Source organism: Roseateles toxinivorans (assembly GCF_004362525.1).
GTDB lineage: Bacteria > Pseudomonadota > Gammaproteobacteria > Burkholderiales > Burkholderiaceae_C > Paucibacter > Paucibacter toxinivorans.
The window spans coordinates 1140934-1196124 of record NZ_SNXS01000001.1 but is presented as its reverse complement, the minus strand read 5'-3'; the positions used below and the strand labels follow the sequence as shown (position 1 = coordinate 1196124).

Below are 55191 nucleotides of genomic sequence, written 5' to 3'. Positions count from 1 at the left end.
AAGATCGCGGTGAAGGTGTAGGCCACGCTGAGGCTCAGCAGGACATTGGCCGGCAGGCTGATCTGCCACCAGCGGGCGGTTGTGAAGCCGTTGCTGATGGCGCCCGACACCAGGGCCAGGGCCAGGCCGATCAGCAGCGCGAGGCCGGTGATGACCGCCAGCCTTGCCCACAGTGGCTCCGCGCGGTGCCGGCTCATGCGCCACTGGTGTTTCCAGGCGCTGATCAGGATGGCTGATGTGTTCATGGCCGCTAGTGTAGAAAGGCTGGCGCCGCCAGGGCTGTGGCCGGCGACGAATCGACAGCCGAGGCGCCGGACAGCGGTTACGCGGGAGGTGCGGGTGGGGGCCGACGTCATGCCTACAATCCGCCCAGTCATTTCCATCCAGCCACTGCGCTGCAGAACAGGGACCCCCATGCAAGTCAACGCATCGATCTTCAAGGCCTACGACATCCGCGGCATCGTGCCGAGCAGCCTGAACGAGGCACTGGCCGAGCACCTGGGCCGGGCCTTCGGCAGCGAGGCGTTGAAGCTGGGCGAGAAGGCGGTCGTCGTCGGCCGCGACGGGCGCCTGTCCGGCCCCGGCCTGGTGGCGGCGCTGATGCGCGGCCTGGCCTCGACCGGCCTGGACGTCGTTGATCTCGGTGCCGTGACGACGCCGATGCTGTACTACGTGGCGGCGACGCGCAAAAAGCAGGGTTGCACGTCCGGCATCATGGTCACCGGCAGCCACAACCCCAAGGACTACAACGGCTTCAAGATGGTGCTGGGCGGCCGAGCCATCTATGGCGACGACATCCAGGGCCTGCGCCAGCGCATAGAGGCCGAGGACTATGTCGTGGGCAAACGCCCTGGCCGCCTGGGCCGGATGGATGTCGAGGCCGAGTACCGTCACCGCATCGTCAAGGACGCCAAGCTCAAGCGGCCCATGAAGATCGTCGTCGATTCCGGCAACGGCATCCCGGGCGCCACCGGTCCGGCCACCTTGAAGGCGCTGGGCTGCGAGGTCATCGCCCTGTATTCGCGCGTCGATGGAGACTTCCCCAACCACCATCCGGATCCGTCCAAGCCCGAGAACCTGCAGGACCTGATACGCACCGTCAAGGCCACCGAGGCCGAGCTGGGCCTGGCCTTCGACGGCGACGGCGACCGCCTGGGCGTAGTCACCAAGGAAGGCAACATCATCTACCCGGACCGCCAGCTGATGCTGTTCGCGCTGGACATCCTCAAGCGCAAGCCCGGCAGCACCATCATCTTCGACGTCAAGTGCACCCAGCAACTGCCACTGGCCATACGTGCCGCCGGCGGCGTGCCGCTGATGTGGAAGACCGGCCATTCACTGGTCAAGGCCAAGCTGAAGGAGACGGGCGCGCCGCTTGCCGGCGAGATGAGCGGCCATATCTTCTTCGGTGAGCGCTGGTACGGCTTCGACGACGCGATGTACACCGCGGCGCGCCTGCTGGAGATCCTCAGCCGCAGCGATGACCCCAGCGCCGTGCTCAATGCGTTGCCCACGAGCTTCAGCACGCCCGAGCTGAACGTGCCCTGCGCCGAGGGCGAGCACCACGCCGTGGTGCAAAAGCTCAAGGAGCAGGCCCAGTTTCCTGGTGCGCTGGAGGTCATCACCATCGACGGCCTGCGCGTCGAGTTCGCCGACGGCTTCGGCCTGATCCGTGCCTCCAACACGACGCCGGTGCTGGTGCTGCGCTTCGAGGGCCAGACCGAGGAGGCCCTGCACCGCATCGAGGCCTTGATGATGGAACAGCTGCGCCTGGTGAAGCCGGATGCGCAAGTCACTGCCGGGCACTGAATGAGTTCATGGCAGCGGCGGCTGAGTCGCGGCGCCTACTCGGGCCTGCTGCGGCTGATGCAGCCGGCCTATGTGCTGCGGCTGTGGATGCGGGGTCGCGCCGAACCGCTTTACCGCCACGCCATCGGTGAGCGCTTCGGCCGCTACCCGGCCGACGAGGCCGGCAGCGGCTGGCTGTGGATACATGCGGTGTCGCTCGGCGAGACACGGGCCGCTACGGCACTGATCGCGGCGCTGCGTGCCCACCGGCCCGGCCTTCGCCTGCTGCTGACCCATGGCACGGCCACCGGCCGCGAGGCCGGCCGCGCCCTCCTGCGCGAAGGCGACGCCCAGGCCTGGCTGCCCTATGACAGCCCCGGCGCGGTGCGGCGCTTTCTGCGCCACTTCAGGCCGGCGCTGGGGGTGATGATGGAAACCGAGGTCTGGCCCAATCTGCTGCGGGCGGCGCGCCAGGCCCGCGTACCGATGGCGCTGGCCAATGCCCGTCTGTCGGAGAAAAGCCGCCGTCAGGGCGCGCGTCTGGACGCCATCCTGCGCCCGGCCGTGCAGAGTTTCGGCCTGGTTCTGGCCCAGACCGAGGCCGACGCCCAGCGTCTGCGCGAGCGCGGGGCGCTGACGGTCGAGGTGGCCGGCAATCTGAAGTTCGATGTGACGCCCGATGCGGACCTGCTGGCCCGCGGCCGGCAATGGCGTGAACTGCTCGGCCGGCCGGTCCTGCTGGCCGCCGTCACCCGTGAAGGAGAGGAGGCCCAGCTGCTGGGGGCTTGGCAGGCCCATGCCTGGCCCCAGGGCGAACGACGGCCGCTCTTGCTGCTGGTGCCCCGCCATCCGCAGCGCTTCGTCGAGGTGGCCGAGCTGGTGGCCGCGCATGGCCTGACCCTGGCGCGGCGCAGCGGCTTTGTCGATGGCCCGGATGCCCAGGCCCTGGCCGCCGACGCCTGGCTGGGTGACAGCATGGGCGAGATGGGCCTCTATTACGGGCTGGCCGATGTGGCCTTGCTGGGCGGCAGCTTTGCGCCGCTGGGCGGCCAGAACCTGATCGAGGCGGCGGCCTGCGCCTGCCCGGTCGTGATGGGCCCGCATACCTTCAATTTTGCCGAGGCCGCCGAGCTCTCAAGACAGGCCGGCGCAGCCTTTAGGGTGGACGGTATGGCCGCCGGCCTGGCGCAGGCCCAGCGCCTGCTGGCCGAGCCGGCTTCCCGGGCCGCGGCGGGACAGGCCGGCCTGGCCTTCTCGGATCAGCACCGCGGCGCCGCCGAGCGCATGGCGCAGCGCCTGCTGAGCTTGCTGCCCTGACCGGCGCGCGCTATTCGGCGATGCGGTAGGTGCCTTTGCCGCCGCGCTTGGCCTCGTACATGGCCTGGTCGGCGCGCCGGCACAGGGCGTCGGGGCTCTCGCCTATGACCGCGTCGGCCACGCCTATGCTGGGCGTGGTGACGGCCTCGTGACTACCCAGCAGGTGCGGCTGCGACAGCGAGGCGACGATGCGCTCGCACAGTGTCTGCACGGCCGCCCGGTCGCCGGCCTCCTCCAGCAGCACGGTGAACTCGTCGCCGCCGAGGCGGAACACCAGATCGGTGCCGCGCACGCAGGCGGTGAGCCGGCGCGCCACCGCGATCAGCAGCTGGTCACCGGCCTCGTGGCCCAACTCGTCATTGACTCGCTTGAAGCCGTCCAGATCGATGAACATCAGCGTCACGGCCGGGCCGGAGCGCGCAAAGCGGCGCAAGGACTCGGCCAGGCGCTCGTCGAAATGCCGCCGGTTGGGCAGGCCGGTGAGGCTGTCGCGGCGGGCCATTTCCTGCAGGGCCTTCTCATGCCCCTTGAGGATGGAGATGTCGCTGAACACCCGGGCGTGGTGGGTGGCACGGCTGGTTTCGTCGACGATGCGGCTGGTGCTGAGCCAGATGTCCAGGCCTTGGCCATCCGCCAGCACCAGATGGGCCTCGCCGACCCAGCGTTGGGCATCGGCGTTGCCGGTCAGCGTTGCGAAATCGGGCACCGGCGGCAGGCCCACCTCGGTGGCCGGCCGGTGCTCCACCTGGGCCAGGGTGCGGCCCGTCATCGCCGAGAAGGCGCGGTTGACATCGATGATGCGGTCCTCGGCATCGGTCACGACCACCGCATCGGCCGTCTCTGCAATCACCTTGGAGGCCAGGGCCAGGCGCTCAGCATAGGCGCGGCGCTCGGTCACGTCCTCGGCGATCACCAGCAGATGGTCCATCTCGCCATCCACGCCGAGCACCGGCGCCTTGAAGGTGTCGAAATAGCGGCGGCCCTCGGGGCCGTCGAAGATCTGGCCCGGAAAGCGCCGCGGCTTGCCGTCGCGCAGCACCTGCAGGTCCTGGTCATCGAAACGCTGGGCATCGGCCGGGGCATAGAGATCGCGCACCGTGCGGCCCACGACCTGGGCGGCCGGCATGTGGAAGCTGCGCTCGGCCGCATGGTTCCAGAACTCGTATAGGCCCAGGCCGTCGGGACGCATGCTCTTTGCATAGACCGGCAGCGGCAGGAAGTCGAGCAGGTTCTGCAGAAAGCGGCGGTTCTCGTCCAGATCGCGCTCGGACAGCTTGCGGTCGGTGATGTCGCGCGAGATCAGGGCCACCCCGTCGTCCACCGCCACCACCTGCTGGTGCAGCCAGCGCCCCTTCATCGGCCCCAGCGTGGCCTGCAGCTCGCTGGTGCTGGCCTCGCGGCTGACGATCACCTGCTCGAAGGTCTCCATTGCCCGGCTGCTGCGCATGGCCGGGAAGGCCTCGCTCAGCGGCCGGCCCAGCATCTGCTCCAGCGGCAGCCCCACCATCTCGGCGGCGCGGCTGTTGGCATCGGTGATCAGGAAGTCCTGCAACTGCCCCTTGGGGCCGCGCTGGGCCAGCATGATGGAGATCGCGTCCAGGCTGCCCTCCAGCGCCGCACGCAGACGCGACTCGGCCTGCTGTTGGGCCTTCTTGCTGGCGTCCACGCGGCGCTGCTGCTGCAGCAGCAGCCAGGTGCCCAGGCCAAGCAGGGTGCCAAAGCCGGCGGCCCACAGCAGCAGGCGCAGCCGCGTGCGGCGGTAGTTGGCCAGGCCTTGGTCGGCGTCTGTGGCCACCACGGCAAGCAGGGGGTAGCGGTCCAGCGGCAGAGCGGTGATGAAGCGCTCCCGGCCATCGATCTCGCTTTGCGTCGGCAGGCGCAGCGCGCGCGCTGTCGAGACGCGCTCGGCCACGCGCTCGGCATTCACCTTCTCGCCATAACTGAGCTTGCCGTTCAGCAGCCGGGCCCGCACCAGGCCGTCCTGACCTATCAGACTGACGGCGGTGCTGGCAGCCTCGCTACTGGCATGTTCCGAGGTCAGCAGCCGCGCCGGTATCAGTACGGTGACGACGCCAGCAAACTGTCCCTGCGCATCATCGATGCGCTGCGAGATCGGCAGCAGCGGGGCGTCCAGCGCCTGCTGGAACTCGGTCGGACCGATGTCGACACTGCCTGGCGCGGCACGGGCCAGTCGCTTGAAATAGTCCTCGTCGGCCACACTCGGCGCCAGATCGGTGCCGGCGGAGTCGATCACCAAGCCGTTCTTGTCGGCGACCATGATGGCCTTGGCAAATTCCTGGGCCAGCAGCCCCTCGGCGGCCAGACTCTTCAGGTTCATTTGGCGTTCGGAGTCGCGCAGGCGCCGTATCAGCTGGGTGGTGTGCAGCACGCGGTCCAACACCTCGGTGGTGCGCGAGGCCAGTTTCTGCGTGCTTCGGGTCGACCCATCGAGCAGGGCATCGACCTCGGTGCGGTATTCGAGCTGCAAGCTCATCCACAGAATCACCGCCAGTGCGGTGGCCAGCAGGCCGGCGGCGACCAGCAGACGCGCCGACGACGCGCCCATCCAGCCTTGACTGGGGCGTACAAACTGCGGGCGCCACATGGTTAGTTCTGATCTCGGTCGTTTTCTGCCGCGCCAGTGTAGCGGCGGCGCTGTGTGAGATGCTGCGAATCCCCAACGATTCACGGCATGATGATCGCCGCAAACGACCGAGGAGACTTGATTTGGCTCAATTCGCGAGAAGGGGACGGCGCGGCCCGGCGGCGCTGCTGCTGGGCGGCGTGCTGTGGCTATCGGCCTGCACGGGCGCCCGCGCCCCACAGTACCCGGCGCTGGACTATCGCGTGCCCGAACTGCCCGAGGCCGGCTCCGGCTACCAGGCCAAATCGGGCTGGGCGACGCAACGCTTTGCGGTGGCCGCCGCCAATCCCCTGGCCACCGATGCTGGCTATCAGGTGCTGAAGGCCGGCGGCTCTGCACTGGACGCCGCGATTGCCGTGCAGATGGTGCTGGCCCTGGTGGAGCCGCAGTCCAGTGGCATCGGCGGCGGCGCCTTTCTGCTCAGCTGGGACGGTCGGGCCTTGGCGGCCTGGGATGGTCGCGAGACCGCACCGGCCGGAGCCGACGAGAACCTGTTCATGCAGGCCGACGGCAAGGCCATGCCCATGATGCGGGCCATGGTGGGCGGCCGTGCCGTCGGCACGCCGGGCGTGCTGCGCATGCTGGAGCAGGCACACAAGGAGCAGGGTGTTCTGCCATGGGCCTCGCTGTTCGAGCCGGCCATACGCCTGGCCGAGCAGGGCTTTCGCATCAGCCCGCGGCTGCATGGCCTGCTGAGCGGCGAGCGCGCGCTGCGGCTGGACCCGCAGGCCGGGCCGCTGTACTACCGCGCCGATGGCGAGCCGCTGCCGGTGGGCCATCTGCTGAAGAACCCGGCCCTGGCCGAGGTGCTGCGTGCGGTGGCGCGCGAGGGCTCGGATGCCTTTTACGGCGGGGCGGTGGCCGCCGATATCGTGCACCGGGTGCAGCGCCATGCCGGCAATCCGGGGCGGCTGGCCCTGGCTGATCTGGCGGCCTACCAGCCGAAGAAGCGCGAGGCCCTGTGCTCCCCCTGGAAGGCCCGCCCCGAGCGCAGCCTGCGCGTCTGCGGCTTTCCGCCGCCCTCATCGGGTCATCTGACGGTGATGCAGATCCTCGGCCTGCTGGAGCAGGTACCCGAAGTCGGCACTGCGTTCGGCACCGAGCAGGGCCAGGTCATGCCCTCGGCCGACTGGTTGCACCGCTATCTTGAGGCCTCGCGCCTGGCCTTTGCCGACCGCGACCTGTTCATCGCCGACCCGGACTTCGTAGCCGCGCCCGGTGGCGCCTGGGCCAGCCTGCTGGCGCCCGCCTATCTGAAGCAGCGTGCCGCCTTGATCGGCCCCAAGAGCATGGGCCAGGCCCGGGCCGGCCAGCCGGGCGGAGAGCGCAGCGCCTATGCCCCGCAGGCCGCCCAGCCGGAGTACGGCACCAGCCACATCAGCATCATCGACGGTCAGGGCCGGGCGGTGGCGATGACGACCACCATCGAGGCGGTGTTCGGCTCGCGCCTGATGTCCGACGGCGGCAGCGGCAAGGCCGGCGGTTTCCTGCTCAACAACCAACTGACCGATTTCTCGCTGGCGCCGACCGATGGCCAGGGCAGGGCGGTGGCCAACCGGCTGCAGCCGGGCAAGCGGCCGCGCTCCAGCATGAGCCCGACCCTGGTGTTCGATGGCAGCAGCGGCCAGCTGCTGATGAGCCTGGGTTCGCCCGGCGGCCCGGCCATCATCCACTTCGTGGCGAAAACGCTGATCGGCACGCAGCAATGGGCGCTGGACGCGCAACAGGCGATCAGCCTGCCCAACTTCGGCAACTTCAACAGCCCCAGCCTGCTGGAGCAGGGCCGCTTCCCGGCCGCCACCGCCCAGGCTCTGAAGGCGCGCGGCCACCAGGTCATTGAGACAGAGATGACCAGTGGCCTGCAGGCGATAGAGCGCCGGCCCGGCGGCTGGTTCGGCGGCGCGGATCCCCGGCGCGAGGGCGTGGTGCGCGGCGATTGACCGCCCGTTCTGGGTCACAATCGTCCGCAACCGTCCGCCTCCAAATAACGATGCCCCACAGCAACTCGCCCCTGTTGGACCCCATGGCCATGCGCCAGGCGGGTCGTGAGCTGCTGTCGCTGGCCTTGATGGACGCGCGCAACCACACCTTGCGCCTGCTCTCGGCGCTGGAGCAGGCCCAGGAGAAGTCGGGTCTGGCCGGCCTGGCGCTGTGGCATGTCGGCCATGTCGGCTGGTTCCAGGAGTACTGGCTGGCGCGCAATCTGCAACGCGAACGAGGGGCTTTGTGCGACCCCAGTCTGCCGCGGCTGGCCTCGGTCGAGCCCCGCGCCGACTCCTGGTTCTCCGAGGACGGCCCGCAATGGGATGCGGGCCGGGGCGACCCAGGCCCCGACGCAATGGCCGTGCGCGACTACCTGGCCACGACGCTGGACCTGACCCTGGAGCTGCTGGAGTCCGCCGGCCCGGGTGATGACAGCCTGTACTTCTTCCGCCTTGCCCTGCTGCACGAAGACCGCCATGCCGAGGACTTGATGAGCTGGGTGCAGGCGCTGGACCTGGGTGGCCGCCAGCTCGATGAGCTGGTCCACGGCCCCGTGCCCCAGGCGCCGCGGGAGGCCCTGCTGTGCCCGGCGACGAGTTGGTCGCTGGGCCACGCGGGGCCGGGTCTGGTGCTGGACTACGAGGGCGGTGCGCTGCAGATCCAGGTGCCCGAGTTCGAGATCGATGCGCAGCCGGTCAACTGGGCCCAGTACACCGAGTTCATCGCCGATGGCGGCTATGACAGGCGCGACTGCTGGAGCGAAGCTGGTTGGGCCTGGGTGCAGGCCGAGGGACGGCGCAGTCCGCGCTATGTCGAGCAGGTCGGCAACGGCGTGCTGGTGCGCCGCTTTGGTCACAGCACGCGGCTGTCGATGCTGCAGCCGGTCATGCATGTGAGCCTGCACGAGGCGCTGGCCTGGTGCCGCTGGGCCGGGCGGCGCCTGCCCACCGAGGTGGAGTGGGAGCTTGCAGCGGTACAGGGCCGCTCCCGGGGCCTGCAATGGGGCCAGGTGCAGGAATGGACCAGCAGCGGCCTGCGCCTGCTGCCCGGCGCAACCATGGCGCCCTGGCGTGCCCGCCCGCCCGGCAGCGCTGCCTGCGCCGTGCGCGGCGCCTCATTTGCCAGTGCGCCGCGCATGCGCCACCCCAAGGCCCGAGAGGCCTGGAGCGAGCTGCACGATGTGGGCTTTGTCGGCTTCAGGTCCTGTTCCGCATGAGCGACAGCATTGCCACCGCCTGGGCCCTGATCACGCACACCGACGCCAACTTGCTGAGCGTCGTGCTGCTGTCGCTGCGTGTCAGCGCCGGTGCCTGCCTGATCGGCGGCCTGCTGGGTCTGCTGCTGGGCGCCTGGCTGGCGGTGGCGCGCTTCCCGGGCCAGCGCGGCGTGGTGGCGCTGCTCAACACGCTGCTGGCCCTGCCTTCGGTGGTGGTGGGGTTGCTGGTCTATCTGTTGCTGTCGCGCTCGGGCCCGCTGGGGGCCTGGGGCATCCTGTTCACGCCGGGTGCGATGGTGGTCGCTCAAAGCATCCTGGTCACCCCCATCGTGGCGGCGCTGACGCGTCAGCTGCTGGTGGGTGCGCTGGTCGAGGGCGGTGATACCTTGAAATCGATGGGCGCCGGCCCGATGCTCAGCGCCGGCCTGCTGATGCTGCATGAACGCTGGGCCTTGCTGACGGTGCTGCTGACGGCCTTTGGTCGCGCCATCTCCGAGGTGGGCGCGGTGATGATGGTGGGCGGCAATATCGACGGCCTGACCCGGGTGATGACGACCAGCATCGCGCTGGAAACCAGCAAGGGCGACCTGCCGCTTGCCCTGGCGCTGGGCATTGTCTTGCTGGCCGTGGTAGGCCTGATCAACTTGCTGATCGCGCTGGCGCAGAGTGGGCCGCGGCTGGTCGGGGCGGAGCGTATATGACGGCCCTGCTGCGCTTGGACGCCGCCACGGTGCGCTTTGGTGACCACACGGCCTTGCACCCAACCACGCTGCAGATCCAGTCCGGCGAGCGTCTGATGCTGCTGGGCGCCAATGGTTCGGGCAAGACCACTCTGCTGCGAGTGCTGCACGGGCTGCAGCTCTTCGAGGGCCGGCGTCTGCTCGCGGACCAGGTCTTGCGCCAGGCCATGGTCGCCCAGCGACCGTTCCTGCTAAGCCTCTCGGTCTGGCACAACGTGGTGCTGGCCCTGTGGCTGGCCGGCGTGCCGCGTGGGCAGCGACCGGAGCGGGCACGCCAGGCCCTGGCACGCGTCGGGCTGACCGACATGGCGCAACGGCCGGCACGGGTGTTGTCCGGCGGCCAGCAGCAGCGTTTGGCGCTTGCTCGGGCCTGGGGTCTGCAGCCGCAGCTGCTCTTCCTCGACGAGCCCACCGCCAATCTCGACCCCGGCGCCAAGCGCGAGGTCGAGGCCCTGATCGAGGCCTTTGCCGCTGAGGGAATGACCCTGGTGATGAGCACCCACAATCTGGGCCAGGCCAAGCGCCTGGGCACCCGCGTGCTCTATCTGGAGGCCGGCAAGGTGCTGGCGGACCTGTCGCCGCAAGCGTTTTTCAACGGCCCCCTGCCTCAGGAGGCTCAACTGTTCCTCAAAGGAGAACTCCCTTGGTCCTGATGAAATCACGCCGTCTGTTGCGCCCGTTGATTGCGGCGGCCCTCCTGGTGTCGGGTCTTGCCTCAGCGCAGGAGACCTCCATCGTCGTGGCTTCGACCACCTCCACCGAGCAGTCCGGTCTGTTCGGTCACCTGCTGCCCCAGTTCACCAAGGAGACCGGCATTGCCGTGCGCGTCGTGGCGCTGGGCACCGGTCAGGCATTGGACATGGGCCGCCGAGGCGACGCCGATGCGGTGCTGGTGCATGACACGGTGGCCGAGGAGAAGTTCGTCGCCGAGGGCTTCGGCCTGAAGCGCATGCCGGTGATGTACAACGACTTCGTGCTGGTCGGACCCAAGGCGGATCCGGCCAAGGTGCAGGGCAAGGACGTGGGTGCCGGCCTGCTGAAGATCAAGGCCGCGGCCCAGCCCTTTGTGTCGCGCGGCGACAAGAGCGGCACTCATGCGGCCGAGCTGCGCTACTGGAAACAGGCCGGCATCGATGTCGCGGCGGCCAAGCCCGAGGGCTACCGCGAATGCGGCTGCGGCATGGGGCCGGCGCTGAACATGGCCTCGTCGATGAACGGCTATGTGCTGGCCGACCGCGGCACCTGGCTGGCCTTCAAGAACCGCGGAGAGCTGGCCATCTTGGTCGAGGGCGATCAGCGCCTGTTCAATCCCTATGGCGTGATCGTCGTCAACCCGGCCAGGCACCCGCATGTGAAGCTGGCTGCCGCACAGCGTTTCGCGGACTGGCTGGTGTCACCGGCGGGCAAGGCGGCGATCGCGAGCTACAAGATTGGTGGGGAGCAGTTGTTTTTTCCGAACAGCTGAGGTTGTGCGGTCCCGGATTGCCTGGCCCTGGCAAGGGCCAGGCGCGTCGGCGCGCGTCGGAGAGCACGCAGGTGCTCTCCTCGGTCGCGCCGAAGCCATCCGGGCTACTTGCTACTTGCCGTTGACGGTGATCACCCTGCGCTTGGCGTCCATCGCCTCCAGCGCCGCGCTGCTCTGCTGATTGAGCTGCTCCCAGTCTTCGGCGCTGCGGATGATGGTGGGCTTGATCAGCACCACCAGCTCGCGCTTGCGGGCGGTGTTGGCGCGGTTGCCGAACAGTGTGCTGGTGAGGGCGTTGTCGCCGCTGCCGGGCAGGCCGGAGCCGCGGCGGGCGGACTCCATCTGCATCAGGCCGCCGATGGCGACGATATTGCCGTCGGCGATCTTCACCACCGTGTCGGTCTCGTTGGTGCTGCTGGAGGCCAGCGGCAGTCGGAAGGTGCCCACCGTGCCGAGGTCCACCTGCTTGACCTTCTCGGTCACCGAGGTCACCGAGGGGTGGATGTGCAGGGTGATCATGTTCGCCTCATCGATCTGCGGCGTCACGTCCAGGGCAATGCCCGAGAAGAACGGCGTCAGGGTCAGGGTCGGCACCGTCTGGGTGTTGTTGTTGGTCGTGGTGTTGTTGTTGGTGTTGTTGCTGGCGCCGGTGATGCCGGTGACGAAATAGTCGTCGGTGCCGACCTTGAGCACGGCCTTCTGGTTGTTCAGGGTCGCCACCCGCGGGCTGGACAGGATCTGCACATCGCCATGGGTCTCCAGAAAGCTCAATAGCGCCTGGAAGCCGCCGCGCGACAGCGCCAGCCCGAAGGCGCCGGAGCCGGCCACCGGCACTCCGACCAGATCGCCCAGCACGGCGCCAGCGGATGAGGTGGACAGCACCGGCAAGCGGTTCGAGTTGCTGACCAGCGGATTGATGATGGTGTTGACACCGGTCGGTATCGACGGGTTGACGCTGGTCTGGCCCATCGCGCCTCGGTTGCGCAGGATCGACCAATCGATGCCGCTCTGGTAGCCCTCGCGCAGCTCGACCTCGACGATCTTGGCCTCCAGCATGACCTGGCGCTCGACCGAGGCACGGGTGGAGCGCAGAAAGGACTCGATGTGGCGCAGCTCGTCGGGCATCGCGCGCACGGCGATGGTGCCGGCCTGTGGGCTGGCGATCACCGCGCGGCCCGGCTCGTTGCGCAGCAGGGCCTTCAGTGCGGCCGTGGTCTCGGCCCAGAAATCGTTGTCGGTGGTGGTCGAGATCTGGCTGCTGTCGGGCTGCGCGATGGCCGTGCCGGGGGCTGCCGTGTTGCCGGTGCTGCCCGTGCCACCGGGGTTGGGCTGCACCGGCGCCGAGCCCGAGCTGACGCGGACTTCGCTGCGCCCCTTGCGCTGATTGTGCAGGTAGTTGAGCGTGTAGATGCGGGTCTGCATCGTCGGCGGATAGACGGTGATGCGCCGGCCCTCTATCCTGAAGTCATAGCCATACACGTCGCGTATCGACTCCAGTGCCTCGCGCAGGGTCACGCCCTTCAGGGTCACCGACAACTGGCCGCTGACGTCCGGGTGGACCAGCATGCTGTAGCGGGTGTCGGTGACCAGGGACAGGAACACATCGCGCATCGGCGCGCCATTGACGACGAGGTCAAAACGGGGCTCGCCCGCGGCCTCGCTGCGCGGCGGCTCGGCCGGCAGCGGCACGGCCGCGGCGGCCGCGGCCTGCGGGTTGGGTGTGGCGGGACGGGTGGCGGCCTGCGACTGGGCCTGCAGCTCGGCGCGGATGCTGTTGCCGGAGTCGGCCAGCTTCAGCGGCTTGTCGGCACAGGCCGCGAGCAGGGCGACGGCGGCCAAGGCCAGCAGGCTGCGGGCGGGGGACGGTGAGAATTGGCAATGGCCAGGTTTCATCATCATGGCTGCTCCTTGTTGTTCTTTGGGGGGGCCATATGGGTTCGTGTTTTCGGTGCAGCGCCCTCGGTGCCGGCAGGGCGCTTCTCAACCCCGGCGTAAAGGCTGAGGCGTCGCGTCACGCCGCCTTCCTTGAGCCAGACGGCGCCATCGCCAATGCGGGTAATGCGGGCCTCGCCCAACGCGTCACCGACGCCCAGACGGCGACCGGCAACGATCAGATAGGGGCGGCCATTCAGCACCATGATGTGCTGGGGCTCGGTGCTGCTGCCGGCAGGTCCGGCGCCTGAGGCCGGCAGTGTCGCAGGGCGGGCAGCGGCGGGTGCCTGTGTCGGGTCGCGCAGCGAGTCCTGGGCGCTGGCTGATAGCGCCTGAACACCGAGCCACAGCAAGAGCAGCGTCTTCATGTCCGCCCCCCCACCAGAAACACCTGTAGCTGCAGCAGCGCCCGGCCCGAGTCACTGCTCAAGCGCAGTTCGCCCCAGCGCAGCGTGGGCAGCGCCGCCTCCAGTTCGGCGAGATAACGCATCAGATCCAGATAGTCGCCGCTGACCTGCAGCTCCACGCCCCGCCACTTCAAGCTGGACGGGGTGGCGCTGCCCGACTGGGGCAGGGCGGCGTCGTCCAGTGTCTGCAGCTTCACCAAGGTCAGCCGGCCCTGCTGACGCAGCAGCCGCCCCATCACCTCCGGCAGTTGCGACTGGTTGTCCAGGAGTCCCGAGCGTTGCTGCAACTGCTGATCAAGTTCCAGTGTCTCGCCCTGGGCGGCGCGGATGGCGGCGCGCAGCTGGCCCTGCGGGCTGTCGGCGGAATTGAGCTGGGTTGCCTCGGCGAACTGCTGGCGCAGGGTCTTCAGCTCGGTCGCCTGGCGCTGCTGGTTCTGTCGCGCCAAGGCCTGCTCGGCGGTGAGCGGTGCGATCAGGAACTGGTCCAGTACGGCCGCCAGCACCAGGGCGATGGACAGGAACAGGAACACGCGCTCGCGCAGCGATAGCGCGTCAATGCGCTTGGCCTGTGTTTGCCAGCTTGTCTGCCAGCGCGCCTTCAGCCGGGTAGTGTTCATGGTGCCGATGCCTTTGATGGTGCCGGAACCGGCGTGCTGGCGCTGACCAGGGTGAATCGCCAGCGCGGTCTGGCGGCGCCGCGCAGCGCGGGGCCGGCCTCGCTGCCGGCCGCCAGGGTGCCGTCAGGACCACCGCTTTCGATGCGCTCGACCTTGACGGTCGCGAGCTGCTGGCCCCTGAGCAGCGGATGGGCGGCCAGCTGCTGCACCCAGGGCTGCAGGGCCGGCGGCTCCAGGGTCAGGCCTTGCAGCTCCAGCCGGCCGCTGGTCCAGCGCAGCTCGGTCAACCAGACGGGCGGCGGCACGGTGCGAGCCAGCAGGCGCAGCAGGTCGGAGTGGCTCTGGCCCGGAAGGGCACGGCCCCGACCGAGTTCATCGATCATCTGCCGGCGCTGCAGCAGGCCCTGCTGCAAGGCACCGAGTTGCTGGTTCAGCGCCGCCGGGTCGGTGCTGCCGGGCAGGCGCATCAGCGCGTCCATCAAGACCTGGCGCTCGTTGTTGGCCTCGGCCTGGATCTGCTGGTAGGACTGCCGCGTCTGGCGCGACTGCCACAGCAGCCAGGCGCTGATCAGCAGGGCGCCGGCCAGCAGCAGGCCCAGGGCCTGGGCCATGGCGGTGGCCGAAAAATAGCGCTTGGGCGCAAGCAGTATCGGCGTGAGGAGGTTGATTTGCTGGGCCATGGCGTGTCAGCCTCTCAAGGCTTGCGCTGTTCGCTGCGCAGCAGGGCGCCCAGCAGGGGCAGGCAGGCGGCGTAGGCGGCCAGATTGTCGGACCTGGCCTCGAAGCCGCTGAACAGCGGCGCCAGCTCCATGGCCTGGGTACGCAGGCCCAGTTCGCGCTGCAGCAGGGTGGCCAGCTCCTTGTCGTGCTCCGGGGTTTTCAACTGCAGCAGCGCCAGCGGCAGGTCGGGCCAGGAGCGTTCCCAGACATCGATGGAACGCTGCAATTCGATCACCATGGCCGAGCCCTCGGCCTCGGCGGCCGCGCCGTCATCGGCAAAGCCGATATCGTCACCGGGCATGTATTCGAAGCCCAGCGGCGGCGGCGCGGCAGGCTTGGGCGCAAAGCCGCCCAGCGCGCGCAGGCGCAGGCGCTCGTCCCAGTCCAGGCGCCGGGTGTAGAACAGCTCGCCCTGGGCGCTGACGGTGAGCAGGCAGCTGCCGTTCTGGACCATCAGCGCGGCCGTGGCGCGCTCGGCCAGACCGGTATGTTGGGCGGCAGCGCTCTGCAGATTGCGTTGCGCCGTCTCCCAGATATCGACGGCATCGAGGTTGAGCCCGGCACTGGCCGACCACTCGGTCAGCTCGCGCAGCGCGGTGTTGGCCGCGGCGACGACGAACAAATGCTTCTGCGCCCGCGGTGCGTCTCCGCCGACATGCATCACGTCCAGGGTCAGGTCATCCAGATGGGCCTCGACCATCTCCTTGATCTGCCAGCGCGCGGCGGCCTTCAGCTCATCCTGCGGCACATTGGGGGTCTCGATCTTCAGGATCTGGTAGTGCTCGGCCCCCAGCAGGGCCACGACTTGCCCGGCACCCAGGCCCATGCCGCGCACCCGGCGGGCAAACTCGGGCAGGCTGGCATCGCCGCGTTCCTCGACGCCCCAGCGCAGCACGCGCAGCGGCTCACCGGCGCTGCTCACATCGGCCTGCACATAGGCGAGGCTGTCCGGCGCCAGGTACAGCGCCAGTTGGTTCTTGTGCCTTGCCGTGCGCCATGGCAATTTCATATCAGCGCCCGCCCGGCCGCCCGAAGGGCGCTGAACGTCCCCTTGGGGGGCAGTGAGCGAAGTGAACGTGGGGGCATCTAGTAGTTTTCTCGCTGGTAGATCAGATTGTCTGCGCCACGATACAGGCCAAACGTGGCCCGTGCGGAGGGGTCTTTCACGTAGCTGCTTCCGCACCACGCTCCGCGCAGATAGCTCATGCCCGCGCCGGCGGTGGCGGCATCGGCCGGGGATGGGCTGAAGCCCGCCATGCAGGTGCTGGCCGTGGCGCTACTGGACAGGCTCAACGCCACATCGAAACTGCCGCTGCGTCCGCCGCCGGGCTTGCTCAGGATCAGCCTGGCGCGGCCGGCGCTGACGGTCACCGGACCGGCTGCGAGATTGCTGTCGGCGGCGATCAAGGTCTTGCGGTAGTTGCCGAAGCCGACCTGGCTGGGGGCGATGCGGGTGCAACTGTCCAGCGTATTGTCGACGAAGCCGCTGCCGTTCCAGTACTGTGCCGCCAGCGGCATGGACAGGTCGCGGTCCTGCGCGCCCATTGCGTTCATCAGACGCAGGCGGCCGAAGCGCAGCGGCACGGTGGCCAGGCGGGTGCGGTCGCTGGCGCCGCCAGCAATCGCGAGGTCGTAGGCGGCCATCAGCACGCCGTCGCTGTCTCTGGGGGCGATGCCGAAGCTGGCGGTGTCAAAGGGGCCGTCCGGGGCTGCCGCACGGCGGGCCTGTGCCTCCAGGGTGATGCCGGCCACCCCATTGGCCCAACTGCCGTCGGACGCGCCCAGGAGGAGGCGCGAGGTGCCGATGGAGAAAACCGTGCTGCCGCCGATGCCGGCGAGGTTCCAGACGCCGGCCACGGTCGGGTTCAGCTTCGCCAAGCCCCCCTGGTAGTTGACAGTCGTGGCACCCAGCGCGTTCTGCGCGGTCAGCGTGAAGGCCAGGCTGAAATTCTCGTCCAGATAGCTGAAGGTGGAGGCCGGCGTGCAGGCCGCCGCACTGCGCAGCGTGGCGCTGGGCGTGCTGAGCCCAAAGCGCGCCGGGACAAAGCGGCCGACGTTCACCGGAGTGCCTTGCACATTGCCGAGGCTGGGCTCCGCCACCGAGTTGGCGCCAAGGTAGTTGCCGCTGGCCACGACCGGGGTCAGCGTGATCGTGCCGACCTCGGGCCAGGAAAAAGTGGTGCCTGTGGCCACACCGGTCGAGAAGCTGCCGAAGCCGCTGGCGTTCGTCAGCGGCGGCGCACTGCCGCCGGACGGCAGCTTCACAGCCACCATCAGCTTCACGCCTTCGGGACTGCTCTCCTTGCCATAGTTGGGCGTGGCGTTGTTGGAGGCATTGATCGCCGTGACCGTGGCCGAGAAGTTCTTGCCTGCTGCGATGAAGGCCGGATCGGTGTCCGCCACGCTGGCCGAGACCGGTGAGGGCGCCGGGTTGTTGCCGGCGCCAGTGGCGACGCAGTTGCCGGTGCCGCTGGTGCTGCACTTGATGGCCGAGAGCTTGAAGCCCTGGGGCACGGTGGTAAACCCGGCTGAGCCGGTCATGACGAGATTGCTCTCAAGACCGCTGCTGGGTGCGTAGCGGGCGGCCAGGGTCATCGTGCCGACATCGGCGTACTGCAGGTTTACCTGGGCAACGCCGCTGGCGTCGAAGGACAGATTGACGTTGGCGCCGGTGGCGCTGCAGGCGGCCGTCAAATTGTTCGATGCGTTCAGCGCGGCGCCGCCGACGCGCACCGGCAGCGTCCCGGTGGCCGGGTTGACATAGGTGCAGCTGAAGGTCACGGCCTTGGTGACGCTGGCAAAGGCCGGCGTGCAGGCCTGGCTGTTGTCGGCCTTCTTTACCGCGGTGACGGTGATGGCCCGCACGGCATCTGAGATGTGGCTGGGCACGCTGAGCACAAAACCCGCGTCGACGGCGCTGAAGCTGCAGGACGGCGAGCCGAAGTTGCAGGTGTTGCCGGTGGATGTGCTGGGTGACAGCGCACCCACGCCCAGCAGCACGCTGCCCGGTGTGGTGACCTGCAGGCTCTTGGTCACCGAACTGCTGCCCGCTGCAATGGTGAAACGTGAGCCAGAGGCAGCGCCGGTGCTACCGTCCCAATTCACGGCCGGGCTGCCGGTGGCGTTCAGCGTGCCGGAGATGCCGCCCGTGTAAGGCACCGAGCAGCTCGCGTTCTGGCAGGCACGCACGGTGACCGTGCTTGGCGCGCAGGTGATGCCATTGCCGCTGGCGTGCTGGATCTCGAGGTGGTCGATGACGAAGGCCGGGCAGGGGCGGGTGGCGTTCATCACCGTGTTGACCTGGGCCGTTGTCAACACGTAGTTGTAGATCTGCACCTCGTCGATAAAGCCATTAGCCGAGTTCACACTGCCCAAGGTGTCGACAAAGCCCGAGACGTTGTCGCCGACATGCAGGTAGCCGGCCTGGGCCGTGACGGTGCCGCTGCTGGTGAAGGCCGAGGCAGTCGGTGCCGCGGCGTTGACGAAGACCTGCAGATTGTCCTGATTGCTGCCGGCGTTGCCATTGAAGTTCCAGGTCACGGCGATGTGGACCCAGGTGTTGGCCGAAAAGCTCTGCGCCGGTGTAGTGACCGAGCGGACAGCGCCGGTGCTGTCCTTGACCTCGAACAGCAGCGCCCCGCCGGCTGTCTTGGTCAGGAAGAACCATTGGCCGTTGACGGCCGTGGCGTCCAGCAACTGCGCGCTGCTGCTGCTCCAGGCGCTGTTCGCTCGGTACCATAAGGTCACCGTGCCGGTGCCCAGCAAACTGAGTGCGGTGTCGCCGATGTTCACGCCGGTGCGCACCGCATCCACCTTGCCGGCGGCGCTGTTCGGCGCAATGTCGGCCGAGCGGCAGACCTTGCCGGTGGAACTGGTCTGCGCCGTGCCCATCGCACTGCCCGAGCGCGCGCCGGCCGAAGAGTCGAGCACCTGATTGGCGACGCCCGACACCCAGGCACTTTCGTCGAAGGCGTAGTTCGCCAGCGGTGCCGGCAAAAAGAACTTGATCGCGGAATTGGCTGTCGGCTCGGTCGCGGCGCCAAAGCTCAGCACCTGGTAGTTGGTGGTCGAGACCTGCCAGCCGACCTGGGCCGTGCCGGTGCCGCCATGGCTGATGTTGTTGCCGTACTGATAGACGAAGCTGCCATCCTCGTTGAGGATGATCTGCAGGTCGAACGAGCCGCTGGTGTTCGTCGAGGTGACCCATTCGGGCACGTTCTTCCAGGTCACAACGAACTGCCGTGCCGGCGCATTGCCCAGGGTGGCGACGCTGACGTAACAGGTGGCGATGCTGGCGCAGGGGGTCTTTTTCGACGCCGACGGATAGTTAGGCTTGTCAATGAGATTGGTCGAGTCCAGATCGACGCCGAACACCTTCATCGTGCCGTTCATGCTGGCGTTGGGGTAGCCGTAAGGATAGGTTTGCGGCGGCCCGACGCTGGCCGTGCCCGAGCCGCAGGTGGTGTTGCCGAACTGCAGCCGGCCATTGCTCATCACATAGAGGCTGGTGTAGCTCGAGGCGCCAAAGACGAAGGTAAAGCCGATCGGGATCGAATCGCTGAGCGTGTCGTCCAGCACCGGCGGCGCGGTGCCACAGCCACTGCTCGCGTTGAATTTGTAGGGCGTGGTGTTGTAGCCGATCTTGCTGTGCGCGCTCGAATCGATGAAGTTGTAGGTGGTCGAACCGCTGGTGTAGGTCTGGGCCGAAGCGCTACTTGCCGCCAGCAGCGCCGCAACCATCAGCCAAAGCCGAGCCCAACTCATCGGACCACCGTGCGGCTCAGCTGCCGCTCCAGATAGGTCGGCTGCACGCCGGCCGTCGTGTTCGGACAGCTCGTTCCCGAGGGCGCATTGCAGGCGTTGGCGATGAGCTGGTAGAAACTCAGGCTGGTCGGGCCATCGCTTCCCTGGGTGCGCACGCAGCTGATGCTGACGATGAAGTCGCCGAGCGTGATGCTGGTGTTGCCGAAGCAGGCTGGCGGGGTGTCCGCTGCGGGTGCTGCGGGCCTGGGCGGCGCGCGCAAGACCTGGAAACTGGCCCATTCCAGCCCCGCATAGGCTGCCTGGTAGGCCCGCGCGGCGCCCAGCTCGGCGGCCGCTCCGAGGTGCTGGCGCATGCTCATCTTGGCCATCGCCGCGCCCAGCACGGCCAGCACGACCAGGATGAAGACCACCGACACCAGCGTGAAGCCGGCATCGCGCCGCGCTGAGCAGGAACCGGGAGCGTTAGGGCAGGTTGTCGACATGGATCGCATGGTAGAGAGAAACCGTCTCGGCGCCGCTGCCGGTGTTGGTGCTGAGCGTCAGCTGCAGGGTCACCAGGGCCGCGCGCGCGGCCACCGCGGCGCCCGAGTAGCTGAACCGGCAGTCAGTCACGCCCTTGGCCAGCACGCTGCTGCTGCCACTGAGCGGAGGGTCGGGCTGGGCGGCCTGGAAGCCATAGCCCTGGTAGCGGGTCAGGGTCTGTACGCCGGGGGTCAGGTCGCAGCGATAGCTGACCGGCGCGCCAACGGCATAGACACGGTAGGGCGGCGCCTGGCTGCCTGCAGGCAGGTTGGCCACCGAATTCAGCGTGATCGTGCTGGCCGTACCGGCCCCGTTGCTGGCGGTCCGGCGGTTCGAATTCTGCTGCTCGGCCGCGCTGCCATTGGCCGCATAGGCATTGGCATCGGGCACGTCGGGGCCGAGGTTGTAGAACACCAGCTGCTGCGAGGCGCCCAAGGTCAGCGGAGGGCCAACCAGGTCGAAGCTGGTGTCGGCGGTCGAGTCCACGCCAAAGTCCAGCTTGCCGGCGCCCTCGGTGGCGTAGCGGGCCGCGCCGGTGGTCGGTATCAGCTCCAGGCTGCGACCGCTGGCCGTGACGCGGGCACTGTTGGGCAGGGCGATGGCCAGGTCGCGCGAAACGCGGCGCAGCGCCGTGTCGGCCTGATCAACCAGATTGGCCCGTGCGGCGGTGGCCAGATAGGCCTGCACCGGCGCGACGATGAAGATGCTGACGATGGCCCCCAGGATGCCGGTGATGACGATCACCATCACCGATTCGACCAGGGTGAAGCCCCGCTGCCGGTCAAAGGGCCGCATTAGGTGCATAGCGCCCTCGGTAGCCGCTCAAGACGATCTGGGTGCTCGACGGCCCATTGACGGTGACGGTGACAAGCAGCGCATCGCCGCTGGCCGCGCTGATGCTGCCCAGTGCCGCCGCCGCCACACTGACGCTGGCGCTGTAGCCGGCAAGGCCTGGCACCGCCGCGTTGCTGATGTCGACAATGCCGTTCATCGCGTAGCCGTGGTAGTCGTTGACGTTGTCGAACTGCGGCGAGGTGGCGCGCGTCTCGCCGCCCTCGGGCCCGATGTTCTCGACCAGGCTGTCGCATTCGGCGGCGCTGTCGGCGGTCTCCACATTCGCATCGGTCGCCTGGCAGAAGGTGAAGGGCATCAGCTGCACCTCCTGCAGCAGCGATTCGGCAATCGCCAGCGCCTGGCGCTGGAGCTGTGGGTCGGCGCTCTGGGCACCGGCCTGCATGAACACGCGCAGCACGCCGGCCAGCGCGGCGCTGACGACGACGATGAAGATCAAGAGCTCGATCAGCGACAACCCGCGCTGGGCAGCTTTTATTCGGGACGGGCGCGACAAGGGCAGGGACATGCAACAGGCTCCTTCTCGCATGCTAAGGCTGCGCACGGCCGCCATAAGCCTCATGGAAGCAGGTAAAACAGGCCCGTTTCATGTTCCAGCCGATAGGCCTGGGTGTAACCGCTGGCGCTGACGGTGATCGTCAGCGCCGCCGCGGCGGAGGTCAGGCTGCTGCCTGAGTTGGCATGGTTAAAAGTGATCGAGCGCGTGCCGGGCTCTGCGATGCAAGGGCTGGATGTGGCCGGACAGGGCAGGACGGCGATCGCCGCGCCGTTGACATAGGCGAAGCTCAGGCCGGTCGGGGTGATGGTGGCGATGATGGGCCGGCGCTGCGTCAGCGCGCGGCGCTGCAGCGCCTGCAGCTGGCTCTGCATATCGTCTCCAAAGGCGCGCAGCCGCCACATCTCGGTGTCCACCAGTCGGGGCAGGGCCAGCACGGCCAGGGCACCCAGGATCGTGATGACGATGATCAGCTCGATCAAGGTAAAGCCCGCCGCGCGTGAGCGGGGCGGGCTTGTCAGAGAGGCGGCTCGCTTCAGCACGAGCGGCGCTTGGCAGGGTCAGAGGATGCCGATGGCGGTGAAGCTCTGCTTGATGGCCGGCGTGGCGATCAGGCGCACTTCGCAAGTGGTGACGGTGGCGTCGGCAGCCACGACTGTGCCCGGTACGGTGATCTCCATCGTCGCCGGGATGCCGCCGGTCAGGGCATTCTTGACGTCGCCGCAAGTCTTGATCTCGACACCTTTGGTGGCGTTGGCCTTGCGTGCCGCATAGTTGACCGAGGCGGCCGAATTCAGGGCGCCGGCCACGCCGTCGATCGATGCCTGCTGGGCGTCACTCTTGATGTCGACGAACTTGGGCAGGGCCACGGCGGACAGCACGCCCAGGATGACGATGACCATCACCAGTTCGATCAAGGTGAAACCAGCTTGCTTTGCGTTCATGGACTGCCTTCTAAGGGGTTGAAGTGGGTCGGCCCGCCTGATCAATGCCTCATCTCGCGGACGCTTACCCACCTATCGGAGCGCCGCCGGTATCACTTGAGTGCAAACTTCACGGCGCCCGACGCTTTCGCCGATTCCTGCCGATCAACCGGGCCGTCCCATCGCCGCCTGGCCGAGGTTCCACAGCGGCAGGAAGACGCCCAGCGCCAGCACCAGCACCATTGCGCCGATGATCAAGAGCAGTACCGGCTCGATCGAGGCCGACAGGCCCTTGATGCTGTAGTCGGTCTCGCGCTCGTACATCTGCGCGATCTCGACCATCAGCGTGTCGAGCTCGCCGGTCTCCTCGCCGACGGCAATCATCTGCAGCACGATAGGTGTGAAAACGCCGGCCGCGGCCGCGCAGCGCGAGATGCTCTCGCCGCGTTCGACGCCATCACGCATCTGCTCGATGCGGTTGCCGATGAAGGCGTTGTCCACCGTTTGCGCCACCACCGTCATCGCCTGGCTGATGGGCACGCCGCTGCTGCTGGCCAGCGCGAAACTGCGCGCGAAGCGGGCCAACGTGGCCTTGAGCACAATAGGCCCCGCAATCGGCAGGCGCAGCTTCAGGCGATCCCAGCGGTAGCGGCCCTCGGGGCTGGCGAGCACGCCGCGCACCACCACCACCAGGCCGACGCCAGCGGCCACCAGCATCGGCCACCATTGCAGGGTCCAGCTGGAAAAGCCGAGCAATATCCGCGTCATCAGCGGCAGCTCCGTCTTGAAGCCGGCAAAGGCTGTGGCAAAGGTGGGCAGCACAAAGATGTTGATGATGACCACGGCGATCACCATCGCGACGATGACCATCATCGGATAGCGCAAGGCCTGCTTGATACGGGCGCGAATGTCGAGTTCGAACTCAAGATGCTCGGACAAGCGTTGGAAGACCTCGGTCAGCCGCCCGGTCATCTCGCCAACACGCACCATGGCCACGTAGAAGGGGCTGAACACCTTGGGGTGACGGGCCAGTGCGGCCGACAGCTCGCGGCCCTGGTCGAGGCTGGCGCGGATGTCTTCCAGCAAGGCAATCAGCGATTGCTGCGCGGTCGAGGCCTGCAGGCCGGCCAGCGAGCGAAGTATCGGCACGCCGGCCTTCTGCAGCGTGTAGAGCTGGCGCGACAGCACCAGGCAGTCTTCCATGCTGACCGGCCGCGCACCCAGGGCGTGCCACCAGTCCTGCTTGGGCGCCGACAGGCTGGCGCCGGCTGGCCTGATCTGCACCGGCGTGACGCCACCAGCCAGCAACTGGCCGGCGACCGCGTCCTCGGTCTCGGCGTCGAGCACGCCGTCAATCTGCTCACCGCGGTTGTTGCGGCCGCGCCAGGCGAAGGTTTGCATGCCCTGTTCAGTCTTCCGTGTCGGTGCCCACGCGCATCGCCTCGGCGATCGAGGTCTGGCCCCGCCGCACCAACTCCAGCGCGCGGTCGGCCAGCGTCTTGCCGCGCAGCCGCTCGCGGGCGGCTGCCATGAAGGCGGCGGTGTCGCTGCGGGTGGCGGCCTGCGTCAAGGTGGCGTCCATCTCCAGCATTTCATAGACGCCGCGCCGGCCGGTGTAGCCGGTGCCGTTGCAGACCGAGCAGCCACGTCCGCGCAGGGTGCGCATGCCCGCGCCGTCCTCCCCGGCCATGCTGGTCAGCCACGCCGCCTCCTGCGGCGTGGCCTCGTGCGGCTCGGCGCAGTTCTCGCAATTGGCCCGTACCAGGCGCTGTGCGATCACCGCCTGCAGCGAGGTGGCCACCATGAAGGGCGGTGCCCCCATGTCCAGCAGCCGGAATGGCGTGCTGGCGGCGTCGCGCGTGTGCAGGGTGGATAGCACCATATGCCCGGTGATGGCGGCGCGCAGGCCGATCTCGACCGTCTCGGCGTCGCGCATTTCGCCGACCAGTATCACGTCCGGGTCCTGGCGCAGGCAGGCGCGCAGCACGCGGGCGAAGGTCATGTCGATCTTCTCGTTGACCTGTACCTGGGTCAGGCCCGGCAGCCGGTATTCGACCGGGTCTTCGACGGTGATGATCTTGTTCTGCTCGGCATCGACCTCGGCCAGTGCGGCATACAGCGTCGTCGTCTTGCCCGAGCCGGTGGGGCCGGTGACCAGCACCATGCCGGAGCTGCGGCCCAAGAGTTCGCGAAAGCGGGCCAGCATGTCCTCGGGCATGTGGATATTGTCCAGGCGCCGAATCGCCGAACCCTGGCCCAGCAGACGCATCACCACCGACTCCCCGTACTGGCCGGGCAGGGTGGACAGTCGCACGTCTATCGTGCGGTCGCGCAGACGCAGGGAAAAGCGCCCGTCCTGCGGCAGGCGCTTCTCGGAAATATCGAGGCCGGCCATCAGCTTCAGCCGCTGGGCCAGTGCCGCGGCAATGCGCTTGTCGGCCTGCATCTGGGTCTGCAGGACACCGTCGATGCGGTTGCGTATCAAGAGCTCGGTTTCCTGCGGCTCGATGTGCACGTCGGACGCGCCGGCCTGGGAGGCATCCTCGAACACCGATTGCAGCAGGCGCACCACCGGCGCGCCCTCCTGGCCGACGCTGGCCTGCAGGGCGCCGAAGTCCACCGCATCGCCAATGTCCTTCTCCAGCGCCCGGGCCAGGCCGCTGATCTCCTCGGTACGGCGGTAGTGGCGGTCGAAGGCCAGCGGCAGCTGGCTCTCGGCGACCACGGCCATATTGATCTTGCGCTTGAGCAGCCGGGTCAGCTCGTCATAGGCGAACAGGTCCAGCGGGTCGGCCATGGCCACCAGCAGCGCCTCGCCCTTGTCCTCCAGCACCAGCGCGCGAAAGCGCCGGGCGGGCGACTCGGGCAGCAGGCGCACCAGCTCGCTGCGCAGCGGAAAGCTCTTCAGGTTGACGAAGGGCACACGCAGCTGGCGCGCCAGCACATGGGCCAGGGCCTCCTCGGTGATCAGTCCGGCGTCGATCAGCAGGCGACCCAGCTTCTTGCCGGTACTGCGCTGCAGGTCTAGGTTCTGCTTGAGCTGCTCCTCGGAGATCAGCTGCTGCTGGACCAGCACATCGCCCAGGCGCAGTTTCTGCGGCTTGCCGGCCTCGGCCGGGGCGGGGGTTGCGGGTTCGTTGGCCATCCTGGGCTCAGACATTGCTCATCGCGCGGACTTCCTCGATCGTGGTCTCGCCCTGCAGCACCTTCTCGATGCCGTCCTGGCGCAGCGTGCGCATGCCCTCGCTGAGGCCGACGTCCAGGATCTCCTCGGCGCGGGCACCGGTCTGAATCATGCGGCGCAGCTCGCGGGAGATGACGAGCAGCTCATGCAGGCCGGCGCGGCCCTTGAAGCCGGTGTTCTCGCATCTGGCGCAGCCCGGTGCGCGGTAGCGCATCAACTTGCCCTGTTGGCCGAAGCGCTTCTGCCAACCGGCCAGCAGCTGGGCCTCGTCCGGCCGGTGCTCAGCGGCGAAGACATGGCGATAGTCGTCCAGCAACTCCTGTTGCTCGGTCGCGGGCAGTGGCTCGGCGCGGCTGCAGGCCTTGCACAGCCGGCGCACCAGGCGCTGGGCCAGCACGGCCAGGAGCGAATCGGCAAAGTTGAACGGATCCATGCCCATGTCGAGCAGGCGCGTCACGGTCTCGGGCGCGCTATTGGTGTGCAGGGTGGAGAGCACCAGGTGGCCGGTCAGCGAGGCCTCGATGGCCATCTGCGCCGTTTCCTCGTCGCGGATCTCGCCGACCATGATCACATCCGGATCGGCGCGCAGAAAGGCGCGCAGCGCCTTGGCAAAGGTCCAGTCTATCTTGGGGTTGACCTGGACCTGGCGCAGCCCGGCCTGGGTGATTTCGATCGGGTCCTCGGCGGTCCAGATCTTGCGCTCGGGCAGATTGATGTGGCTGAGCGCCGAGTGCAGGGTGGTGGTCTTGCCCGAACCGGTCGGCCCGACGCACAGCACCATGCCATAGGGGCGGGACACAGCGTCCTTGAGGCGCCCCAGGTTCTCGGCCGACAGGCCCAGCTGGTCCAGCGCTATCGGCTTGGCCGAGGCCAGCAGGCGCATCACCAGGTCTTCCAGGCCGTTGTTGGTCGGAATGGTGGCCACGCGCAGCTCCAGCTTGTGCTGGGGCGAGAACTTGGCGAAATTGATCTTGCCGTCCTGCGGCTTGCGGCGCTCGGAAATGTCCAGATCGCACATGATCTTGATGCGCGCGATCATCGCGTTGCGGTAGGTGTGGGGCAGCTCCAGATAGGGGTGCAGGCGCCCGTCCTTGCGGAAACGGATCTTGACCTTGTCGCGGCCCGGATAGGTCTCGATATGGATGTCGGACACGCCCTGGTTGCTGGCCTCGATGATCATCGTGTTGATCAAACGCACCAGCGAGTTGTCGGACTGCTCCAGCGGCTTCTCGTCCTCGCGAGAGGGCCGGTCCAGCTGCTCGCGCTCCAGCGACTCGACCAGCTTGTTGGTGTTGTCGGGCTCGAACTCGACCGTCAGCGGCACGAAGTTCAGTTCGCTGCGCGCGTTGCCCTCGCTGCCGAAGCGCTCGTAGGTGGTGGGCAGGGCGAAGTGCAGCGAACCGACCTTGGTCAGGGTCGGCACGACCTTCATCTGGGTGATGAACTCGACCTCGTCCAGCGTGTCGCGGCGGGTCGGGTCTTCGAGGGCGACGATCAGCCGGCCATCGCGTATCAGCAGCGGCAGCACCTCCAGGCGCCGTGCCGCGGCGAAGGGCAGTTTGCGGATTGCATCGGCCTCCACCGAGAAATGGTCCACATCGACGAGCGGATAGCCCATCTTGCGGGCCAGCGCCGATTGCAGCGCCTGGCGCGAGACGACGCCCTTGCGCACCAACAACTCGCCCAGCGGCACCGAACGATCGCTGCGCTGCTGCTCCAGCGCCTCATCGAGCTGGCGGGTGGAAACCAGCTCCATCGCCAGCAGCGCCTCGCCTATTCGCACCATGGGCATCTTGGACTGCTGCTCGATGGCGACCAGCAACTGCTCGGCGGTGACCACCTGGTTGGTGACCAGAATGTCACCGACCCGACGCGAGCGCAGCTCCTGCTGCTCGCGTGCGATCTCCTCGATCTCGGCGGCGGTGGCGGCGCTGTCTTCCACCAGCAGCTTACCAATGCGTGTGCCGACGTCGAAGCTCGCGATCGCCTCATCGGGCACGAACACGCGCTGCACCGCGTCGCTGTCCTCGTTGATCGGATGGAACAGGAACAGGCCAATGCGGTCCTGCTCATAGCCGATGGTCATGCCGGTGAGCTCGGTCCCGTTCTTGAGCTCTATGGTGTATTCGAAGCGGGGGCGGCGGTCGAGCTCCATATCAGTGGAGCGGCCCTCGGTCAGGCGCGGCCGCGGTTCCAGCGGCTGCAGCAGCTTCATGGTGCTGAACTGGGCGAACTTGAGGCCCAGCGTGGTGCGCGCCGGTGGAATATTGATCTGCGCCAGACGCTCCTCGGGCACCATCAGAATCACCCGGCCGACCATGCGGCTGCCGTTCAGACCGATGATTTCGCAGGGCTCGGGAGCGGTCTGTGCCTGTGGCTGCGGGTAGGCGGAATAAGGGGGGGAGGGCCAGCGAAAGGGCTCGGGCTCGGCGGCCGCCGACGCAGACAGCTCCGCCGGCATGGTGGGCTCTGACCAGGTCAGTGGCGATAAATCGGACATAGCAATCTCCCAATACGGGCCGTCAGACACGGCACAAGCGCGCGCGACAAGCCGCCTGCGTCATGCTAACGCCATTGCGAGGATGGTATGGAGCGCCGCCTGCGCCCAGCGCACGGAAATACGGGCAACAAGTGCCCCTATTCTCTGTCTAGCCCTTCATCCGCAGGGGCAAATAGGTGACGATCTGCGGGAACACATAGATCAGCACCACCGCCGCAATCATCAGGAAGAAGAAGGGCAGGGTGACGCGCGAGATATAGCCAATCTCGCGCTTGGTCATGCCCTGCAGCACGAACAGGTTGAAGCCCACCGGCGGCGTGATCTGGGCCATTTCGACCACCAGCACGATGAAGATGCCGAACCACAGCGGGTCGATGCCGGCCTTGAGCACCGTGGGCATGACCACGCCCATGGTCAGCACCACCATCGAGATGCCATCCAGAAAGCAGCCCAGCACGATGTAGAACAGCATCATCATCATCAGCAGGCCGAAGGGGCTCAGGCCCAGCGTGGCGATCCATTCGGCGAGGTGGCGCGGCAGCCCGATGTAACCCATCGCCAGGGTCAGGAAGGCTGCCCCCGACAGTATCAGCGCGATCATGCAGTACAGCCGCGTGCCACCCAACAGCGAATCCTTGAAGCTCTGCCAGTTCAGCGAGCCTTGCAGCGCCGACAGTATCAGCGAGCCCAGCACGCCGACGGCCGCCGCCTCGGTGGCGGTGGCGATGCCGGCGTAGATCGAGCCCAGCACGGCGCCGATCAGGAGCACCACCGGAATCAGGCTGCCCGAGGCCCGCAGCTTCTCCATGAAGCTCATGGCCGCATCGGCCGGCGGCACCTTGTCCGGGTTGCGCAGCGCCCAATAGATCAGATAGCCCGAAAAAAGGCCGGCCAACATGATGCCCGGCAGCACGCCGGCAATGAACAGGTCGGAGATCGACACATCGGCGGTGACGCCATAGACGATCATGATGATGGACGGCGGTATCAGCAGGCCCAGCGTGCCGGCACCGGCCAGCGAGCCGATCGAGATGTCATCCGGATAGCCGCGCCGCTTCAATTCGGGCAGGGTCATCTTGCCAATCGTCGCGCAGGTGGCCGCACTTGACCCCGACACGGCGGCGAAGATCGCGCAGCCCACCACATTGGTGTGCAGCAGCCGTCCGGGCAGGTGCTGCAGCCAGGGTGCCAGGCCGCGGAACATATCGCTGGACAAGCGGGTGCGGAACAGGATCTCGCCCATCCAGATGAACAGCGGCAGTGCGGTCAGGGTCCAGCCCGAGGCCGAGCCCCAGATCGTCACGGCCATCGCATCGCCGGCCGAGCGGGGGCTGAACAGCGACATCGCCACCCAGGCCACGCCCGACAGCGCCAGGCCGATCCAGACGCCGCTGCCGAGAATCAGGAACAGCGAGACGATCAACAGCAGGGTGATGGCGATGTCATTCATTGTGCAGGGCTTCCTCGCTGCTGGCGACGGCACGCAGGCCGCGCCACTCCAGTTGCAGCTCGTCGACAAAGGCAATCGCCAGCACCAGCGTGCCTATGGCCATGCTCAGCTGCGGCAGCCACAGCGGCGTGCCGTCGCTGAGCGTGGAGATGTCATGGAAGGTCCAGGACTGATAGACCAATCGGGCGCTGAACCAGGCCATGGCAATGGCCAGCACCGAAGCCACGGTGAGCGAGAACAGCTCCAGCGCGCGTTGCGTGCGGCCATGCAGCAGGCCCAGGATCAGGGTCACACGGATGTGCTCTCCGCGCTTCAGCGTGTGGGCCAGGGCCAGAAAGCCGGCCCCGGCCATCAGATAGCCGGCATAGGCATCGGTGCCGGGCACATGAAAGCTCAGCTGGCGTTGTACGACCGACAGCAGCACCATCAGCAGCAGGGCGATCATGCACAGCGCCCCGAGGGCGGCTGTGACATCGAACAAGCCGTCGAGCAGACGGCGCGCCGCAGTCGGCGGCGCTGAGGTGGCGACCTGGGTCATCACATTTTCGAATAGCTGTCCACCACGGCCTTGCCCTCGGGGCCAGCCTTCTCCAGCCATTCCTTGAGCATGGTGTCACCGGCCTTCTTCATGTCGGCCTTCAACTGAGCCGAGGGCGGCAGGATGTTCATGCCGTTCTTCTTCAGCAGGTCCAGGTACTCGGTGTTCTTCTGCTTGGACAGGGCCGTGCCGCGGGTTTCGGCCTCTGCGCCCGCCTTCAGCAGGGCGGCCTGCGTGGGCTTGTCCAGCGCGTCGAAGGCGGCCTTGTTGACCAGCACGGCGTTCTTCGGCAGCCAGGCCTGGGTGTCGTAGAAGTACTTCAGGTGCTCGTAGGTCTTGGTGTCATAGCCGGTGGCGCCGGAGGACATATAGGACTCGATTACCCCGGTGGCCATGGCCTGGGACAGCTCGGCCGCCTGCACGGTGACCGGCTGGGCGCCGACCAGCTCGGCAATGCGCGCGGTGGCGGGGCTGTAGGCGCGCCACTTGATGCCCTTCAGATCGGCCGCCGAGTTGATCGGCTTCTTGCTGAAGATGCCCTGCGGGGGCCAGGCCACGCTGTACAGCAGCATCATGCCCTGCTCGGCCAGCTTCTTCTCCAGCGCCGGCTTCTGCGCCTTGTAGAGCTTGGCCGATTCGTCATAGCTGTCGGCCAGGAAGGGCAGACCATCGGCGCCGAAGGTCTGCCATTCGTTCTGGTAGTTGACCAGCAGGATCTCGCCCATCTGCGCCTGGCCGCCCTGCACGGCGCGCTTGATCTCGGGCGCCTTGAACAGCGAGGCATTGGCGTGTACGGTGATCTTGAGCTTGCCGCCGGTGGCCTTGTCCACATCGGCCGCCAGCTGCATCAGATTCTCGGTGTGGAAATTGGCGGCCGGGTAGGCGGAGGGCAGGTCCCATTTCACTTGCGCCTGGGCCACTTGACCGGCACCGCAGGCCAGCAGAACGGCGGCGAGGATAAGACGACGGGAAGCTTTCATGATCACTCCAGTGGGTGGGGTAGAACGACCTGCGAAGCATGCGCCGTGTTGCCCGTCTTGCCGATAGTGGTTGACCCCAGGATTTCAAAATATTTAAAGTTTGCTGATAATTTATAGATAAAGTATCGGCAAGACCTTTGGAGACAACCATGGCCAGCAAGTCCCTGAACAGCCCGAAGAAGGCCGCAGCCCTAGGCCATATAAAGGGCGCCAAGCCCGAGCTGCCGGCATCGGCCAACGGCCGCGGCATCGTCTCGTCCTCGCACCTGGTCTCACCGCGCAGCCTGGAGCTGTCGGAGTTCGAGTTCGGCCTGATCGTGGCCTGGAACGCCTTCTCGCGCTGGGCCGTGCGCTGCATGGCCGCCAGTGGTTGCCCGGACCTGACCATCACCGATGTGCTGCTGCTGCACCACGTCAACCACCGCGCCCGCAACAAGAAGCTGGCCGACATCTGCTTCGTGCTGAACTACGAAGACACCCATGTGGTGGCCTACGGTCTGAAGAAGCTGGTGGCCGCCGGCCTGGTGCTGGCCGAGAAGCAGGGCAAGGAAGTTTTCTACAGCCCCACGTCCGAGGGCGAAGCCGCCGCCGCCCGCTACCGCGAGGTGCGCGAGGCCTGCCTGGTGGACAACCTGGACGTCGAGCGCAACTATGACATCGGCGAGATGGCGCGGCTGCTGCGCAGCATGTCGGGCCTTTACGACCAGGCCGCCCGCGCCGCCACCTCGCTCTGAACCCTTGGACACGAGATCAAGCACCATGGACCACAACCCCCCACGCTGGCAGTTCTGGATCGACCGCGGCGGCACCTTCACCGACTTGGTCGGCCGCGCCCCGGATGGCGCGCTGCACACCTTGAAGCTTCTGTCCGAGAACCCAGAGCAGTACCGCGATGCGGCCGTCGAGGGCATACGCCGCCTGCTGGGGCTGGCGCCCGGCGAGGCGATCACGGCGGAGCGGGTGGACTGCGTGAAGATGGGCACGACGGTGGCCACCAATGCGCTGCTGGAGCGCAAGGGCGACCGCACGGTACTGGTCACCACCGCAGGCTTTCGCGATGCATTGCGCATTGCCTACCAGGCGCGGCCGAAGCTGTTCGAGCGCAATATCCAGCTGCCCGAGCTGCTGTATGAGCGGGTGATCGAGGCCACCGAGCGCGTAGGCGCCCAAGGCGAACTGGTCACGCCGCTGATTGAGCCCGCGCTGCGCGTCGAGCTGCAGGCCGCTTTTGACGCCGGCATCCGCGCCTGCGCCATCGTCTTCATGCATGGCTACCGCTACACCGCCCACGAGCTGGCGGCGGCCCGCATCGCCGGTGAGATCGGTTTCCCGCAGGTCTCGGTCTCGCACCAGGTCAGCCCGCTGATGAAGCTGGTGGCGCGAGGCGACACGACGGTGGTCGATGCCTACCTGTCTCCCATCCTGCGCCGCTATGTCGAGCAGGTGGCCGGCCAGATGCCCGGCGTGCGGCTGTTCTTCATGCAGTCCTCCGGCGGGCTGACCGAGGCGCATCAGTTCCAAGGCAAGGACGCGATCCTGTCCGGCCCGGCCGGCGGCATCGTCGGCATGGTGCGCACAGCCATGGCCGCAGGGCACGATAAGGTGATCGGCTTCGACATGGGTGGCACGTCCACCGATGTGTCGCACTTTGCCGGCGAGTTCGAGCGCGCGTTCGAGACCCAGGTTGCCGGCGTGCGCATGCGCGCGCCGATGATGAGCATCCACACGGTGGCGGCCGGTGGCGGCTCCATCATCCGCTTCGATGGTGCGCGGCTGCGCGTCGGCCCCGAGTCGGCCGGCGCCAATCCCGGCCCGGCCAGTTACCGGCGCGGCGGGCCGCTGGCCACGACCGACGCCAATGTGATGCTGGGCAAGATCGCTCCGGCACACTTCCCCAAGGTCTTCGGCCCGCAGGCCAACGAGGCGCTGGACCGCGAGGTCGTCGTGCAGCGCTTCGAGGCGATGGCGCAGCAGATGCGCGAAGCGTCGGGCCGCGACATCACCGCCGAGGAGGTGGCGGCCGGCGCGCTGCAGATAGCCGTGGCGAATATGGCCAATGCGATCAAGCGCATCTCGGTGGCTCGAGGCTATGACGTCACCGGCTACACGCTGCAGTGCTTTGGCGGCGCCGGTGGTCAGCATGCCTGCCTGGTGGCCGACGCTTTAGGCATGACCCGTGTGTTCGTGCATCCGCTGGCCGGCGTGCTGAGTGCCTATGGCATGGGCATGGCCGACCAAATCGCCATGCGCGAGGCCGCGATCGAGCTGCCGCTCAATGAGGCGGGCCTGGCCTCGGCCCGCAGCAGCCTGGACACGTTGGCCGCCGCTGCCTGCACTGAGCTGGCCGGCCAGGGCCTGGCCGCTGCCGAGCTGCAGACGCGGCGCAAGCTCCATGTGCGCTACCAGGGCACGGACACGGCCCTGCTGGTCAACTGCCCGGACGATGGGCCTGGCGCGATGGACGCCATTCGCACCGAATTCGAGGCCGGCTATCGCCAGCGCTTCGCCTTCCTGATGAGTGACAAACCGCTGGTCATCGAGGCAGTGTCGGTGGAGGCGATCGCCGCCGGCGAATCCGCCGTCGCCGTGAGCGTGGCGCAGACCGAAGAACACCCTGCAGAGGCCACCGAGCAAGTGCAGATGTACTGCGCCGCCGACGAGCAGGATGCCGGCTGGCGCCCCGCCGGCCTGTTCATCCGCGAAAGCCTGCTGCCCGGTGCCGTCGTCGACGGCCCGGCCATCGTCGCCGAGCGCAATGCCACCACCGTGCTGGAGCCGGGCTGGCAGGCCCGGCTGACCGCCGCCGGCGCACTGGAGCTGCAACGCACCCGCGCCCGGGCCACGCGCCACGCGATCGGCACCGAGGCCGATCCGGTGATGCTGGAGGTCTTCAACAACCTGTTCATGAACATCGCCGAGCAGATGGGTCTGCGGCTGCAGAACACCGCCTTCTCGGTCAATATCAAGGAGCGGCTGGACTTCAGCTGCGCGCTTTTCGACGCCGCCGGCAACCTGATTGCCAACGCGCCGCACATGCCGGTGCACCTGGGCTCGATGAGCGAGTCGATCAAGACGGTGATCGCGCGCAACCCGGCCATGGCGGAGGGCGACGTCTATGTGCTGAACGATCCGTACCACGGCGGCACGCACCTGCCCGACGTGACCGTGATCACCCCGGTGTTCCTGGAGGGCAGTGCCAAGCCGTCGTTCTATGTGGCCTCCCGCGGCCACCACGCCGACATCGGCGGCATCTCGCCCGGCTCGATGCCGCCGTTCTCGAAAACGATTGCCGACGAGGGCGTGCTGATCGACAACTTCCTGCTCGTCGAGGCCGGCGTGCTGCGCGAGCAGGCGCTGCTGGAGCTGCTGGGCTCGGGCCCGCATCCCTCGCGCAACCCGCAGCAGAACCTGGCCGATCTGCGCGCGCAGATTGCCGCCAATGAGAAGGGCGTGCAGGAGTTGCGGGCCATGGTGGCCCAGTTCGGTCGCGCCACCGTCGATGCCTATATGCAACATGTACAGGACAACGCCGAGGAGTCTGTGCGCCGCGTCATCACCGCGCTGAAGGATGGCCAGTTCACCTTGCCGCTGGACAACGGCGCGCAGATCGCCGTCAAGGTCACGGTCAGCCAGGCCGACCGAAGCGCCACGCTGGACTTCACCGGCACCAGCGCCCAGCTGCCCAATAACTTCAACGCCCCGAAGGCGGTGACGATGGCGGCGGTGCTGTATGTGTTCCGTACGTTGGTCGATGACGACATTCCTCTGAATGCCGGCTGCCTGAAGCCGTTGGAGGTGATCGTGCCCGAAGGCTGCATGCTGAACCCGCAGCTGCCCGCGGCCGTCGTGGCCGGCAATGTCGAGACCTCTACCTGCGTGACCAATGCGCTCTATGGTGCCTTGGGCGTGATGGCCGCCAGCCAGTGCAGCATGAACAACTTCACCTTCGGCAATGCCACCCACCAGTACTACGAGACGATCTCGGGCGGCTCGGGCGCGGGGCCGGGTTTTGCCGGCACCAGCGTCGTGCAGACCCATATGACCAACTCGCGGCTGACCGACCCCGAGGTGCTGGAGTTCCGTTTCCCGGTGCGGCTGGACAGCTACGCCATCCGCCAGGGCTCCGGCGGTGCGGGTCAGTGGCAGGGCGGCAACGGCGGCGTGCGCCGGGTGCGCTTCCTGGAGGCGATGACGGCTTCGATCCTGAGCAATGGCCGCCACCACGGCGCCTTCGGCATGGCCGGCGGCGAAGCGGGGGCGGTGGGGCTGAACACCATCGAGCGCGGCAATGGCCAGATCGAGCACCTGGACCACATCGGCTCGGCCGAGATGGCGCCGGGCGATGTGTTCGTCATAGCGACGCCGGGCGGTGGCGGCTACGGCAAGCCCTAGGAGCCTGGCTTCATCGGCTTGAGGGTCAGCAGGCTCTTAAGTTCGTCAAGCGCCTCGGGCAGATCGGCGCAGTCGAACTTGGCAGACCAGGGCCCGGCCGCGGTCTGCACTTCCAGGCTCAGGGTCTGGCCATCGGGATAGTCGGGCGCCTGGCGGGCAGCCCCCTGGGCCTGGCCCAGCAACTTCGCAATCCGGCCCGCTTGCCTGGTATCCAGGTCGGCGGCGCGCAACTCGGCCCCGCGCAGCAAGCCGGCAAAGCCGCCCTGCTCGGTCAGCCGCAGCTGCTGCCAATCGACAGAATCAGAATCCAACCGCTTTCCAGGCATCGTTGAGCGCTTTCAGTTGCTTGCTGCCACTGCCATGGTTCTTGGTCGCCACCATCTGCGTGGTCGTCACCATGTCGATGAACTGGCTGTTGCTCGACAGCTTGCGCATCGTCTCATACCAGATCGCCCCCGGCTCGTTGTAGGCATAGCCGCCGACCGCCTTGGCAAACAGGAAGAAGGCGTGGTTGAAGATGCCGGAGTTCAGGTGCACGCCGCCGTTGTCGAAGCTGCCGACGAACTTGTCGCGCAGATGCTTGGGCTGCGGGTCGGTGCCCAGATTGGGGTCGTTTTCGTAGGCCTTGCCGGGGCCGAAGTCGCGCAGCGCCTTGGCCTTGGTGCCGGGGCCCATGATCTCCTTGCCGACCAGCCAGGTCGCCTTGGCGGCGGTGTGCTTCTTCTTCCACTGGCTGATCAGCACGCCGAACACATCGGCGAAATGCTCGTTCAGCGCGCCCGACTCGTCCTGGTATTCCAGATTGCACTCGTGCGAGATCACGCCATGGGTCAGTTCATGGCCGACCACGTCCAGCGATTTGGTGAAGCGCACGAACAGCTGGCCGTCGCCGTCGCCATAGGCCATCTGCTGTCCGTTCCAGAACGCGTTATTGAGCTTCTTGCCCAGGTGCACGCTGGAGACCAGCGTGGTGCCGCGGCCGTCCAGCGAGTTGCGCTGGAACTGCTTCATATAGAAGTCGTAGGTCACGCCGCTGAAGTCATAGGCCTCGTTGACGGCCGGATCGGCCACGGCCTTGTCGCCCTCCTTGCGCACCAACTTGCCGGGCAGACGACTCATGCCGAGACCCTTGACGTCATGGATCAGGCGATTCTTCTTGGCCGACGGCGCGGCGAAGGCCGCCATCATCGGCATGGACTGCATGACCGTGCGCACGGCGCGCGCCTCGGCCGAGGCGGCAATGGCGTCCACCGCCTGCTTGCGCACCGCCGCGTCCGACGAGGTGCTGAGGTTGTCCAGCATATAGGGCGGGATGATGCACAGCAGCGGGTGAGGGTGACAGGTGCAACGCAGCATGGTGAGCGCTCCAGCAGTTCAAGTGAGCGCTTTTTATGCCCATCACCGCAGCGCTGCCATCCCTAAAAGATGGCTTGAAATCAGCGCTTGTCCTGCTCCGAGTAGCTTTTCCAGCGGCCCATGGCGCTGCGCATGAACTGCGCCTGGCGGGCGAACTTGGGGCAGGCAGAGCAGATCACCATGTGCAGGCGCACGGCAAGGCGCTCCTGCCAGCTCAGCTCGCGATCCAGCGACTGCAGGGTCAAGCCGGTCACTTCTCGGCAATTCTTCATCAGCATCATCTAGATTCCCTCAGGCCTGAGCGCCGGCGAACCAGCCGAGTTGAAGGCAGTCACGCAATCGCAGCCGGGCGCGATGCAGCATGACCCATAGATTGGTCGGGCTGATGGCCAACTCCTTACAGATTTCGTCGGTGTCCAGCTCCAGCCATTCCCTCATCATGAACAGGCGACCCTGCACGCCGGGCAGCTTGTCCACGCAGGCTTCGAGCACGGCAAAGAAGTCGGCCTGGCGCAGGCAATGTTCCGGGTCGCCCCAGTCCTTGGGGGCGTCGCGCCAGTGGCCATCGGCAGTGAACAGCTGCTCGTCGAGATCAGCTTCGTCATCGGCCGTGGTGCTGGAGACCTCACGCGTGTGCTTGCGCAACTGGTCGATCAGCTTGTGCTTCAGGATGCCCACCAGCCAGGTCTTCAACTGAGACTGGCCGGCAAAGGCCTGCGGCCGCTCCAGTGCGGCCAGCAGGGTCTCGGACACCGCGTCCTCGGCCCAGGCCTCGTTCTTCAGCTGCATCTGCGCAAAACGCATCAATTGAGGGCGCAGCTGTTCGACAGCACGGGCAAAATCGCTCATCACCAAGGCCTGTTTCCGGGTCGACAAGCTGTGCAGTGTAAGGACTTGGACCTGCCGATCGACCCACGGTGGTCGCAAGACATTGACGAAATCTTTTCCCCCCAACATTGACTGGAATCCGACCATGAACCAAAAGCTGATTGTTTCCTCCGCCCTCGCTTCCGTGCTGGCCCTGGGCCTGATGGGCCAGGCCAGCGCCCAGGACAAGCCCAAGGAGAAGTGCTTCGGCATCGCCAAGGCCGGCCAGAACGACTGCGCCAATCTGTCGGGCAGCCACTCCTGCGCGGGCCAGTCCAAGGCGGACATGGCGACCGACGAGTGGAAGTACGTTCCCAAGGGCACCTGCAAGGACATGAAGGGCCTGTCGGCCGACGAGGCCAAGGCCAAGCTGAAGAAGGCCTGAGCGAGTGATGCCTGCGCGCGCCAAGGTAGGCATCGGTCTGCGCCAGCCGCACTACCGCGAGCTGCTGGAGACCCTGCCTGCCTTGGGCTTTCTGGAGGTCCACTCCGAGAATTTCTTTGCCGCAGGCGGCGCCGCCCGCGCAGTGCTGCGCGAGGCGCGCGAGCACTACGACATCAGCTTGCATGGCGTGGGCCTGTCCCTGGGATCGGCCATGGGTCTGGACGACTGGCATCTGGACCGCTTGGCCGAGCTGGTGGCCGAGATCGAGCCGGTGCGGGTGTCAGACCATGCCAGCTTCGCCCGCGTGCCGGGTCTCGCCTCCGGGCCTGCGGTGCACATGAACGATCTGCTGCCGCTGGCCTTCACGCCGGCAGCGCTGGACATCATGGTGGCCAATGTGCAGCGGGTGCAGGAGCGGCTGAAGCGACCGCTGCTGGTTGAGAATCTTTCCGCCTATCTGAGCTGGGCCGATGACAGCCTGGCCGAACCCGAGTTCTTCAATGAGCTGGCGCGTCGCAGCGGCTGCGGCCTGCTGCTCGACGTCAACAACCTGGTTGTCAACGCGCTCAATCGTCAGCCCGATGAAGTGCGGGCGCGCGCCGAGGTAGGGCGCTGGCTTGAGCAGATTGACCCGCTCACCGTGGGTGAGATCCATCTGGCTGGCTATTGCGATACCGGGGACCTGGTCATCGATGACCACGGCAGCCGGGTTCACGCGCCGGCGTGGGCGGCCTATGAGTACGCGCTCCATCGCCTGGGCGCCAGGCCCACCTTGCTGGAATGGGACACCGACGTGCCTGACCTGAGCGTGCTGCTCGATGAGGCTGCTCAGGCTTGGCAACGGTTGGAGGCCTTGTGAGCGAGGGCCGGGTGCGCGAGTTGCAGCGCCAGCAGGCGCTGGTCCAGGCGCTGCAGCAGCCGGGCGGCGAGCCGACGCTGATCCCTTGGCTGAGCGAGCAGGGCGGCCGCCTGGCCCGAGGCTTGAGCGCCTACCGCGCCAATGCCGGGGCCTCGGCCGAGCGGGCGCTGGCCAGCAGCTTTTCGACGGTGCTTGCGCTAATGGGCGAGGAAGCCTTCGCCGCCATGGCCAGGGCCTATTGGCAGGCATATCCGCCGTCGCGCGGCGATCTGGCCTGGCTGGGCGAGCAGTTGCCCGACTTCATGCGCCACAGTCCGCAGCTGGACGATGAGCCCTATCTGCCCGACAGCGCCCGTCTCGACTGGCTGCTGGCCTGTTCGGAGGGCGCGGCCGATATGAAAGCCGAACCGGCCAGCCTTGGCTTGCTGGCCGAACATGAGCCACAGCAGCTGCGGCTAAGGCTGATGCCCTCGGTGCGCGTGCTGCGCAGCGAGCATCCCGTGTTCGCGATCTGGCATGCCCACCAAAGCAGTGAGCCTGATGCGTTCGCGCCGGTACGTGCTGCGATGGCGGCCGGCGAGGGCTCGCTGGCCCTGGTGTGGCGCGAGGGCTGGCGTGCAAAAGCGATGGCGTTGGAGCCTGCGGCCTGGCGCTTCACAGAGGAAGTATTGGCTGGCAACGATCTTGCCCAGGCGCTTGATGAGGCCGGCCCCGATTTCGACTTCGGTGCCTGGCTGGCGCAGGCCCTCCAACTGGGCTGGTTGCACCGCGCCGAGGCGACGCCGGCCGCTACTCCTGCGGCTGGAAGCTGATCAACATCACCGGCTGCACGCGGCCATCCACGTCGCGCGGCAGGATCTCGGTCTTGTCGATCGCGCGGAGCACGGCCTTGTCCCACTCGGCGTTGCCGCTGGGCTTGGTCAGCTTGCGTGACAGGATGCTGCCGTCCGGTCCGACGCGCACCTCGACCTCGGCCACCGGATTGCCGGGGGTCAGGTCGCTGAACACGATGTTCGGCCGGATGCGCGCCTTGATGCGCCCGGCATAGCTGGCCGAGGGACCGGACGACTGCAGCGCCGTGCCGGTGGCGCCGGGGCCGCCGCTGGCGCCGGCCATGCCCTGGATGCGCTTCAGGTTCTCCTGGCGCTGCGCTTCAAGCTCGCGCTCCTTCTTCTGGGCTTCGGCCTGTTTCAGCTTGTCCTGCCTGGCCTTCTCCAGTTTGTCGGCCTGTTCCAGTTTGGCCTGCTTGGCCTGCTCGGCCTCGAGCTTCTTGCGCTCGGCCTCGCGTTCCTTGGCGAGCTTCTCCTTGGCCAGCTTGGCCTCGCGCTCCTTGGCCTCCTTGAGCTTCTCGGCTTCCTCGGCAGCCTTGCGCTTCTTCTCTTCGCGGGCTTTTTCAAGGGCGATATCGGCGTCGCGGTTGGGCGCGACCACGGGTTCGGGTGGCGGGGTGGGCTTGGCCTGTTTGACCGGCTCGGGTTCGGGTTCTGGGGGCGGTGCCTGTTCGGCCGGCGCAGCGGCCTGGGGCACGGTGGACCACAGCTCGGCCTCGAAGGTCGGCGGCTGCTGCACGCGCCAGCTGACGCTGAAGGCGATCGCCACCACCAGGGCCGCATGCACCAGCAGGGCAAGGCTCAAACCCCGTCCGACGCCAGGGGCGGGCGGTGGCCGCAGCGCATCACCGAACAACACCGGATTGACCATCGACTTCAGCCGCCGCTGTTCTTAACGGCCAGGCCGACCCGGGTCACGCCATTGGATTGCAGGATGTCCATCACCTTGACCACCGCCTCGTACTTGACGTTGCGGTCGGCCGAGATGACCACCGGCGTGTTGGTGCTGCTGCCCTGGGCCTGCTTGACCTGCCGCGCCAGCCGGTTCAGCGATATTGGCTGCGCTTCTTCCTTGTCGAGCTTGATCTTCAGCTTCTCGTCGGCGCCGACGACCACGTGAATCACATGCTCGGGCTGCTGCCGGCTCTTGCCCACGCTGGGCAGGTCGACCAGGCCGGTGGTGATCAGCGGCGCGCTGACCATGAAGATGATCAGCAGCACCAGCATCACATCGATGAAGGGCACCATATTGATCTCGTTGATCGTGCGGCGACGGCCGCCGCCGCGTGAGCTGATGGCAGGCATGGGGATGTCCTCAACGGGTGGCCGGGCCAGCGGCGCCGACGGAACCGACCGGTGCCGGCTGAACCGCATTGCGCTGCAGGATGTTGGAGAACTCCTCGATAAAGGTCTCCAGGGTGATGGCCGTGCGGTCGATCTGACGGGCGAAGCGGTTGTAGGCAATCACGGCCGGAATGGCGGCGAACAAGCCGATGGCGGTGGCCACCAGCGCCTCGGCAATGCCGGGCGCCACGGTGGCCAGTGTCACCTGGGTCAGGTTGGACAGGCCGACGAACGCGTGCATGATGCCCCAGACGGTGCCGAACAGGCCCACATAGGGGGAGACCGAACCGACCGAGGCCAGGAAGGACAGATTCGATTCGATCGCGTCGAGCTCGCGGTGGAAGCTGGCACGCATCGCGCGGCGGGCGCCGTCCAGCAGCGTCGCGCCATCGCCCATGCGGCGCTCGCGCAGCTTCAGGAACTCGCGCATGCCGGCGGCGAAGATGCGCTCCAGCGGGGAGGTCTGGGCCTTGCCCGCCACCGCCTGGTAGAGGTCGTTCAGGTTCTTGCCGGACCAGAACTCCTGCTCGAAGGCATCATTGCTGGCCCGTACCTTGGACAGCGAGATCAGCTTGGCAAAGATCACCGTCCAGCTGGCCAGCGACACCAGCAGCAGCGCCGCCATCACCAACTGCACCACGAAGCTGGCCTGCAGCATCAGCGAGAAGATGGAAAGGTCCTGGTTCATGGGCTGACTTTGTCGAGAATGGGTTGGGGAATGCGGCTGGGCTTGAAGCTCTGGCTGTGCACACAGCCGATGCGGATCTCGCCCTCGCACAAGAGCTGCTTGCCGCGCCGCGCCTGCTGGAACAGGCTCATGCTGGCGCGGCCTCGCTCGGTGACCTGGACGCTGACGTCCAGCCAGTCATCGAGCCGCGCCGGGCTCAGGTACTTCAGGTTCGTGGCGCTGACGACGAACATCAGCTGCTGCTCGGCGCGCAGCCGTTCCTGCTCGAAGCCCAGCGAGCGCAGCCACTCGGTGCGGGCGCGCTCGAAGAACTTCAGGTAGTTGGCATAGAAGACCACGCCACCGGCATCGGTGTCTTCCCAGTAGACGCGCAGGCCGTGGCTGAACGGAGTTTCTTGGTGGCTGGAGGTCATCGCGGGCGCGATTATCGCAAGGCCTGGGCGATGCGATGCACCGACTCCTGCAGACGATCCATCGAATTGGCAAATGAGAAGCGCACAAAGCGCTCGGCCTCCAGCCGGCCGAAGTCACGGCCCGGCGTGATCGCCACATGGGCGCGGCGCATCATGTCGAAGGCAAAGTCCCAGCTGCTGGGGTTGTGCGCCGAGCAATCGGCCCAGACGTAGAAGGCGCCGTCGGGAACGACAGGCACCTTCAGCCCCAGGCCCTGCAAGGCTGGCACCAGATAGTCGCGCCGGGCACGAAACTCCTCGCGGCGGCGCTCGTACTCGCTGATCACCTCGGGCTCGAAGCAGGCCAGCGCCGCGTACTGGGCAATGCTGGACGGGCAGATGAACAGGTTCTGCGCCAGTTTCTCGACGGCCGGCACCAGCCCGGGCGGCAGCACCAGCCAACCCAGACGCCAGCCGGTCATGCCGAAGTATTTGGAGAAGCTGTTGACCGAGATGATGTCCTCGCCCAGGCCCAGCACGCTGTGGCCATAGCGCTCGTCGAAGCTCAGGCCCAGATAGATCTCGTCGACGATGGTCACTCCACCGTGTTTGCGCACCACCTCGACCATGGCGCGCATTTCCTCCGGCGCGATCGACGTGCCGGTGGGGTTGCTGGGCGAGGCCAGCAGCACGCCGCGGGTGTGCTCGTTCCAGGCCGCCTCGACCTGGGCCGCGCTCGGTTGGTAGCGCTGCTCGGCCGTGGCGTTGAGCAGCACGGCCTCAGCGTCCGCTGCGGCGACGAAATGGCGGTTGCAGGGATAGCAGGGGTCGGGCATCAGCACCTGGTCGCCGCGCTCGAACAACGCCAGGCAGGTCAGCTGCAAGGCCGCCGAGGCGCCGGCGGTGATGACGATGCGCTCGGGCGCTATGTGCAGGCCGAAGCGCAGCAGATACCAGGCGCTGAGCTTCTCGCGCAGCGCCAGCAGGCCGGTGGCCGAGGTGTACTGGGTTCGGCCCATGGTGAGACAGGCCTCCGCTGCAGCCTGCACGGCCGGCGGCGCGGTGAAGTCGGGCTCTCCGATGTTCAGGTAGATCATCGGTCGCCCGCCCTGGGCCGGATCGCAGGCCGCGCTGCGCGCAATCTCCTGCGCGGCCTTGGCACACTCCATCACGTAAAAAGGCTCGATGTGATCGAGCCTGGACGCCAGTTTCATCGGGCCTTGTTGCGCATGCTCTGCACCTCGGCCGGACGCAGATCGACGGCGGCGCGGTCGAGCACGCCGTTCACATACTTGTGGCCGTCGGTGCCGCCAAAGGACTTCGCCAGCTCGACCGCCTCGTTGATGGCGACCTTGTAGGGCACGTCCATGCAGTGCTTGAGCTCGTAGGCACCGATCATCAGCACGCCATGCTCGATCGGCGACAGCTCGCTGGTCTTGCGGTCCACATGCTTGGACAGCACGGCGTCGAGATCGGCTGCCTCAAGGATGCAGCCATGCAGCAGCGAGTCGAAATGCGGCTTGTCGCACTTGTCGAAGCCGTCCTGCTCGCGCATATGGGCTTCGATCACGCCGGCTTCCTCGCCGGAGACCAGCCATTGGTAGAGGCCTTGCAGCGCGATCTCGCGAGCGCGGCGGCGGGCCGACTTGGGTTTGGCGGCGCGAGGTGCAGGCGCAGCTGCGGGCTTGGGGGTGGACGCGTCGGTGCTCACAGCAGTTCTTCCATCAGATTGGCCATCTCGACGGCCACGCGGGCGGCGTCGCGACCCTTGTCTTCGGCGCGTGCCCAGGCCTGGGCCTCGTTCTCGACGGTGAGGATGGCGTTGGCGATGGGCACCTCATGGTCCAGTGCGACACGTGTGACGCCCGCGCCGCTTTCGTTGGCCACCAGTTCGAAGTGGTAGGTCTCGCCGCGGATGATGCAGCCCAGGGCGATCAGCGCGTCATAGTCTTCGCTGTCGGCCATGGCGTTCAACACAATCGCCACCTCCAGTGCGCCGGGTACGGTGACATGCTTGATGTCCTTGGGGCTCACGCCCAGGCTCTCCAACTCGGCCAGGCAGGACTGGGCCAGTTGGTTCGTCAGCGGCGCATTGAAGCGCGCCTGGACGATGCCGATGCGTAGGCCTTCGCCCTCAAGCGAGGCGGCCTGCCCCTTGTCTGCGTCTTGCATGTTCTTGCCTGTCTTTCTTGTTGTTCAGCGTATCAGTCGGCGGAAACAAAGCCGGTCACTTCCAGGCCATAGCCCGTCATGCTGGGCATGCGCCGCGGGCTGCCGAGCAGCTTCATCCTGGAGATGCCGAGTTCGCGCAGGATCTGCGCGCCGACGCCATAGGTGCGCAGGTCCATGCTGCCGGCCTGTGGTGCGCCATCGTCGGGAGCCTGCAACTGGGCCAGAAGCGCCTGCGCCTCTTCGCCGCAGTTGAGCAGCAGGGCCGCGCCGCGCTCGGATGCCTGCAAGGTGGCCAGCGCCTTGGGCAGGGGCCAGGAGTGATGGCAGCGGCCGCTGTCCAGCAGGTCCAGCGCAGAGAAGGGTTCGTGCACGCGCACCAGCACCTCCTCATCGTCGGACCAGTGGCCCTTGGTCAGCGCGATGTGGACGCCGCCGGTGCGGTCCTTGAACACGGTGCTGGCGAACACGCCCTGGGCCGTGTGCAGCGGGCGCTCGGCCACGCGCTGCACCAGCGACTCATTGCGGCTGCGATACTCGATCAGGTCGGCGATGGTGCCTATCTTCAGGCCGTGCTCCTGGGCGAAGACCTCGAGATCGGGCAGGCGGGCCATCGTGCCGTCGTCCTTCATGATCTCGCAGATCACCGAGGTGGGCGACAGGCCGGCCATCTGAGACAGATCGCAGCCGGCTTCGGTATGGCCGGCGCGCATCAGCACGCCGCCGTCCTGGGCCTGCAGCGGGAAGATGTGGCCGGGTTGGACCAGATCGCTGGGCTGCGCATGCTTGGCCACCGCTGCCTGCACGGTGCGGGCCCGGTCGGCGGCCGAGATGCCGGTGGTCACACCGGTGGCTGCCTCGATCGACACCGTGAAGGCCGTGCCATGCTTGGTGCCATTGCGTGTGGCCATCGGCGGCAGCTGCAGCCGCTCGCAGCGCTCGCGGGTCAGGGTCAGGCAGATCAGCCCACGGCCGAAGCGGGCCATGAAATTGATCGCCTCGGGCGTGATGTGATCGGCGGCGATGACGAGGTCGCCTTCGTTTTCGCGGTCTTCTTCGTCAACCAGAATGACCATACGGCCGGCGGCCAGCTCGGCCACCAGCTCGGGAATAGGGGAGATGGGCATGGGCGGGATTGTAGGCGGGGTGAGGGTTGTCCCGGGCAGGCCGGGACATTCGATTCAAGGCTGCGCGATGGGGCGTGCCAGGATGCGCAGGTCTTCACCCACGCGATCGACACCGTGCCAGGCCAGGTTCAGCACCTGATCCATGCGTTCCAGCGGGCCGAAAGCCGCCAATTCGCGACCCTGGCCCATCAGCTTGGGCGCCAGATAGAGCAGAAACTCGTCCACCAGGCCTTCGCGCACGAAGGATCCGTTGAGCTTATGGCCGGCCTCGACATGCAGCTCGTTGATGCCACGCGCCCCGAGGTCCAGCAGCAGGGCATGCAGGTCAACCTTGCCGCTCGGGCCTGGCTTGGCCATCAACGTGGCGCCACGGTCGCTCAGGGCCTTGGCGCGCCCGGCATCGGCGTGGTCGGCGTGATAGATCAGCACCTCGCCCGGGGCGTCGAGGATCCGCGCCGTGGGCGGCGTCTCGAGTCGCGAATCGACGATCACGCGCAACGGCTGGCGCGGGGTTTCGACCAGGCGGACATCCAGGCGAGGATCGTCCTCCAGCACGGTGCCGACGCCGGTCAGCACCGCACCGGCGCGCTTGCGCCAGGCATGTCCGTCGGCGCGTGCGGTGGGGCCGGTGATCCACTGGCTGACACCATTGAGCAGGGCGGTACGGCCGTCCAGCGAGCTGGCCACCTTCATGCGCACCCAGGGCCTGCCACGCTGCATGCGCGAGAAAAAGCCGATGTTCAGCTCTCGCGCCTCGTCGCCCAGCAATCCAACGTCAACCTGGATCCCAGCGGCGCGCAGCCGCGCCGTGCCTTGGCCTGCGACCAGCGGGTTCGGGTCTGCGCAGGCCACGACGACGCGAGCCAGCTGAGCGGTGATCAGCGCGTCGCAGCAGGGCGGCGTACGGCCATGGTGGGAGCAGGGCTCCAGCGTGACATAGGCAGTAGCGCCCTTGACATCGTGGCCCAGCGCCTGGGCATCCCGCAGGGCCATCACCTCGGCATGCGCCTGGCCGGCCGCCTGTGTGTGGCCCTGGCCCAGCAGCCGGCCCTGCTCATCGACGATAACGCAGCCGACGCGGGGGTTGGGGTCGCTGAGGCCTATGGCCTGGTGGGCGAGGGCCAGAGCCTGGCGCATGGCCGTCTCGGCGTCGAGTCGTTCGGGAGTGGCTTGCATGGCGCAAGTCTAGGGCAGGGGCGCACCGGTCTCTGAAATGCCAAGGGCCTCCGACGGAGGCCTTTGAGACGGGCCGCGGCGCACCGCGGCACGATGATGATCAGCCGAGGCGCTTAGCGACGAGCCTTGCGGCGTGCCGCGGCCAAGCCCAGCAGGCTGATGCCCACCAGGGCCAGCGAACCGGGCTCCGGCACATCGGTGCGGGGTGCGCGGCTGCCTATCACCAGGTCGTCAAATCCCAGCCAATCAAACTCGGTGAAGTCGCTGCTGGACTGCTTGATCGAGAAGCGTACGCCATACATTTCCGCGTCTTTGTCAAATGCGCCCACAAATTCCAGATTGCCATTGCCACTGTCAGTTGGGGTGGCCACGACTTCTGAAGCCAGCAGCGAACTGTCGGCGCGCAGGAAGTCGAGTGTCAGCGTGCCGCCGAAGTCCTGGAAATCGATCAGATTGAAGCCGAAGGCCTGCGTGGCACCACCGAACATTACCGTGAAGTCAAGCGCCGATTCCCACCATTGAGAGCCATTGGGCGTCGTGTTGTAGCGTCCATCGGCTGCCGTATTGCTGATACGGCCGGTCAGCGTTGTCGGCGGCCGGCCGGCAAACGTCTGGGAGGTGCCACGCAAGCTTGCTGAGGCATTCAAGCCGATCAGTTGAAACGAACTTGCCACGCCATCGGTTCCAACAGCGACACTTTCAAAGCCATCCCCGCTCTTTGCTGACAGACTTGCTTCAAAACCGGCGCGAGTCTTGTCCTCCAGAACCGGCGCGGCCTGTGCTGCGCTGAACATCGCAGTACCCAGAACGGCGAGACCCAAAAAATTTTTGATATGCATATTTCGCTCCTCAACGACAGAGATTAGTTTCGGTTCATTCACATTGGGTAAAGCAATTGCTGAGCCAGCATAAAAAATCTTTCAAATACAATGACTTAGCCAGCATCGTGCGGCGTGCGGCAGGTTCGATGTAAAGATTGCCGACAGGGCGCAATCCAATGCCATAAAGAACCTCCGCGTCGCGACGCATCAAACCCAAATGGGGCAGTCGAATGCACTTCAAAGATGCGGTTGGTGCTGCCACGTATTGCCATTGATGTAGGGCGTGCCCGTGTCGTCGGCAGGACAGGAGAGGGCAGTCGCGCCGTCACCAGCACGGATGACGAGGAAATTCTGCTGCGTCAACGGACCATCAACCAGACTGTAGTTCAGCGGGTGGCCAATATTGCCGTTGGGCGGCGTGTCGCTGGCGGTCGGCGTGTAGCGGCAGACCCGGTACTTGGCGGCCGAAACCTCGGTCACCGTCGTCGCGATGGGCAGGGCGACCGAGCTGATCAGCTCCAGCCGGCCCGACCAGGCCAGGGGCGGCGTGCTGGTCGGCTCCACCGGCAAGGCGCAGAAGTAGGCAATGAAGTTGGAGTAGGCCTGCGAATAGCAGGCCACGTTGGCGGCCGTCGGCGCCGTGGTTACGACCTGCAGATCGACGCCGATCGCTGTGGCGGTAGGTGTCTCGGCCTCGGCCGGCGTGGGCGCCGCCGCATACACCACAAAACCGCTGAGCAGCAGCGCGTTGGCCGGCGTGCAGACCAGCGTGGGCACGCAGATCGCGGTGATCATGCCCGACGCGTTGTTGAACACCCAAGCCACGCCGGCGGCCGGGGCAAAGGTGCTGCTGCGCTTGTCGGAGGCATCGACAGCGGCGGCGGGTATGGCGGCGTGGCGCCCAAGTGGCTGGCGCATCGGCTTGCCATTCACCGGTGTCAGTCCCAGCGAGCCCGCCGTCTCCGGCGAGATGCCGGCGATCGCCGTGTTTAGATGCACCTTCTGCCGGTCGCCGAGCCGGTCGGTCCAACTCACCTCGACCAGCAGCGAGGTCAGTCGCGGCTCGGCCGTGGCGGTCACGGTGCGCGTCACCGTGTACTCGGTGTTGGTGGTGTAGCCGGTATTGGGCGAGTCGCGCTCGGCCAGGGTGGCGTAGGAGCGCAGCGCCGTCGCGCCCTCCTCGGGTTCGGGGGCGACCAGCACCGAGAAGCCGCGCGCGGTCTCGATCGACTCCTGGGCCAGACGCACCGCCTCGGAGCGCTGCTTGGACACATCGACGTTCTGCCGCATCGTCGCCTGCAGGCCGACGACTCCGAGCAGGCCGAAGGCCATCACGGCCAGGGCCACCAGGGCCTCGATCAGCGAGATGCCCGCCTGGGCCATCGAGGTCGGCGTGCGCCTCATTTGAAATCCTTCCAGCCGCCCGGCACGCGCACAAAGGAGCCGCTGGCCAGGCGCAGGCGGTTCAGGATGGCCGCGTCGTAGGCGAAGGTCGGCGAACCGGTGCCGCCCAGGTCACCTTCGCTGATCAAGGCGCCCTGCAGCGTCACGCCGGCGCTGTCGGTCCAGCTGTTGCCGGGCGTCGTGCTGTTGACGACGAGTCGGTCCTGCAGGTAGATCAGGCCGCGAACGGCGGCGGCGGCGGTGGCCGTCACCGAGGCCGCCGCATCGGCATTGCCGGTGACGAGCAGCAGCACTGGCGCGCTGGCGCTGCCGATCTCGACGCCGCTGTCGAGCAGCAGATGGCCTTGCAGCCACAGCGGCCGCCCGGGGTTCAGCAGGGCCTTGTTGCGGATGTCGGTGGCGCTGCAGCCGGCGTCGCCGCAGTTGACGACCAGCGTGGCCGCCTGGTCCTTGTAGCTGTTGGCCCAGGCGTTGAAGGTCTGGGTGAACAGGCCGGTCTTAAGATCGGCCCCTAGTCCCGGCGGGTTGGCGTTGGCCGTCAGCGTCGTGTCGCCTGCAATCACGGACCGGCTGGGCGGTGCGCCGGGCACGCTGCTGATGCTGCGCCCCGTCGCATTGGGATTGGCCGTGCCACTGGCCTGAATCGTGATGCCGCCCGATGCCAGATCGCCATTGCTGACGCTCAGGGCCAGTGTGTCGGCGAGATTGCCGCGCACCGTCAATGGCGCCGCCGGTTTGCTTGGCAGAGCGCTGGCCAGGGCGACCAGCACCGACACGGTGGCCCTGCCCTCGCCCTCGGCGGCCTGCGACGGGAAGTTGAGACAGCCGTTGTCCAGGCGTGTACAGCCATTCGACTCGATGCGCACCACGCCGGGCCGGGTTGGCAGGCCGCCAGCGTTGGGGGCGACGGTGATGAACCTGACGCGAAAGGCAGGGAACACGTCGCTGCCCGTCGGAGCGGTCAGGTTGGGCTCGGCGTCGGTGGGGCAGTCGCAGGTCCAGCCAGAGCCGCTGGACACGCAGCTGGGCCACAGCGCAGTACCCGAGGCACCTACACGCGGCGTGATCCTGCCGTCACTGCCGTCGATGTTCAAATAGCGGTTGCGGAAGCTGGTCTGGGCCGGATTGGTGCTGGGCTGGCAGTTGGCCGTGATGACGCCGCTGTTGAGCTGGGCCAGTGCCCATTCGACACCGGCCTCGGCCGCCTCCAGCGCCTGGGTCGAGCGGTACTGGTTGGCCGCGGTGCGTTGCTCGAAAACCAGGTTGCGGCTGGTGTAGGCGGCCACCAGCGAGGTGACGATGAAAAGCACGGTGACGACCACCAGGGCCGCCAGACCCCGCTGCCGGCCGGCGCGGCCAGGGGCGTGCCGGCGCCTCATAGTGGACAGGCCTTGACGGTGGCGCTGGTGTCGTTGAGGCCCACCAGGTCGTTGCGCAGCTTGACCATGCTGCGGATGCTGCGTTTGACGCTGGCGTCGCTGACGGCCTCGGCGGCGATGCTGACCTCATAGACCCGCGACTGGATTGTCGGCCAGCAGTTCGTCGTGCCGTCGTCGCAGAGCTTGGCGCAGGGCAGCGTCAGCGCCGGGTCGGACCGCTGCGTGATCGTGAAACTGGTGATTTTGAGGCTGCGGCCGTCGGTCAGCTCCTGCCAGGCGTCGCCGAAGCGGGTTCTGATGCTGCCATCCTGGAGCTTGAATCCGTAGGGGCCGCCGCTGTCGCCCAGGTCCCGCTTGTACCGGTAGGCCGCCTCAGAGCCGTTTGTTTCTGGACTGACCTGACGGAAACCATTGGTCTGCACCGTTCCTCCGTCCAACCAAACACCGTTCTCTGCCGCGTTCCAGGCGCCGGCGCGGCGCAGCTCACGGGTGATGATGTCGGCGGTGGCGCGCAGGTCCTGCTGCACCTGCATCTCGACCAGCAGCTTGCGGTTTTCATTGAGCTGGGTAACGACCACCTGGGAGGCGGCCGCGACGACGATTAGCCCTATGGTCAGGCCGACCATCATTTCGACGACGGACAGGCCGCGCTGCGATGGATGCACCAGGCTGGATCGGCGAGCCGTCAACATGTCGGCGATCCAAGGTTCGGGTTACTTCCGCAGACGGTAGGTCTGCCGGTTCGACCAATCGTTGTGATCAGCTGGCGAGAGGTGTCGATTTCGCTCACGATGTCGAAACTGTCGAGTACCTGCGAGCCGGTGTCGGTATTCACCGCGGCGATCGTGCCGGTGACGTGATCAAAGGCGAAAGCGGACACCGCGAAAGCCGGCCTGACGCTGACGGACATTGAGGCCGGGATCTGCACCGTCCGCACCTCGGTGGCGCCCTCGGGGCAGGCGCTGCCGGCGCCGAGCCGGCAATCGCAGCGGCGGGTGTTGCCCACGGCGTCCGTCGTGATGTACAGGGAATAGCAGGTCATCGCACTGTTATTGCGAAACGACACCCGCATGAAGGTGTTGCGGCTCACCGCCTCGGCCCGCGCGAACTGCATATCTGTGACAACCTGGGCATTGATGGCTTTCAGCCGCTGCACCAGCCTGAAGTCCTGGAAGGCCGGCAGGGCCACGGCGGCCAGCACTCCGAGGATGATCAGGCCAATCATCAGCTCGACCATCGTGAAGCCGTGGGGGTGGCGGGGCCTGGCCATAATGGTCATCACTTGGCCCAGCATTTGCCGGGGTCCGCCCAGTCGGTCGAGCTAGCGCCGGAGCCATAGCTCGGATTGCCGCCCTGCATGCGCGCGGCCAGCAGCTTGCAGCTGCCGTCCTGGGCCTGCGACTTGCCCGAGATGGCAGTGGCCGTCACGGTGTAATTGGTCGAGCTGACATTGCTCAACGCCAGCGTGTAGTAGCCGCCCGTGGACGTGCCTGTCAGGCGCAGGCCATTGGGCTCCACCGTCTCCGAGGTATTGCCCAGTTCGGTGGCATAGCTGGCATGGCTGCTGCGCCAGCGCTCCTGCGCCTGCTGCACAGCCGCAATCGCCGCGAAGGCGTCGGCGCGGCGGCTTTTGCGTATCGAATCGACGAAGGAGGGCAGTGCCACGGCCGCCAGCAGGCCCACCACGATCACCACAATCATCAGCTCGACGAGGGTGAATCCGTCCGAGCCGGAGCGGCTGCGTGGGGAGTTCGGGATGGCGTGCATGGTTCACGAATTGTCGGGGTCAAGGGCCGTTGCCGGTTTGGCCGGTTTTGCCGCTCGTCGCGCCGCCTGCGCCGTTGGTCGGCGCCCCCCGTGTTCAGGGGGCGGTTCAGCAGGACTTGTAACCAGATGCCTTGGCGCCCGGAGAGCAGGTGCGCACACGGCCCATGATGTTGATGATCTGGTGGATTTCGTCGCCGCTTGCCGCCTTGACCTTCATCGTCGCCGTCGGCGTCACCGTGCCTTGCTGCGGATCGAAAGCCAGCGAGCGGGAGTTGGTCTGGAAGCTGACCTTGGTGCCCGCGTCCAGCTTGACGACGCGAAGGATCTCGCGTGGGGCACTGCAAACGGCCGCACCGTCGGCGGTGCAGGTGCAGTCGGCCGCGGTGCCGGCGTGGATGATGTAGCAGCTGCCACCCTGGGTGGCCGAGAAGCTGACGCGCAGGGTCTCGTTGCGTGACACGGCCAGGCCGCGGGTGTAGGACAGATCGGACTTCAGTTGCTCGGCCGCGCCTTCGAGGTGGCGTTGGGTGCGGGCCTTGTCCAGGCTCGGCAGGGCGACGCTGCTCATGATGGCGGTCACGGCCATCACCACCAAGGACTCGATCAGACTTACACCGCGAACGTTGTGCTTGTTGCCCATTTTTGCCCCCTGTGAACCGGCTTGATTGCCTATGGGTTCACTGTAGGAGAACGGTCCGAAATCAGCGCTCCCACCGAGGGGGGAGCGGGCCACCCCAAGAAGGGGGAGAGGGCAACTACGGAGTTAGATGTCTCTGATGAGCTGCCTGAACTCATCGACGTCCTCGAAGCTGCGATAGACCGAGGCGAAGCGGACGTAGGCGACCTTGTCGATGCGCTTGAGTTCGCGCATCACCAGCTCGCCGAGCTTGGTGGAGGGCATTTCGCGGGCGCCGCTGGCGAGCAGCTTTTCTTCGATGCGGGCCAGGGCGGCGTCAATCTGCTCGATGCTGACCGGGCGCTTGCGCAGCGCCAGCAGCATCGAGGCGCGCAGCTTGGCGGGCTCGAACTCGGCCCGCGTGCCGTCTTTCTTGACCACCGCCGGGAGCGCGATTTCGGCGCGCTCATAGGTGGTGAAGCGCTTGTCGCAGCTCAGGCAGCGCCGGCGCCGGCGTACCACGTCGCCCTCGTCACCTTCCCGGGTCTCGACGACCTGGGTTTCCTGGTGACTGCAGAAGGGGCAACGCATGGGGCGCCGGTGTCAGCTTCGGCCGCGATCAGCCATAGACCGGGAACTGGCGTGCCAGTGCCGCCACCTTGGCGCGCACGGCGGCGAGGTTGGCCTCGTCATGCGGGTTGTCCAGCACGTCGGCGATCAGGTGGGCGGTGGCCCGTGCCTGGTCCTCCTTGAAGCCCCGCGTCGTCATCGCAGGGGTGCCCAGGCGGATGCCGCTGGTGACCATGGGCTTTTGCGGGTCGTTCGGGATGCCGTTCTTGTTGCAGGTCATATGGGCCAGGCCCAGCACGGCCTCGGCCTCCTTGCCGGTCATGTTCTTGGGGCGCAGATCGACCAGCATCACATGGCTTTCGGTGCGGCCGGAGACGATACGCAGGCCGCGCTCGGTCAGCGTGTCGGCCAGCACCTTGGCGTTCTTGACCACCTGTTCCTGGTAGGCCTTGAACTCGGGCGTCAGCGCCTCCTTGAAGGCCACGGCCTTGCCGGCGATGACGTGCATCAGCGGGCCGCCCTGGATGCCGGGGAAGATCGCGCTGTTGATCTTCTTGGCAATCGCCTCGTCATTCATCAGGATGATGCCGCCGCGCGGGCCGCGCAGGCTCTTGTGCGTGGTCGAGGTCACCACGTCGGCGTGGGGCACCGGGTTCGGATAGGCGCCGGCGGCGATCAGGCCGGCGTAGTGGGCCATGTCCACCATGAAGTAGGCGCCGATTTCCTTGGCAATCCTTGAGAAACGCTCGAAGTCGATGCGCAGGCTGAAGGCCGATGCGCCGGCAATGATCAGCTTCGGCTTGTGCTCGCGGGCGGTGGCTTCCATCGCGTCGTAGTCGATGTCTTCCTGCGCATTCAGGCCGTAGCTGACGACCTTGAACCACTTGCCGCTCATGTTCAGCGCCATACCGTGGGTCAGATGGCCGCCTTCGGACAGGCTCATGCCCATGATGGTGTCGCCCGGCTGCAGCAGGGCGAAGAACACGCCCTGGTTGGCCTGCGAGCCGGAGTTGGGCTGCACATTGGCGTAGTTGGCGCCGAACAGCTGCTTGACGCGGTCGATGGCGAGCTGCTCGACGACGTCCACATACTCGCAGCCGCCGTAGTAGCGCTTGCCCGGATAGCCCTCGGCGTACTTGTTGGTCAGCTGGCTGCCCTGGGCCTGCATCACCGCCGGCGAGGTGTAGTTCTCCGAGGCGATCAGCTCGATGTGATCTTCCTGGCGCTGGTTCTCGTGCTGGACGGCGGCCCACAACTCGGGGTCCACATTGGCGAGGGTAGAGGTGTTGCGATCAAACATGATGTGTTGGCGTTGGTCTAGGGTTGGCGCCGCGCACCGGCGGCATGCGTCGGAAGCGGAGGGCGGCCCAGGCGAACGGCATCAAACCAGCTGGAGACCCTCCCCAGCTGTTCGCGCTTCCCGGTGGTGGTCCACCTTCGGGCCTGCGGCCCGTATCGCCAGTTGCGCAGAATTGGAAGTGTAGCGGAGGAGCTCAGCGGGCGAGCGCAAGACGCTGGTCACCGGCGGCGTTCTGCTCGTTGGCGGCCATCAGTTCGCGCGGCGGTGCGGCACGTGGCACCTGGCCCTGCATCACGGCCTTCAACTGCTCCTGCTCGGCCAGCACGCGGCCGGCATAGCCGCCATCTTCGGTCAGGTTGGCCGCGCCGACGTAGTAGCGCAGGCCTTCCTCGACGCCGCCGGCGCGCTGAATGCACTCCTTCAGCACCTGCACACCGACGCGCAGATTGGTGATCGGGTCGAAGGCGGCCAGATTGCCGCCAAAGGCGGTGTACTTGTCGTCATGGACGCGGGTCAGCACCTGCATCAAGCCTTGCGCGCCCACGGGGCTCTGGGCGAACGGGTTGAAGCTGGACTCGATGGCGATGATGGCCAGTATCAGTGTCGGCTCGACGCGGGCCCGCTGGCCTACGCTCCAGGCTTCCTGGACCAGGCGGCTGATCGGCTCGGGCGCCACCTTGTAGCGCTTGGCCAGCCAATGCGCGACAGCCG

54 protein-coding genes and 1 riboswitch (2 of these 55 cut by a window edge) are annotated in these 55191 nt (G+C 67.0%); of the genes, 12 read left to right on the top strand and 42 right to left on the bottom strand.

All coding sequences use genetic code 11. From position 1 onward, the window contains the following. Positions 1-245, bottom strand: partial view of a sensor histidine kinase gene (locus DES47_RS05325; protein WP_133699578.1) — the beginning only. 883 nt of this gene lie to the left of the window's left edge; 245 of the gene's 1128 nt are visible here — the first part of the coding sequence; it begins with the start codon at positions 243-245; the stop codon falls past the left edge of the window. A 169-nt stretch (positions 246-414) separates the two neighbouring features. Between DES47_RS05325 and DES47_RS05320 the strand changes: the two genes are divergently transcribed. Continuing rightward, a complete protein-coding gene (locus tag DES47_RS05320; RefSeq protein ID WP_133699577.1) occupies positions 415-1809 on the top strand; it encodes a phosphomannomutase/phosphoglucomutase in 1395 nt (464 codons plus the stop codon). Further along, complete coding sequence (locus tag DES47_RS05315; RefSeq protein ID WP_133699576.1) at positions 1810-3105, top strand: 3-deoxy-D-manno-octulosonic acid transferase; 1296 nt, start codon at positions 1810-1812, stop codon at positions 3103-3105. It begins immediately after the preceding gene. 10 nt (positions 3106-3115) lie between these two features. Here the strand turns inward: DES47_RS05315 and DES47_RS05310 are convergent, their stop codons facing one another. Beyond that, positions 3116-5710 (bottom strand): sensor domain-containing diguanylate cyclase, encoded by a 2595-nt coding sequence (locus DES47_RS05310; protein WP_133699575.1) that lies wholly within the window; start codon positions 5708-5710, stop codon positions 3116-3118. Between the two features lie 59 nt (positions 5711-5769). On the opposite strand from DES47_RS05310, the gene DES47_RS05305 reads away from it, so the two are divergent. The 5 genes from DES47_RS05305 to DES47_RS05285 are packed head-to-tail and all read left to right on the top strand — an operon-like array spanning position 5770 to position 11153. Then, a complete protein-coding gene (locus DES47_RS05305) occupies positions 5770-7689 on the top strand; it encodes a gamma-glutamyltransferase family protein (RefSeq protein WP_133699574.1) in 1920 nt (639 codons plus the stop codon). A gap of 50 nt (positions 7690-7739) precedes the next feature. Beyond that, positions 7740-8948: an SUMF1/EgtB/PvdO family nonheme iron enzyme gene (locus DES47_RS05300; RefSeq protein WP_243748163.1), complete on the top strand. Its 1209-nt coding sequence runs from the start codon at positions 7740-7742 to the stop codon at positions 8946-8948. Then, positions 8936-9649: an ABC transporter permease gene (locus tag DES47_RS05295; protein WP_133699739.1), complete on the top strand. Its 714-nt coding sequence runs from the start codon at positions 8936-8938 to the stop codon at positions 9647-9649. The genes DES47_RS05300 and DES47_RS05295 overlap by 13 nt, the downstream gene beginning before the upstream one ends. Further along, on the top strand, positions 9646-10341 hold the full coding sequence (locus tag DES47_RS05290; protein WP_133699573.1) for an ATP-binding cassette domain-containing protein: 696 nt from the start codon (positions 9646-9648) through the stop codon (positions 10339-10341). Before DES47_RS05295 ends, DES47_RS05290 begins: the two co-directional genes overlap by 4 nt. After that, complete coding sequence (locus tag DES47_RS05285) at positions 10341-11153, top strand: ABC transporter substrate-binding protein (protein ID WP_133699572.1); 813 nt, start codon at positions 10341-10343, stop codon at positions 11151-11153. Before DES47_RS05290 ends, DES47_RS05285 begins: the two co-directional genes overlap by 1 nt. Positions 11154-11264: 111 nt before the next feature. Here the strand turns inward: DES47_RS05285 and DES47_RS05280 are convergent, their stop codons facing one another. The 17 genes from DES47_RS05280 to DES47_RS05205 form a co-directional block, all read right to left on the bottom strand. After that, the gene (locus DES47_RS05280; RefSeq protein ID WP_133699571.1) at positions 11265-13052 is read right to left on the bottom strand and encodes a secretin N-terminal domain-containing protein; all 1788 of its coding nucleotides are present in this window, start codon (positions 13050-13052) and stop codon (positions 11265-11267) included. Then, on the bottom strand, positions 13049-13453 hold the full coding sequence (locus DES47_RS05275; RefSeq protein WP_133699570.1) for a hypothetical protein: 405 nt from the start codon (positions 13451-13453) through the stop codon (positions 13049-13051). Before DES47_RS05275 ends, DES47_RS05280 begins: the two co-directional genes overlap by 4 nt. Further along, a complete protein-coding gene (locus tag DES47_RS05270) occupies positions 13450-14109 on the bottom strand; it encodes a hypothetical protein (protein ID WP_133699569.1) in 660 nt (219 codons plus the stop codon). The genes DES47_RS05275 and DES47_RS05270 overlap by 4 nt, the downstream gene beginning before the upstream one ends. Next, positions 14106-14789, bottom strand: a complete 684-nt coding sequence (locus tag DES47_RS05265) for a PilN domain-containing protein (RefSeq protein ID WP_133699568.1) — start codon at positions 14787-14789, stop codon at positions 14106-14108. The genes DES47_RS05270 and DES47_RS05265 overlap by 4 nt, the downstream gene beginning before the upstream one ends. A gap of 14 nt (positions 14790-14803) precedes the next feature. Continuing rightward, positions 14804-15838 carry a hypothetical protein gene (locus DES47_RS05260; protein WP_133699567.1) on the bottom strand — a complete coding sequence of 345 codons (1035 nt, stop codon included), beginning with the start codon at positions 15836-15838 and terminating at the stop codon, positions 14804-14806. Between the two features lie 77 nt (positions 15839-15915). Continuing rightward, positions 15916-19593 carry a DUF6701 domain-containing protein gene (locus DES47_RS05255; protein WP_166651862.1) on the bottom strand — a complete coding sequence of 1226 codons (3678 nt, stop codon included), beginning with the start codon at positions 19591-19593 and terminating at the stop codon, positions 15916-15918. Beyond that, a complete protein-coding gene (locus DES47_RS28635; RefSeq protein WP_166651861.1) occupies positions 19590-20075 on the bottom strand; it encodes a hypothetical protein in 486 nt (161 codons plus the stop codon). The genes DES47_RS05255 and DES47_RS28635 overlap by 4 nt, the downstream gene beginning before the upstream one ends. Beyond that, positions 20056-20910: a type II secretion system protein gene (locus tag DES47_RS05250; RefSeq protein WP_166651860.1), complete on the bottom strand. Its 855-nt coding sequence runs from the start codon at positions 20908-20910 to the stop codon at positions 20056-20058. The genes DES47_RS28635 and DES47_RS05250 overlap by 20 nt, the downstream gene beginning before the upstream one ends. Beyond that, the gene (locus tag DES47_RS05245; protein WP_133699564.1) at positions 20897-21475 is read right to left on the bottom strand and encodes a type IV pilus modification PilV family protein; all 579 of its coding nucleotides are present in this window, start codon (positions 21473-21475) and stop codon (positions 20897-20899) included. The genes DES47_RS05250 and DES47_RS05245 overlap by 14 nt, the downstream gene beginning before the upstream one ends. A gap of 50 nt (positions 21476-21525) precedes the next feature. Further along, complete coding sequence (locus tag DES47_RS29535) at positions 21526-22005, bottom strand: pilus assembly FimT family protein (protein ID WP_208114905.1); 480 nt, start codon at positions 22003-22005, stop codon at positions 21526-21528. 18 nt (positions 22006-22023) lie between these two features. Further along, a complete protein-coding gene (locus DES47_RS05235) occupies positions 22024-22407 on the bottom strand; it encodes a type II secretion system protein (protein WP_133699563.1) in 384 nt (127 codons plus the stop codon). A gap of 144 nt (positions 22408-22551) precedes the next feature. Next, positions 22552-23787, bottom strand: a complete 1236-nt coding sequence (locus tag DES47_RS05230; RefSeq protein ID WP_133699562.1) for a type II secretion system F family protein — start codon at positions 23785-23787, stop codon at positions 22552-22554. Positions 23788-23794: 7 nt separating this feature from the next. Continuing rightward, positions 23795-25531 (bottom strand): GspE/PulE family protein, encoded by a 1737-nt coding sequence (locus DES47_RS05225; protein ID WP_133699561.1) that lies wholly within the window; start codon positions 25529-25531, stop codon positions 23795-23797. A gap of 7 nt (positions 25532-25538) precedes the next feature. Beyond that, a complete protein-coding gene (locus tag DES47_RS05220) occupies positions 25539-28031 on the bottom strand; it encodes a GspE/PulE family protein (RefSeq protein WP_425057405.1) in 2493 nt (830 codons plus the stop codon). A gap of 187 nt (positions 28032-28218) precedes the next feature. Then, positions 28219-29520, bottom strand: coding sequence for a TRAP transporter large permease (locus tag DES47_RS05215; protein WP_133699560.1), 1302 nt, complete (start codon positions 29518-29520; stop codon positions 28219-28221). Then, positions 29513-30058: a TRAP transporter small permease gene (locus tag DES47_RS05210; protein ID WP_133699559.1), complete on the bottom strand. Its 546-nt coding sequence runs from the start codon at positions 30056-30058 to the stop codon at positions 29513-29515. Before DES47_RS05210 ends, DES47_RS05215 begins: the two co-directional genes overlap by 8 nt. Continuing rightward, complete coding sequence (locus tag DES47_RS05205) at positions 30058-31038, bottom strand: TRAP transporter substrate-binding protein (protein ID WP_133699558.1); 981 nt, start codon at positions 31036-31038, stop codon at positions 30058-30060. The genes DES47_RS05210 and DES47_RS05205 overlap by 1 nt, the downstream gene beginning before the upstream one ends. 149 nt (positions 31039-31187) lie before the next feature. Between DES47_RS05205 and DES47_RS05200 the strand changes: the two genes are divergently transcribed. Further along, positions 31188-31772 (top strand): winged helix DNA-binding protein, encoded by a 585-nt coding sequence (locus DES47_RS05200; protein ID WP_133699557.1) that lies wholly within the window; start codon positions 31188-31190, stop codon positions 31770-31772. Positions 31773-31797: 25 nt separating this feature from the next. Continuing rightward, positions 31798-35430, top strand: coding sequence for a hydantoinase B/oxoprolinase family protein (locus DES47_RS05195; RefSeq protein WP_133699556.1), 3633 nt, complete (start codon positions 31798-31800; stop codon positions 35428-35430). On the opposite strand, the gene DES47_RS05190 is transcribed toward DES47_RS05195, so the two are convergent. The 4 genes from DES47_RS05190 to DES47_RS05175 form a co-directional block, all read right to left on the bottom strand. Further along, positions 35427-35741 carry a protealysin inhibitor emfourin gene (locus tag DES47_RS05190; RefSeq protein ID WP_166651859.1) on the bottom strand — a complete coding sequence of 105 codons (315 nt, stop codon included), beginning with the start codon at positions 35739-35741 and terminating at the stop codon, positions 35427-35429. The two genes, DES47_RS05195 and DES47_RS05190, sit on opposite strands and share 4 nt — an antisense overlap. Next, on the bottom strand, positions 35731-36786 hold the full coding sequence (locus DES47_RS05185; RefSeq protein WP_133699554.1) for a M4 family metallopeptidase: 1056 nt from the start codon (positions 36784-36786) through the stop codon (positions 35731-35733). The genes DES47_RS05190 and DES47_RS05185 overlap by 11 nt, the downstream gene beginning before the upstream one ends. Before the next feature lie 80 nt (positions 36787-36866). Next, positions 36867-37058: an anti-sigma factor family protein gene (locus DES47_RS05180; protein ID WP_133699553.1), complete on the bottom strand. Its 192-nt coding sequence runs from the start codon at positions 37056-37058 to the stop codon at positions 36867-36869. Between the two features lie 19 nt (positions 37059-37077). After that, entirely contained in the window at positions 37078-37635 is a 558-nt protein-coding gene (locus DES47_RS05175; RefSeq protein ID WP_133699552.1) for a sigma-70 family RNA polymerase sigma factor, read from the bottom strand. 124 nt (positions 37636-37759) lie between these two features. On the opposite strand from DES47_RS05175, the gene DES47_RS05170 reads away from it, so the two are divergent. From DES47_RS05170 to DES47_RS05160, 3 genes are read left to right on the top strand one after another with little or no spacing between them, the layout of a single operon-like run. After that, a complete protein-coding gene (locus tag DES47_RS05170) occupies positions 37760-38038 on the top strand; it encodes a BufA1 family periplasmic bufferin-type metallophore (RefSeq protein ID WP_133699551.1) in 279 nt (92 codons plus the stop codon). Positions 38039-38045: 7 nt separating this feature from the next. Next, entirely contained in the window at positions 38046-38897 is an 852-nt protein-coding gene (locus DES47_RS05165) for an MbnB/TglH/ChrH family RiPP precursor modification enzyme (protein ID WP_133699550.1), read from the top strand. Beyond that, complete coding sequence (locus DES47_RS05160) at positions 38894-39709, top strand: HvfC/BufC N-terminal domain-containing protein (RefSeq protein ID WP_166651858.1); 816 nt, start codon at positions 38894-38896, stop codon at positions 39707-39709. The genes DES47_RS05165 and DES47_RS05160 overlap by 4 nt, the downstream gene beginning before the upstream one ends. Here DES47_RS05160 and tolA read toward each other — a convergent pair. The 19 genes from tolA to DES47_RS05065 all read right to left on the bottom strand — a co-directional run. Beyond that, the gene (gene tolA, locus DES47_RS05155; RefSeq protein ID WP_341800587.1) at positions 39687-40532 is read right to left on the bottom strand and encodes a cell envelope integrity protein TolA; all 846 of its coding nucleotides are present in this window, start codon (positions 40530-40532) and stop codon (positions 39687-39689) included. The genes DES47_RS05160 and tolA overlap by 23 nt on opposite strands. A gap of 71 nt (positions 40533-40603) precedes the next feature. Continuing rightward, positions 40604-41032, bottom strand: coding sequence for a protein TolR (gene tolR, locus DES47_RS05150; protein WP_133699547.1), 429 nt, complete (start codon positions 41030-41032; stop codon positions 40604-40606). Positions 41033-41042: 10 nt separating this feature from the next. Beyond that, positions 41043-41759: a protein TolQ gene (gene tolQ, locus DES47_RS05145; RefSeq protein ID WP_133699546.1), complete on the bottom strand. Its 717-nt coding sequence runs from the start codon at positions 41757-41759 to the stop codon at positions 41043-41045. Further along, positions 41756-42172 (bottom strand): tol-pal system-associated acyl-CoA thioesterase, encoded by a 417-nt coding sequence (gene ybgC / locus DES47_RS05140; protein WP_133699545.1) that lies wholly within the window; start codon positions 42170-42172, stop codon positions 41756-41758. The genes tolQ and ybgC overlap by 4 nt, the downstream gene beginning before the upstream one ends. An 11-nt stretch (positions 42173-42183) precedes the next feature. After that, the gene (locus tag DES47_RS05135) at positions 42184-43365 is read right to left on the bottom strand and encodes a pyridoxal phosphate-dependent aminotransferase (protein WP_133699544.1); all 1182 of its coding nucleotides are present in this window, start codon (positions 43363-43365) and stop codon (positions 42184-42186) included. Further along, a complete protein-coding gene (nusB, locus tag DES47_RS05130) occupies positions 43362-43862 on the bottom strand; it encodes a transcription antitermination factor NusB (RefSeq protein WP_133699543.1) in 501 nt (166 codons plus the stop codon). The genes DES47_RS05135 and nusB overlap by 4 nt, the downstream gene beginning before the upstream one ends. Further along, positions 43859-44323 (bottom strand): 6,7-dimethyl-8-ribityllumazine synthase, encoded by a 465-nt coding sequence (gene ribH, locus DES47_RS05125; RefSeq protein ID WP_133699542.1) that lies wholly within the window; start codon positions 44321-44323, stop codon positions 43859-43861. Before ribH ends, nusB begins: the two co-directional genes overlap by 4 nt. Before the next feature lie 32 nt (positions 44324-44355). Continuing rightward, positions 44356-45447 (bottom strand): bifunctional 3,4-dihydroxy-2-butanone-4-phosphate synthase/GTP cyclohydrolase II, encoded by a 1092-nt coding sequence (gene ribBA / locus DES47_RS05120; RefSeq protein ID WP_133699541.1) that lies wholly within the window; start codon positions 45445-45447, stop codon positions 44356-44358. A gap of 54 nt (positions 45448-45501) precedes the next feature. Next, a complete protein-coding gene (ribD, locus tag DES47_RS05115) occupies positions 45502-46623 on the bottom strand; it encodes a bifunctional diaminohydroxyphosphoribosylaminopyrimidine deaminase/5-amino-6-(5-phosphoribosylamino)uracil reductase RibD (RefSeq protein ID WP_243748162.1) in 1122 nt (373 codons plus the stop codon). A gap of 113 nt (positions 46624-46736) precedes the next feature. After that, positions 46737-47462 (bottom strand): PEP-CTERM sorting domain-containing protein, encoded by a 726-nt coding sequence (locus DES47_RS05110; RefSeq protein ID WP_133699540.1) that lies wholly within the window; start codon positions 47460-47462, stop codon positions 46737-46739. 219 nt (positions 47463-47681) lie between these two features. Further along, on the bottom strand, positions 47682-48848 hold the full coding sequence (locus DES47_RS05105; protein ID WP_133699539.1) for a type IV pilus modification PilV family protein: 1167 nt from the start codon (positions 48846-48848) through the stop codon (positions 47682-47684). Beyond that, a complete protein-coding gene (locus tag DES47_RS05100) occupies positions 48845-50227 on the bottom strand; it encodes a pilus assembly PilX family protein (RefSeq protein ID WP_133699538.1) in 1383 nt (460 codons plus the stop codon). The genes DES47_RS05105 and DES47_RS05100 overlap by 4 nt, the downstream gene beginning before the upstream one ends. After that, complete coding sequence (locus DES47_RS05095) at positions 50224-50919, bottom strand: PilW family protein (protein WP_133699537.1); 696 nt, start codon at positions 50917-50919, stop codon at positions 50224-50226. The genes DES47_RS05100 and DES47_RS05095 overlap by 4 nt, the downstream gene beginning before the upstream one ends. Then, positions 50913-51521: a GspH/FimT family pseudopilin gene (locus tag DES47_RS05090; RefSeq protein WP_133699734.1), complete on the bottom strand. Its 609-nt coding sequence runs from the start codon at positions 51519-51521 to the stop codon at positions 50913-50915. The genes DES47_RS05095 and DES47_RS05090 overlap by 7 nt, the downstream gene beginning before the upstream one ends. After that, on the bottom strand, positions 51506-51994 hold the full coding sequence (locus DES47_RS05085; protein WP_133699733.1) for a type IV pilin protein: 489 nt from the start codon (positions 51992-51994) through the stop codon (positions 51506-51508). Before DES47_RS05085 ends, DES47_RS05090 begins: the two co-directional genes overlap by 16 nt. Positions 51995-52100: 106 nt before the next feature. Then, the gene (locus tag DES47_RS05080; protein WP_133699732.1) at positions 52101-52634 is read right to left on the bottom strand and encodes a GspH/FimT family pseudopilin; all 534 of its coding nucleotides are present in this window, start codon (positions 52632-52634) and stop codon (positions 52101-52103) included. Positions 52635-52757: 123 nt separating this feature from the next. Continuing rightward, the gene (nrdR, locus tag DES47_RS05075) at positions 52758-53201 is read right to left on the bottom strand and encodes a transcriptional regulator NrdR (protein WP_133699536.1); all 444 of its coding nucleotides are present in this window, start codon (positions 53199-53201) and stop codon (positions 52758-52760) included. Between the two features lie 28 nt (positions 53202-53229). Then, positions 53230-54480, bottom strand: coding sequence for a serine hydroxymethyltransferase (gene glyA / locus DES47_RS05070; RefSeq protein WP_133699535.1), 1251 nt, complete (start codon positions 54478-54480; stop codon positions 53230-53232). 58 nt (positions 54481-54538) lie between these two features. Beyond that, a riboswitch (ZMP/ZTP riboswitch) is annotated at positions 54539-54656 on the bottom strand. Positions 54657-54673: 17 nt separating this feature from the next. Continuing rightward, a protein-coding gene (locus DES47_RS05065) for a lytic transglycosylase domain-containing protein (protein ID WP_133699534.1) crosses the window boundary here: on the bottom strand, positions 54674-55191 show its 3' portion. 325 nt of this gene lie beyond the right edge of the window; the window shows 518 of its 843 coding nt (coding positions 326-843); its start codon lies beyond the right edge, outside the window — the gene reads right to left on this strand; its stop codon occupies positions 54674-54676.

What these genes read in the sequence shown, in the direction of transcription:
- DES47_RS05320 (WP_133699577.1), top strand. Translation starts at nt 415, where the DNA reads ATGCAAGTCAACGCATCGATCTTCAAGGCCTACGACATCCGCGGCATC.
- DES47_RS05315 (WP_133699576.1), top strand. Translation starts at nt 1,810, where the DNA reads ATGAGTTCATGGCAGCGGCGGCTGAGTCGCGGCGCCTACTCGGGCCTG.
- DES47_RS05310 (WP_133699575.1), bottom strand. Translation starts at nt 5,710, where the DNA reads ATGTGGCGCCCGCAGTTTGTACGCCCCAGTCAAGGCTGGATGGGCGCG.
- DES47_RS05305 (WP_133699574.1), top strand. Translation starts at nt 5,770, where the DNA reads ATGCTGCGAATCCCCAACGATTCACGGCATGATGATCGCCGCAAACGA.
- DES47_RS05300 (WP_243748163.1), top strand. Translation starts at nt 7,740, where the DNA reads ATGCCCCACAGCAACTCGCCCCTGTTGGACCCCATGGCCATGCGCCAG.
- DES47_RS05290 (WP_133699573.1), top strand. Translation starts at nt 9,646, where the DNA reads ATGACGGCCCTGCTGCGCTTGGACGCCGCCACGGTGCGCTTTGGTGAC.
- DES47_RS05285 (WP_133699572.1), top strand. Translation starts at nt 10,341, where the DNA reads ATGAAATCACGCCGTCTGTTGCGCCCGTTGATTGCGGCGGCCCTCCTG.
- DES47_RS05280 (WP_133699571.1), bottom strand. Translation starts at nt 13,052, where the DNA reads ATGATGATGAAACCTGGCCATTGCCAATTCTCACCGTCCCCCGCCCGC.
- DES47_RS05275 (WP_133699570.1), bottom strand. Translation starts at nt 13,453, where the DNA reads ATGAAGACGCTGCTCTTGCTGTGGCTCGGTGTTCAGGCGCTATCAGCC.
- DES47_RS05270 (WP_133699569.1), bottom strand. Translation starts at nt 14,109, where the DNA reads ATGAACACTACCCGGCTGAAGGCGCGCTGGCAGACAAGCTGGCAAACA.
- DES47_RS05265 (WP_133699568.1), bottom strand. Translation starts at nt 14,789, where the DNA reads ATGGCCCAGCAAATCAACCTCCTCACGCCGATACTGCTTGCGCCCAAG.
- DES47_RS05260 (WP_133699567.1), bottom strand. Translation starts at nt 15,838, where the DNA reads ATGAAATTGCCATGGCGCACGGCAAGGCACAAGAACCAACTGGCGCTG.
- DES47_RS05255 (WP_166651862.1), bottom strand. Translation starts at nt 19,593, where the DNA reads ATGAGTTGGGCTCGGCTTTGGCTGATGGTTGCGGCGCTGCTGGCGGCA.
- DES47_RS28635 (WP_166651861.1), bottom strand. Translation starts at nt 20,075, where the DNA reads ATGTCGACAACCTGCCCTAACGCTCCCGGTTCCTGCTCAGCGCGGCGC.
- DES47_RS05250 (WP_166651860.1), bottom strand. Translation starts at nt 20,910, where the DNA reads ATGCGGCCCTTTGACCGGCAGCGGGGCTTCACCCTGGTCGAATCGGTG.
- DES47_RS05245 (WP_133699564.1), bottom strand. Translation starts at nt 21,475, where the DNA reads ATGTCCCTGCCCTTGTCGCGCCCGTCCCGAATAAAAGCTGCCCAGCGC.
- DES47_RS05235 (WP_133699563.1), bottom strand. Translation starts at nt 22,407, where the DNA reads ATGAACGCAAAGCAAGCTGGTTTCACCTTGATCGAACTGGTGATGGTC.
- DES47_RS05230 (WP_133699562.1), bottom strand. Translation starts at nt 23,787, where the DNA reads ATGCAAACCTTCGCCTGGCGCGGCCGCAACAACCGCGGTGAGCAGATT.
- DES47_RS05225 (WP_133699561.1), bottom strand. Translation starts at nt 25,531, where the DNA reads ATGGCCAACGAACCCGCAACCCCCGCCCCGGCCGAGGCCGGCAAGCCG.
- DES47_RS05220 (WP_425057405.1), bottom strand. Translation starts at nt 28,031, where the DNA reads ATGCCGGCGGAGCTGTCTGCGTCGGCGGCCGCCGAGCCCGAGCCCTTT.
- DES47_RS05215 (WP_133699560.1), bottom strand. Translation starts at nt 29,520, where the DNA reads ATGAATGACATCGCCATCACCCTGCTGTTGATCGTCTCGCTGTTCCTG.
- DES47_RS05210 (WP_133699559.1), bottom strand. Translation starts at nt 30,058, where the DNA reads ATGACCCAGGTCGCCACCTCAGCGCCGCCGACTGCGGCGCGCCGTCTG.
- DES47_RS05205 (WP_133699558.1), bottom strand. Translation starts at nt 31,038, where the DNA reads ATGAAAGCTTCCCGTCGTCTTATCCTCGCCGCCGTTCTGCTGGCCTGC.
- DES47_RS05200 (WP_133699557.1), top strand. Translation starts at nt 31,188, where the DNA reads ATGGCCAGCAAGTCCCTGAACAGCCCGAAGAAGGCCGCAGCCCTAGGC.
- DES47_RS05195 (WP_133699556.1), top strand. Translation starts at nt 31,798, where the DNA reads ATGGACCACAACCCCCCACGCTGGCAGTTCTGGATCGACCGCGGCGGC.
- DES47_RS05185 (WP_133699554.1), bottom strand. Translation starts at nt 36,786, where the DNA reads ATGCTGCGTTGCACCTGTCACCCTCACCCGCTGCTGTGCATCATCCCG.
- DES47_RS05180 (WP_133699553.1), bottom strand. Translation starts at nt 37,058, where the DNA reads ATGAAGAATTGCCGAGAAGTGACCGGCTTGACCCTGCAGTCGCTGGAT.
- DES47_RS05175 (WP_133699552.1), bottom strand. Translation starts at nt 37,635, where the DNA reads ATGAGCGATTTTGCCCGTGCTGTCGAACAGCTGCGCCCTCAATTGATG.
- DES47_RS05170 (WP_133699551.1), top strand. Translation starts at nt 37,760, where the DNA reads ATGAACCAAAAGCTGATTGTTTCCTCCGCCCTCGCTTCCGTGCTGGCC.
- DES47_RS05165 (WP_133699550.1), top strand. Translation starts at nt 38,046, where the DNA reads ATGCCTGCGCGCGCCAAGGTAGGCATCGGTCTGCGCCAGCCGCACTAC.
- tolR (WP_133699547.1), bottom strand. Translation starts at nt 41,032, where the DNA reads ATGCCTGCCATCAGCTCACGCGGCGGCGGCCGTCGCCGCACGATCAAC.
- tolQ (WP_133699546.1), bottom strand. Translation starts at nt 41,759, where the DNA reads ATGAACCAGGACCTTTCCATCTTCTCGCTGATGCTGCAGGCCAGCTTC.
- ybgC (WP_133699545.1), bottom strand. Translation starts at nt 42,172, where the DNA reads ATGACCTCCAGCCACCAAGAAACTCCGTTCAGCCACGGCCTGCGCGTC.
- DES47_RS05135 (WP_133699544.1), bottom strand. Translation starts at nt 43,365, where the DNA reads ATGAAACTGGCGTCCAGGCTCGATCACATCGAGCCTTTTTACGTGATG.
- ribH (WP_133699542.1), bottom strand. Translation starts at nt 44,323, where the DNA reads ATGCAAGACGCAGACAAGGGGCAGGCCGCCTCGCTTGAGGGCGAAGGC.
- ribBA (WP_133699541.1), bottom strand. Translation starts at nt 45,447, where the DNA reads ATGCCCATCTCCCCTATTCCCGAGCTGGTGGCCGAGCTGGCCGCCGGC.
- ribD (WP_243748162.1), bottom strand. Translation starts at nt 46,623, where the DNA reads ATGCAAGCCACTCCCGAACGACTCGACGCCGAGACGGCCATGCGCCAG.
- DES47_RS05110 (WP_133699540.1), bottom strand. Translation starts at nt 47,462, where the DNA reads ATGCATATCAAAAATTTTTTGGGTCTCGCCGTTCTGGGTACTGCGATG.
- DES47_RS05105 (WP_133699539.1), bottom strand. Translation starts at nt 48,848, where the DNA reads ATGAGGCGCACGCCGACCTCGATGGCCCAGGCGGGCATCTCGCTGATC.
- DES47_RS05100 (WP_133699538.1), bottom strand. Translation starts at nt 50,227, where the DNA reads ATGAGGCGCCGGCACGCCCCTGGCCGCGCCGGCCGGCAGCGGGGTCTG.
- DES47_RS05095 (WP_133699537.1), bottom strand. Translation starts at nt 50,919, where the DNA reads ATGTTGACGGCTCGCCGATCCAGCCTGGTGCATCCATCGCAGCGCGGC.
- DES47_RS05090 (WP_133699734.1), bottom strand. Translation starts at nt 51,521, where the DNA reads ATGCTGGGCCAAGTGATGACCATTATGGCCAGGCCCCGCCACCCCCAC.
- DES47_RS05085 (WP_133699733.1), bottom strand. Translation starts at nt 51,994, where the DNA reads ATGCACGCCATCCCGAACTCCCCACGCAGCCGCTCCGGCTCGGACGGA.
- DES47_RS05080 (WP_133699732.1), bottom strand. Translation starts at nt 52,634, where the DNA reads ATGGGCAACAAGCACAACGTTCGCGGTGTAAGTCTGATCGAGTCCTTG.
- nrdR (WP_133699536.1), bottom strand. Translation starts at nt 53,201, where the DNA reads ATGCGTTGCCCCTTCTGCAGTCACCAGGAAACCCAGGTCGTCGAGACC.
- glyA (WP_133699535.1), bottom strand. Translation starts at nt 54,480, where the DNA reads ATGTTTGATCGCAACACCTCTACCCTCGCCAATGTGGACCCCGAGTTG.